The sequence below is a fragment of the Arthrobacter sp. zg-Y895 genome (assembly GCF_020731025.1).
Lineage (GTDB): Bacteria > Actinomycetota > Actinomycetes > Actinomycetales > Micrococcaceae > Arthrobacter_B.
In genome coordinates this window covers 283,093-340,763 of sequence record NZ_JAJFZY010000004.1, presented here as the reverse complement: position 1 = coordinate 340,763, position 57,671 = coordinate 283,093, and the positions used below count along the sequence as shown (strand labels likewise).

General features: G+C 66.7%; 51 protein-coding genes and 1 tRNA gene (2 of these 52 only partly in view). 36 read left to right on the top strand and 16 right to left on the bottom strand.

Annotated features, from left to right (window positions below; all coding sequences use genetic code 11):
• Together LJ760_RS08325 and LJ760_RS08320 are read left to right on the top strand one after the other, a co-directional pair.
• Positions 1–688 carry the 3' portion of a beta-ketoacyl-ACP reductase gene (locus LJ760_RS08325; protein ID WP_227921670.1) on the top strand. It extends 41 nt beyond the left edge of the window, so 688 of the gene's 729 nt are visible here — the last part of the coding sequence; the start codon falls outside the window, past its left edge; it ends in the stop codon at positions 686–688.
• Between the two features lie 122 nt (positions 689–810).
• Positions 811–1,587, top strand: coding sequence for an SDR family oxidoreductase (locus tag LJ760_RS08320; protein ID WP_227921668.1), 777 nt, complete (start codon positions 811–813; stop codon positions 1,585–1,587).
• On the opposite strand, the gene serB is transcribed toward LJ760_RS08320, so the two are convergent.
• The gene (gene serB, locus LJ760_RS08315) at positions 1,584–2,489 is read right to left on the bottom strand and encodes a phosphoserine phosphatase SerB (protein WP_227921666.1); all 906 of its coding nucleotides are present in this window, start codon (positions 2,487–2,489) and stop codon (positions 1,584–1,586) included. The two genes, LJ760_RS08320 and serB, sit on opposite strands and share 4 nt — an antisense overlap.
• Before the next feature lie 127 nt (positions 2,490–2,616).
• Between serB and LJ760_RS08310 the strand changes: the two genes are divergently transcribed.
• The 6 genes from LJ760_RS08310 (at position 2,617) to LJ760_RS08285 (ending at position 7,247) form a co-directional block, all read left to right on the top strand.
• Positions 2,617–3,405: an ABC transporter ATP-binding protein gene (locus LJ760_RS08310; RefSeq protein WP_227921662.1), complete on the top strand. Its 789-nt coding sequence runs from the start codon at positions 2,617–2,619 to the stop codon at positions 3,403–3,405.
• A gap of 13 nt (positions 3,406–3,418) precedes the next feature.
• On the top strand, positions 3,419–4,222 hold the full coding sequence (locus tag LJ760_RS08305) for a TrmH family RNA methyltransferase (protein ID WP_227921660.1): 804 nt from the start codon (positions 3,419–3,421) through the stop codon (positions 4,220–4,222).
• A 52-nt stretch (positions 4,223–4,274) separates the two neighbouring features.
• On the top strand, positions 4,275–5,261 hold the full coding sequence (locus tag LJ760_RS08300) for a hypothetical protein (RefSeq protein WP_227921657.1): 987 nt from the start codon (positions 4,275–4,277) through the stop codon (positions 5,259–5,261).
• 131 nt (positions 5,262–5,392) lie between these two features.
• Positions 5,393–5,650 (top strand): type B 50S ribosomal protein L31, encoded by a 258-nt coding sequence (locus LJ760_RS08295; protein ID WP_146361982.1) that lies wholly within the window; start codon positions 5,393–5,395, stop codon positions 5,648–5,650.
• A 120-nt stretch (positions 5,651–5,770) separates the two neighbouring features.
• Positions 5,771–6,847 (top strand): lipoate--protein ligase family protein, encoded by a 1,077-nt coding sequence (locus tag LJ760_RS08290; protein ID WP_227921656.1) that lies wholly within the window; start codon positions 5,771–5,773, stop codon positions 6,845–6,847.
• A gap of 61 nt (positions 6,848–6,908) precedes the next feature.
• On the top strand, positions 6,909–7,247 hold the full coding sequence (locus tag LJ760_RS08285; protein WP_227921647.1) for a cupin domain-containing protein: 339 nt from the start codon (positions 6,909–6,911) through the stop codon (positions 7,245–7,247).
• 37 nt (positions 7,248–7,284) lie between these two features.
• Here LJ760_RS08285 and pepN read toward each other — a convergent pair whose 3' ends face one another.
• The 3 genes from pepN to LJ760_RS08270 all read right to left on the bottom strand — a co-directional run bounded on the left by pepN (position 7,285) and on the right by LJ760_RS08270 (position 12,679).
• Complete coding sequence (pepN, locus tag LJ760_RS08280) at positions 7,285–9,894, bottom strand: aminopeptidase N (protein WP_227921645.1); 2,610 nt, start codon at positions 9,892–9,894, stop codon at positions 7,285–7,287.
• Positions 9,895–9,898: 4 nt separating this feature from the next.
• On the bottom strand, positions 9,899–11,494 hold the full coding sequence (locus LJ760_RS08275) for a hypothetical protein (RefSeq protein WP_227921643.1): 1,596 nt from the start codon (positions 11,492–11,494) through the stop codon (positions 9,899–9,901).
• Positions 11,495–11,632: 138 nt separating this feature from the next.
• Complete coding sequence (locus LJ760_RS08270) at positions 11,633–12,679, bottom strand: YeiH family protein (protein ID WP_442860647.1); 1,047 nt, start codon at positions 12,677–12,679, stop codon at positions 11,633–11,635.
• A 190-nt stretch (positions 12,680–12,869) separates the two neighbouring features.
• Here LJ760_RS08270 and LJ760_RS08265 point away from each other — a divergent pair, with 190 nt between their 5' ends.
• Positions 12,870–15,626, top strand: a complete 2,757-nt coding sequence (locus LJ760_RS08265; RefSeq protein ID WP_227921641.1) for a cation-translocating P-type ATPase — start codon at positions 12,870–12,872, stop codon at positions 15,624–15,626.
• Here LJ760_RS08265 and LJ760_RS08260 read toward each other — a convergent pair.
• Both LJ760_RS08260 and glgC read right to left on the bottom strand, forming a co-directional pair.
• Positions 15,605–17,041 (bottom strand): SDR family oxidoreductase, encoded by a 1,437-nt coding sequence (locus LJ760_RS08260; RefSeq protein ID WP_227921639.1) that lies wholly within the window; start codon positions 17,039–17,041, stop codon positions 15,605–15,607. The genes LJ760_RS08265 and LJ760_RS08260 overlap by 22 nt on opposite strands.
• A gap of 148 nt (positions 17,042–17,189) precedes the next feature.
• Complete coding sequence (gene glgC, locus LJ760_RS08255) at positions 17,190–18,434, bottom strand: glucose-1-phosphate adenylyltransferase (RefSeq protein ID WP_308036379.1); 1,245 nt, start codon at positions 18,432–18,434, stop codon at positions 17,190–17,192.
• A 78-nt stretch (positions 18,435–18,512) separates the two neighbouring features.
• On the opposite strand from glgC, the gene glgA reads away from it, so the two are divergent.
• On the top strand, positions 18,513–19,709 hold the full coding sequence (gene glgA, locus LJ760_RS08250; RefSeq protein ID WP_227921637.1) for a glycogen synthase: 1,197 nt from the start codon (positions 18,513–18,515) through the stop codon (positions 19,707–19,709).
• Between the two features lie 270 nt (positions 19,710–19,979).
• Here the strand turns inward: glgA and LJ760_RS08245 are convergent, their stop codons facing one another.
• Complete coding sequence (locus LJ760_RS08245; protein WP_227921635.1) at positions 19,980–22,082, bottom strand: acyl-CoA dehydrogenase family protein; 2,103 nt, start codon at positions 22,080–22,082, stop codon at positions 19,980–19,982.
• Positions 22,079–22,804 carry a TetR/AcrR family transcriptional regulator gene (locus tag LJ760_RS08240; protein ID WP_331460714.1) on the bottom strand — a complete coding sequence of 242 codons (726 nt, stop codon included), beginning with the start codon at positions 22,802–22,804 and terminating at the stop codon, positions 22,079–22,081. Before LJ760_RS08240 ends, LJ760_RS08245 begins: the two co-directional genes overlap by 4 nt.
• 80 nt (positions 22,805–22,884) lie before the next feature.
• Here LJ760_RS08240 and LJ760_RS08235 point away from each other — a divergent pair, with 80 nt between their 5' ends.
• From LJ760_RS08235 to LJ760_RS08220, 4 genes are all read left to right on the top strand, one after another.
• A complete protein-coding gene (locus LJ760_RS08235) occupies positions 22,885–24,222 on the top strand; it encodes an acetyl-CoA C-acetyltransferase (protein WP_227921632.1) in 1,338 nt (445 codons plus the stop codon).
• 2 nt (positions 24,223–24,224) lie between these two features.
• Entirely contained in the window at positions 24,225–25,565 is a 1,341-nt protein-coding gene (locus LJ760_RS08230; protein WP_227921630.1) for a 3-oxoacyl-ACP reductase, read from the top strand.
• On the top strand, positions 25,562–26,515 hold the full coding sequence (locus LJ760_RS08225) for a MaoC family dehydratase (protein ID WP_227921627.1): 954 nt from the start codon (positions 25,562–25,564) through the stop codon (positions 26,513–26,515). The genes LJ760_RS08230 and LJ760_RS08225 overlap by 4 nt, the downstream gene beginning before the upstream one ends.
• An 84-nt stretch (positions 26,516–26,599) precedes the next feature.
• A complete protein-coding gene (locus LJ760_RS08220) occupies positions 26,600–27,823 on the top strand; it encodes a kynureninase (protein ID WP_227921625.1) in 1,224 nt (407 codons plus the stop codon).
• Between the two features lie 7 nt (positions 27,824–27,830).
• Here the strand turns inward: LJ760_RS08220 and LJ760_RS08215 are convergent, their stop codons facing one another.
• The 3 genes from LJ760_RS08215 to LJ760_RS08205 form a co-directional block, all read right to left on the bottom strand.
• Positions 27,831–28,262: a universal stress protein gene (locus tag LJ760_RS08215; protein ID WP_227921623.1), complete on the bottom strand. Its 432-nt coding sequence runs from the start codon at positions 28,260–28,262 to the stop codon at positions 27,831–27,833.
• Positions 28,259–29,662, bottom strand: a complete 1,404-nt coding sequence (locus LJ760_RS08210; protein WP_227921622.1) for an APC family permease — start codon at positions 29,660–29,662, stop codon at positions 28,259–28,261. Before LJ760_RS08210 ends, LJ760_RS08215 begins: the two co-directional genes overlap by 4 nt.
• Before the next feature lie 88 nt (positions 29,663–29,750).
• Positions 29,751–31,049, bottom strand: coding sequence for a hemolysin family protein (locus LJ760_RS08205; RefSeq protein WP_227921621.1), 1,299 nt, complete (start codon positions 31,047–31,049; stop codon positions 29,751–29,753).
• A gap of 143 nt (positions 31,050–31,192) precedes the next feature.
• Here LJ760_RS08205 and LJ760_RS08200 point away from each other — a divergent pair, with 143 nt between their 5' ends.
• The gene (locus LJ760_RS08200; RefSeq protein ID WP_227921620.1) at positions 31,193–31,618 is read left to right on the top strand and encodes a DUF7144 family membrane protein; all 426 of its coding nucleotides are present in this window, start codon (positions 31,193–31,195) and stop codon (positions 31,616–31,618) included.
• Between the two features lie 6 nt (positions 31,619–31,624).
• On the opposite strand, the gene LJ760_RS08195 is transcribed toward LJ760_RS08200, so the two are convergent.
• The 3 genes from LJ760_RS08195 to LJ760_RS08185 all read right to left on the bottom strand — a co-directional run bounded on the left by LJ760_RS08195 (position 31,625) and on the right by LJ760_RS08185 (position 33,759).
• Complete coding sequence (locus LJ760_RS08195; protein WP_227921619.1) at positions 31,625–32,290, bottom strand: GAP family protein; 666 nt, start codon at positions 32,288–32,290, stop codon at positions 31,625–31,627.
• A 57-nt stretch (positions 32,291–32,347) separates the two neighbouring features.
• Positions 32,348–33,502, bottom strand: coding sequence for an AI-2E family transporter (locus LJ760_RS08190; protein WP_227921617.1), 1,155 nt, complete (start codon positions 33,500–33,502; stop codon positions 32,348–32,350).
• A gap of 174 nt (positions 33,503–33,676) precedes the next feature.
• Positions 33,677–33,759: transfer RNA gene (locus tag LJ760_RS08185), tRNA-Leu, on the bottom strand.
• A gap of 194 nt (positions 33,760–33,953) precedes the next feature.
• Here LJ760_RS08185 and LJ760_RS08180 point away from each other — a divergent pair.
• The gene (locus LJ760_RS08180) at positions 33,954–35,276 is read left to right on the top strand and encodes a M20/M25/M40 family metallo-hydrolase (protein ID WP_227921615.1); all 1,323 of its coding nucleotides are present in this window, start codon (positions 33,954–33,956) and stop codon (positions 35,274–35,276) included.
• A gap of 30 nt (positions 35,277–35,306) precedes the next feature.
• Entirely contained in the window at positions 35,307–36,458 is a 1,152-nt protein-coding gene (locus LJ760_RS08175; RefSeq protein WP_227921612.1) for an acyl-CoA dehydrogenase family protein, read from the top strand.
• 28 nt (positions 36,459–36,486) lie between these two features.
• Here LJ760_RS08175 and LJ760_RS08170 read toward each other — a convergent pair whose 3' ends face one another.
• On the bottom strand, positions 36,487–36,720 hold the full coding sequence (locus LJ760_RS08170; protein ID WP_227921610.1) for a DUF5703 family protein: 234 nt from the start codon (positions 36,718–36,720) through the stop codon (positions 36,487–36,489).
• Between the two features lie 41 nt (positions 36,721–36,761).
• Between LJ760_RS08170 and LJ760_RS08165 the strand changes: the two genes are divergently transcribed.
• From LJ760_RS08165 to mshC, 3 genes are read left to right on the top strand one after another with little or no spacing between them, the layout of a single operon-like run.
• Complete coding sequence (locus LJ760_RS08165) at positions 36,762–37,076, top strand: hypothetical protein (protein ID WP_227921608.1); 315 nt, start codon at positions 36,762–36,764, stop codon at positions 37,074–37,076.
• Between the two features lie 52 nt (positions 37,077–37,128).
• Positions 37,129–37,953 (top strand): undecaprenyl-diphosphate phosphatase, encoded by an 825-nt coding sequence (locus LJ760_RS08160; protein WP_227921605.1) that lies wholly within the window; start codon positions 37,129–37,131, stop codon positions 37,951–37,953.
• Between the two features lie 22 nt (positions 37,954–37,975).
• Complete coding sequence (gene mshC / locus LJ760_RS08155) at positions 37,976–39,256, top strand: cysteine--1-D-myo-inosityl 2-amino-2-deoxy-alpha-D-glucopyranoside ligase (RefSeq protein ID WP_227921603.1); 1,281 nt, start codon at positions 37,976–37,978, stop codon at positions 39,254–39,256.
• Between the two features lie 93 nt (positions 39,257–39,349).
• Here mshC and LJ760_RS08150 read toward each other — a convergent pair whose 3' ends face one another.
• Positions 39,350–40,234, bottom strand: a complete 885-nt coding sequence (locus LJ760_RS08150; RefSeq protein ID WP_227921601.1) for a PAC2 family protein — start codon at positions 40,232–40,234, stop codon at positions 39,350–39,352.
• 104 nt (positions 40,235–40,338) lie between these two features.
• Here LJ760_RS08150 and LJ760_RS08145 point away from each other — a divergent pair, with 104 nt between their 5' ends.
• The 16 genes from LJ760_RS08145 to LJ760_RS08070 all read left to right on the top strand — a co-directional run.
• On the top strand, positions 40,339–41,067 hold the full coding sequence (locus LJ760_RS08145; protein ID WP_227921599.1) for an HAD family hydrolase: 729 nt from the start codon (positions 40,339–40,341) through the stop codon (positions 41,065–41,067).
• Complete coding sequence (locus LJ760_RS08140; RefSeq protein WP_227921597.1) at positions 41,064–42,218, top strand: site-2 protease family protein; 1,155 nt, start codon at positions 41,064–41,066, stop codon at positions 42,216–42,218. Before LJ760_RS08145 ends, LJ760_RS08140 begins: the two co-directional genes overlap by 4 nt.
• A 72-nt stretch (positions 42,219–42,290) precedes the next feature.
• Positions 42,291–43,346 carry a tRNA (adenine-N1)-methyltransferase gene (locus LJ760_RS08135; RefSeq protein WP_227921594.1) on the top strand — a complete coding sequence of 352 codons (1,056 nt, stop codon included), beginning with the start codon at positions 42,291–42,293 and terminating at the stop codon, positions 43,344–43,346.
• A gap of 102 nt (positions 43,347–43,448) precedes the next feature.
• Positions 43,449–45,209: a proteasome ATPase gene (gene arc, locus LJ760_RS08130; RefSeq protein ID WP_442860646.1), complete on the top strand. Its 1,761-nt coding sequence runs from the start codon at positions 43,449–43,451 to the stop codon at positions 45,207–45,209.
• A gap of 14 nt (positions 45,210–45,223) precedes the next feature.
• Positions 45,224–46,819, top strand: coding sequence for a depupylase/deamidase Dop (gene dop / locus LJ760_RS08125; protein WP_227922763.1), 1,596 nt, complete (start codon positions 45,224–45,226; stop codon positions 46,817–46,819).
• A 40-nt stretch (positions 46,820–46,859) separates the two neighbouring features.
• Entirely contained in the window at positions 46,860–47,060 is a 201-nt protein-coding gene (locus LJ760_RS08120; RefSeq protein WP_227921592.1) for a ubiquitin-like protein Pup, read from the top strand.
• Positions 47,061–47,063: 3 nt separating this feature from the next.
• On the top strand, positions 47,064–47,888 hold the full coding sequence (gene prcB, locus LJ760_RS08115; RefSeq protein ID WP_227921590.1) for a proteasome subunit beta: 825 nt from the start codon (positions 47,064–47,066) through the stop codon (positions 47,886–47,888).
• A gap of 2 nt (positions 47,889–47,890) precedes the next feature.
• Entirely contained in the window at positions 47,891–48,631 is a 741-nt protein-coding gene (prcA, locus tag LJ760_RS08110; RefSeq protein ID WP_227921587.1) for a proteasome subunit alpha, read from the top strand.
• On the top strand, positions 48,631–49,992 hold the full coding sequence (gene pafA / locus LJ760_RS08105) for a Pup--protein ligase (RefSeq protein WP_227921585.1): 1,362 nt from the start codon (positions 48,631–48,633) through the stop codon (positions 49,990–49,992). The genes prcA and pafA overlap by 1 nt, the downstream gene beginning before the upstream one ends.
• A gap of 170 nt (positions 49,993–50,162) precedes the next feature.
• Complete coding sequence (locus tag LJ760_RS17480) at positions 50,163–51,116, top strand: FKBP-type peptidyl-prolyl cis-trans isomerase (RefSeq protein WP_227921583.1); 954 nt, start codon at positions 50,163–50,165, stop codon at positions 51,114–51,116.
• A gap of 36 nt (positions 51,117–51,152) precedes the next feature.
• Positions 51,153–51,548, top strand: a complete 396-nt coding sequence (locus tag LJ760_RS08095) for an FKBP-type peptidyl-prolyl cis-trans isomerase (RefSeq protein WP_227921581.1) — start codon at positions 51,153–51,155, stop codon at positions 51,546–51,548.
• A gap of 96 nt (positions 51,549–51,644) precedes the next feature.
• Complete coding sequence (locus LJ760_RS08090; protein ID WP_227921578.1) at positions 51,645–53,615, top strand: helix-turn-helix transcriptional regulator; 1,971 nt, start codon at positions 51,645–51,647, stop codon at positions 53,613–53,615.
• A gap of 43 nt (positions 53,616–53,658) precedes the next feature.
• Positions 53,659–53,994, top strand: a complete 336-nt coding sequence (locus tag LJ760_RS08085) for a hypothetical protein (protein WP_227921576.1) — start codon at positions 53,659–53,661, stop codon at positions 53,992–53,994.
• 32 nt (positions 53,995–54,026) lie between these two features.
• Positions 54,027–54,335, top strand: a complete 309-nt coding sequence (gene tatA / locus LJ760_RS08080; protein WP_227921573.1) for a Sec-independent protein translocase subunit TatA — start codon at positions 54,027–54,029, stop codon at positions 54,333–54,335.
• Between the two features lie 5 nt (positions 54,336–54,340).
• Positions 54,341–55,168, top strand: a complete 828-nt coding sequence (gene tatC / locus LJ760_RS08075) for a twin-arginine translocase subunit TatC (RefSeq protein ID WP_227921571.1) — start codon at positions 54,341–54,343, stop codon at positions 55,166–55,168.
• Positions 55,169–55,237: 69 nt separating this feature from the next.
• A protein-coding gene (locus LJ760_RS08070) for a DEAD/DEAH box helicase (RefSeq protein ID WP_227921568.1) crosses the window boundary here: on the top strand, positions 55,238–57,671 show its 5' portion. The gene runs 428 nt beyond the window's last position; only the first 2,434 of its 2,862 coding nucleotides appear in the window; it begins with the start codon at positions 55,238–55,240; its stop codon lies off the right edge, out of view.

Sequence of the window (57,671 nt, the reverse complement as noted above, 5' to 3'; positions counted from 1 at the left end):
GGTGACCGGAGGAAACCGCGGAATCGGGCTGGCTATTGCCAAGGCGTTCCTGGCCGCAGGTGACCGCGTGGCCATCACGTACCGCAGCGGCGAGGTCCCCGACGGGATGCTGGGCGTCAAGGCGGATGTGACGGATATGGCATCGGTCGATGCCGCATTTACCGAGGTGGAGGCCGCGCACGGACCGGTTGAAGTCCTCGTGGCCAATGCCGGGATTACCCGGGACACGCTGCTGCTGCGGATGAGTGAAGACGATTTCGCCGACGTCATCGACACCAACCTCACCGGCGCCTTCCGGGTGGTCAAGCGTGCCTCCAAGGGCATGCTCCGGATGAAGAAGGGCCGGGTAGTGCTGATCTCCTCGGTGGTCGGGCTGTACGGTTCACCCGGGCAGATCAACTACGCCGCCTCCAAGTCCGGGCTGATCGGTATCGCCCGTTCCCTCACCCGCGAACTGGGTTCCCGCAACATCACGGCCAACGTCGTGGCCCCGGGCTTCATCAACACCGACATGACCCGCGCCCTGCCCGAGGACACGCAGAAGAACTACCTGTCCTCCATCCCCGCCGGCCGGTTCGCCGAGCCGGAGGAAGTTGCCAACGTAGTGCGCTGGATTGCGGGTGACGAGGCAGGCTACATTTCCGGTGCAGTCATCCCGGTCGACGGCGGCCTGGGCATGGGGCACTAGCCCGGCCCAACGCGGCGCTCCGGAATCGTTGGAGGTTTCCTCAACTGCCAGCCGGCCCGCCGGCTGGCAGGATGGGTTCAAAGAGCTGAACGCTTAGATACTTTCTACAAAAAGGAGTTCACATGGGTCTGCTGGAGGGCAAAGCCGCGATAGTCACCGGATCATCGCGCGGAATCGGAGCCGAAGTGGCCCGGTTCCTGGCAGCCGAGGGTGCCGGCGTCGTCGTCAACTACCGCCAAAAGGCACCGCGTGCCAACAAGGTGGTCGCTGCCATTGAGGAAGCCGGCGGACGCGCAGTCGCCGTTGGCGCAGACCTCACCGCAGCCGAGGGGACAGCTGCGCTGGTGGCGGCCGCGCAGGAAAGCTTCGGCGGCCTCGACATCCTGGTGCTTAATGCCTCCGGCGGTATGGAAACCGGCGTGGAGGAGAACTACGCGCTGAAGCTGAACCGCGACGCGCAGGTCAACATGCTCACGGCCGCACTCGAAGTGATGCCCGCAGGTTCGCGGGTGGTCTTCGTCACCAGCCACCAGGCGCATTTCATTCGCTCGGTACCGACCATGCCGGAATACGAGGCCGTTGCCCTTAGCAAGCGTGCCGGCGAGGACGCGCTGCGGGCCATGCTGCCGCAGCTGGACGAGAAGGGCATCAGCCTGGTGGTGGTCTCCGGCGACATGATCGAAGGCACCGTGACGGCAACCCTGCTGGACCGGGCCAACCCGGGCGCCATCGAAGCCCGCCGCGAGGAAGCCGGTCGGCTTTACTCCGTGCAGGAGTTCGGCGCCGAAGTAGCCCGCATGGCCACTGCCGATGTTCCGTCCGGACACACCGAATACGTGGGCGGCGCGGATTACCTTTCCGCAGGGGCGGCAGCCGACCGGGCGGGCGATCCCGCCTAAAGCTTCACGAAGTGCTGAACCACGTCCAGTTGGGGCAGGTTCAGCACGGCATCCGCGGCGGCCTGCACTGCCGGTTTGGCGTTAAACGCCACTCCCAGTGCGGCCGCCGCGAGCATGTCCAGGTCATTGGCGCCGTCGCCCACCGCAATGGTGTGCCCGGGTGCCACACCCAGCTCACGAGCCCACTCAGCCAGGGAACGGGCCTTGACCGCACGGTCCACGACTTCCCCCGACACAGCGCCGGTCAGCACCCCGTCCTCGATTTCCAGCAGGTTCGCCCTGCGGAAGCTGAGCCGCAGCCGGTCGGCCAGCGGATCAAGCACCTGGGTGAAACCGCCGGACACCACGGCAACCCCGTGCCCGGCCGCAAGGAACTCCTTCACCAGCAGTTCCGCGCCGTCGGAAAGCTCAATCCGGGCACCCACTTCGTCGATTACGGACGCCGGCAGTCCGGCAAGCGTTTTCACCCGGGCGTGCAGGCTAGCGGCAAAATCCAGTTCCCCGCGCATGGCGGCCTCGGTCACCGCTGCCACCTCCGCTTCCCGCCCTGCGTGCGCCGCCAGCAGTTCAATGACTTCCTGTTTGATCAGGGTCGAGTCCACGTCAAGCACCAGCAGCTTCCGGGCATCCTCGAGGAGCGACGGCGGCACCACGGCGCTGTGCTCACCGCCTGGCTTCGCCGGCACCGCTGCCGCGGCTGCTTCGACGGCGCGCCGCAGCCGGGGGAGGCCGCCGTCGTAGCCCACGTAAAGCTTGGACACGGTGAAACCGTTCCCCGCAGCGTTCTCCAGTTCCAGGATCCGCGCGCCCAAGCCGGAGACGGCAGCCTGGACCGCCGCCAGATAGGCGTCGGACAGGTCCCGCCCGTAGCTGACGACACTGTATTCGGGGGAGTTCGGCATGGTTTCCGTTCTGCTCGGTCCAACGGGTGGGTACGTGTTTGCTACGGGGATCCCCGGCCGCGTCTGCGTGGCCGCCGGGGCGCATCGTTTCGCCAATGCCCCTTTCTTTAGCCTAATGTCTAGTGCTATGAGTGATGTTCTTGAATTTGCCGGCGTAAGCGTTGTCCGCGGCGGCAAAAACCTGTTGGACGGCGTCAACTGGCAGGTCAAGGAGGGGGAGCGTTGGGTCATCATGGGCCCTAACGGTGCCGGAAAGACCACGCTGCTGCAGATTGCCAGCGGCCGGATGCACCCCACCCGCGGCGTAGCGGGAATCCTCGAGGAAGTCCTCGGCGCGGTGGACGTCTTTGAACTCCGCCCGCGTATCGGCCTGGCCTCCGCGGCCTTGGCCGGGCAGATCCCCGAAGATGAAACAGTCCTCAACGTGGTGCTCACGGCGTCCTACGGGATGACCGGGCGCTGGCGTGAAAAGTACGAAAAGCTCGACGAACGGCGCGCCTTCCGCCTCCTGCACGAGTGGGGCATGTCCACCTTCATGAACCGCCGCTTCTCCTCCCTCAGCGAAGGGGAGCGCAAGCGCGTTCAGATCGCCCGCGCCCTGATGACGGATCCGGAACTGCTGCTGCTGGACGAGCCGGCCGCCGGCCTGGACCTGGCCGGCCGTGAGGACCTGCTGTTCCGGCTCGGAGAACTGGCCCGGGACGAGGAAGCACCGGCCATGGTGCTGGTCACCCATCATCTGGAAGAGGTCCCGACCGGTTTCACCCACGCCCTGCTGCTCCGCGAAGGCGGCGTGGTGGCGTCCGGACTCATCGAAGAAGTGTTCACCGAAGAACACCTGAGCACCGCCTTCGACCTGCCGCTGGATCTGCGCCGCGAGGGCGGCCGCTACTCGGCCACTGCCCGGCGCGGCTAGGAGCAGTTTCCGGGTGAACCTCCAGTATTTGTTGTCTGCCGACGATCCCCGCGTCTACGACTACACCTCCCTTACGGACACCTCCCTCCGCAAGCGGCGGGAACCCGAGGAAGGCATGTACATTGCCGAATCCTCCAAGGTCCTCCGCCGCGCGGTCGACGCCGGACACCGCCCGCGGTCCTTCTTCCTGGCCGAGAAATGGCTTCCGGACCTGGCGGACATCCTGGCCCGGTTCCCGGATGTGCCTGCCTACGTAGGTACGCCCGAGGTCCTGGAACAGATCACCGGGTTCCACCTGCACCGCGGCGCCCTGGCAGCGATGGAACGCCCGGCACCCCTGGACCTGCCCGGCCTGCTGGGTACGGCGCGCAGGATTGCGGTGCTGGAGGACATAGTCGACCACACCAACATCGGCGCGATCTTCCGGTCCGCTGCCGCCCTGCAGGTGGACGCCGTGCTGGTGACTCCCCGTTGTGCCGATCCGTTGTACCGCCGGGCCATCCGCGTGAGCATGGGCGCCGTCTTCCAGGTTCCGTGGGTGCGGCTGACGGACTGGCCCGGCCAACTCGGACAGCTCCGCGAAGCCGGCTTTGTGACTGCCGCCCTGGCGCTGCGGGAGGATTCCCTGACCTTGGATGAACTGAGCGCCCGCCGCGACGAGCGCCTGGCCCTGGTCCTCGGCACGGAAGGCGACGGCCTGGCCGAGACGACCCTCGCCGGCGTCGACCTGGCCGTGCGCATCCCGATGAGCGGGGGCGTCGATTCGTTGAATGTGGCCGCCGCCAGCGCCGTCGCATTCTGGGAGTGCCGGCCCTAAGGCCGCCGGGCAGCCCGCTGCCCTTACCCTGCAGCCCCTCAGGTGCCAGACTGTGCGCAGTCACCCACCCTTCGAGGACACCAGCGGAGCTGCCATGGAATCCCGTGCAAGCACCCGGCCAGGCAAGGTCCTGGCGCTGTGCGCTGGATTGCTGCTGACCGTTTCAGCCTGCGGCCCCACAGCCGGGCAACTGCAGGAACGGGACGCCTCGGCTTCGGCGTCGCCGTCGGGCACCGGACGTGTTGCTGCCGAGCCGTCCCGCACCGCCTATCCCGCCCGGCCGCCGGCACCCGTCCCGGCAACCACCGCTCCGCCGACGCGGGTGGGTGTCACCGGCAGCCAGGCAGGCATGCCGCAGCCGGTCCAGGATGCCTGCCAGTGGCTCCTTCGCCGGGATCCGGAGCCGGCGTCCGGCGCCGAAGCCGGGACCTGCGTCTCCGCCGCCATGGCCGCGGGCGGAGGCGGCGTCCAGACCCTTCGGACGGACACCAGCTGGCTCCCGGCCGGCACGTACAGCGTCCGGTTCGCCACCGGGCCTGACTTTGCCATGACCCTGCAGGACACGGATGCGGACCTCTCCATCACCATCCGCGAGGGGCAGCGGGTGCTGCACAAGGAGAACCAGGACATCTCCGCGGACCGGGACGGCACGGCTGAAGAGGCCTCTGCGGCGATCCTTGCCGACGCCGCCGAGTTGACCGTTCGGCCGGAGAAAGTGGCCGCACTGCTCGCACCGGCGGAAGAGGTCGCCGTCCGGTACGGGGTAGTGCTCGACGGGGAGCCCTGCACGCAGATCAGCGGGAGCTTCGACACTGGGGATTCCGACACCGGGGATTCCGACACTGGGGATGCGCAGCAGCGAGGAAACGAAACCGGACCTCCGGCCAGCTCATCCGCGGTGCTTCCGGCCGGGTCCTTTTCACTCTGCCTTGATGATTTTTACCGGCCCGTAAAGATTGAAATCACCGGCCTGAACCAGGGCATCACCTCGCAGATCACCGCTGTCAACGCCCAGTGGGGCACCCGCCCGCTCTCCTGAACCGAGGGTCGAAGGGTTTCCTGCCGGTCCCCGAAATGCGCTAGTATGGGTTGCTGGCCGAATGTACGGCCGATAAAGCTTTCAACCACACTGTGCCTGGCAAAATCCAGGCACCAAAAGAAGGTAAAACTGTGAAGTCTGATATCCACCCCAAGTATGCTCCGGTTGTCTTCCGTGACCTCGCGTCCGACACCGCTTTCCTGACGGCCTCCACCGCCACCTCCTCCAAGACGATCGAGTGGGAAGACGGAAACACCTACCCGCTCATCGAGGTGGAAATCTCCTCTGCATCGCACCCGTTCTACACGGGCAAGCAGCGCATCATGGACTCCGCCGGCCGCGTGGAGCGCTTCAACGCCCGCTTCAAGGGCTTCGGCGCGAAGAAGTAGCCAGTAACGGAAATACAGCAGTACTTAGAGAAAGGTCCGCCGGCATCAGCCCGGCGGGCCTTTCCCTGTAACAGGGGGCCGTGCGGTCCCGGCAGAGCGGTTCGGAGCTAAGGAGTCTTGATGGCAAGCACGGATAACAACGGACGCCGGCACGGGGAATACAAAGTTCCCGGCGGCAAACTTGTTGTAGTGGACCTGGAAGTCCGTGACGGCAGGCTGGCCGACGTCTCCCTTGGCGGCGACTTCTTCCTGGAACCTGATGAAGCACTCGGGGATATCAATGCCGCCCTCGAGGGGCTGCCTGCCGAGACGACGTTCGGTGATATTGCCGCGGCCGTCCGCTCCCGCTTGTCCCCGGATGCGGTTCTCTTCGGCTTCTCGCCCGAAGCCGTGGCCACCACCGTGCGCCGCGCCCTGGGCAAGGCCACCGGCTGGGGCGACCACCAGTGGGAGATCATCCCGCCCACCCCGCTGTCCACACACATGCATGTAGCCATGGACGAGGTCCTGGCGGAGGAAGTGGGCGCCGGCAAGCGCAACCCCACGCTCCGGTTCTGGGAATGGGAGTCGCCTTCGGTGGTGATCGGCAGCTTCCAGTCCCTGAAGAACGAGGTGGACCCGGAGGGAGCGGAACGGCACGGCGTCACCGTAGTCCGGCGCATCACCGGCGGCGGTGCCATGTTCATGGAGCACGGCAACGCCATCACCTACTCCCTCTACGTTCCCCAGTCCCTGGTGGACGGACTGAGCTTCGCGGATTCCTACCCCTTCCTGGACGGCTGGGTGATGGAATCCCTGAAGAAGCTCGGCATCTCCGCCTGGTACGTTCCGCTGAACGACATTGCCACGGACCAGGGCAAGATCGGCGGTGCCGCGCAGAAGCGCTTCAGCAGCGGCGGCATGCTGCACCACGTCACCATGTCCTACAACATCGACGCGGACAAGATGGTGGAGGTGCTGCGCATCGGCAAGGAAAAGCTCTCCGACAAGGGCACTACGAGCGCCAAGAAGCGGGTGGACCCGCTGAAGCGGCAGACCGGGCTTTCCCGTGAAGACATCATTGCCACCATGATGGACACCTTCGCCACGCGTTACGGCGCCGTGGAGGCGTCGATCTCCGACGAGGAGCTTGCCCTCGCGGAGCAGAAGGTCGCCGAAAAGTTCGACACCCCGGAGTGGCTGAGCCGCGTTCCCTAACCCGCGGGCCTGCGGACCGTCGAACTACCCCGGCGGCGGTCCGTAGGCCTAGACTGCGGACATGGAGAAAAAGTCGCTGACCGCCCTCGCCCGCCAACACATGGAATCCTCACGGCAGGCGGCCAGCGGACGCAGCGCCTCCACCGTCTACGGCGGGCACGAGCACGTGCTGCGGCAAACCGTGATCGCCCTCCGGGCCGGGTTTGTTATGGACGAGCATGAGAATCCGGGCGAGGCTACGGTCTATGTCCTCAAGGGCCGGGTTGCCCTGGCTTCGGAGGGAAACACCTGGGACGGCTCCGCGGGAGACCTGCTGATTGTTCCGCAGGCACGGCACTCCGTCGAGGCTCTGGAAGACTCGGCCATCCTCCTCACCGTCGCCAAGCCGCAGCTGGCCTGACCCCGGGCCTGCTGCGGCGGCACCTGCCTCCCCGGACCTACAGTCCGGCCGCCTGGACGCGCAGGGACCGAAGCAGCTGGTCCTGCTGCTCGATGATGATCCGCCGCAGCGCACCCGGCGCGTCGGGATGGAGCTCCAGCCATTCGACCGATTTCTGCACTACCGGATGGTCCGCCGGCGCCATGCCGGCTGCTGCGTCCTGGTGCCCCGGGTAGAGCCCGCCGACCACGCGTGAGGCCAGCTCGATGCTGCGCGCGGACCAGACCCCGGTAAGTGAGGCGAAATAGTCCTCTACGTATCCGTCCAGCAGCTCGTGGCTGCCCAGACCGAACCCGGTGATCGTGGCGGACAGCAGTTCGTTGGAGAGGCTGTCGGACTTCACTGCTGCCTGCCATGCCGCTGCCTTTACCTCCGGATCCGGGAAGGCAGCCGCAGCGGTGGTGTGGCCCACCCGGCCCGACGCCGTGGTGTCCCGTTCCAGTTCCGCGTCCAGTTCCGCGCGGGTCGCGGAATCAGTGGCCGCAAGGGCCACCCACAGGCGCCAGCGAAGATCGGAATCCACTGCCAGGCCTTCGATGCCGGCGCTGCCGTCCAGCAGTCCGCGCAGCAGCTGGTTGTAGGTGCTGCTGCGCCGCCCGGCACCGGCGGCGGCCCGGGCCCAGATGATCTGCCGGTCGCTGCCAGGTGCGGCCGTCTTCAACTGCTCGGCAATATGCGCGTAGAACTCCTCGCGCAATCCGTCCCGGCGCGACGTCGGTGCGTAGTACTCGATGGCGCTGAGGGCGTTGTCCAGCAGTACCTGCAGGACGCCTGCACCGCTTTCCTGCGGCGCCACCCGTTGGACCAGCCGGACGTAGTCCTTGGCACTGAGGACACCGTCACGGACGCTGTTCCACAGAGCTGACAGGGTGATGGCCCGGGCCAGGGGATCGCTGAGCCGGTGCAGGGACTCCAGCAGGGTGCCCAGCGACGCGTCGTCGAAGCGGATCTTTGCGTAGGTAAGGTCCTCGTCGTTGAGCAGCAGGAGGGCCGGACGCTGCCTGCCGAGCAGTTCAGGTACCTCCGTCCGTGCACCGGCGACGTCCAGTTCCACGCTGTCGATGCGGACCAGGGCGCCGGCGTCGTCGAAATCGTACAGGCCGACGCGGAGCCGGTGCGGCCGGGGGACCTGTTCTCCGCTGACCGGATCCGGAGCATTCTGCCGGATGACCACGGAAGTGTAGGCACCGGCGTCGTCGGTTTCGGTCTCCGGAACCAGGACCGGAACGCCAGCGGTCTGGAGCCACCGGCTGGACCACAGCGCCATGTCCCTGCCGGACGCCGCTTCCAGTGCGCCGAGGAGATCCGCGAGCGTGGTGTTGCCGAAGGCATGGGCCCGGAAGTATCCCCGGGCGGCTTCGATAAAGGTATCGAACCCGACGTAGGCCACCAGCTGCTTGAGCACCGAGGCACCCTTGGCATACGTGATGCCGTCGAAGTTCTGCTTCGCCGCCTCCAGGTCGGGAATGTCCGCCACGATGGGGTGCGTGGTGGGCAGCTGGTCCTGGACGTAGGCCCAGGCCTTGCGCCGGTTCGCGAAGCTGACCCACGAGTTGGTGAAGTCGGTGGCACGGTCCACGGCCAGGGCGCCCATGTAGTCCGCGAAGGACTCCTTGAGCCACAGGTCGTCCCACCATTTCATGGTCACCAGATCACCGAACCACATGTGCGCCATCTCGTGCAGGATGGTGTTCGCCCGTGCCTCGTACTGCGCCTCCGTGGCCCGGGACCGGAACACGTATGCCTCCGTGAAGGTCACCAGGCCGGGATTCTCCATGGCGCCGAGGTTGTACTCGGGGACGAAGGCCGAATCGTACTTCCCGAAGGGATACGGGAAGGCAAAGAGGTGGTGGAAGTAGTCCAGTCCCCGCTTAGTGACGGCGAAGATGTTTTCCGCGTCAAAATACCCGGCCAGGGAGGAACGGCAGTACGCAGCCAGCGGAACGTGCAGGTCGGTGCCGTCGTCGAGCCGGATGGACCACTCGTCCTGGGCTCGGTGGTACGGCCCGGCGAGGACCGTGGTGATGTAGGTGGAGATGCGCTGGGTGGGGGCGAACTTCCACCGGCTCAAGCTGCCGTCACCCAGCGGCGTCCGCTGCGTTTCGACGCCGTTGGAGGCCACTTCCCAGCCGGTCGGCGCCGTTACGGTGAAACTGAAGGATGCCTTCAGGTCCGGCTGCTCAAAGTCGGCAAACACGCGCCGCGCGTCGGCGGGCTCGTACTGCGTGTAGAGGTAGGTCTGCCCGTCCGCCGGGTCGCGGAAGCGGTGCAGGCCCTCGCCGCTGCGGCTGTAGAGGGCCGTGCCGTCCACGGTGACGGTGTTTTGCTCCTGCAGGCCGGGCAGGTGGATCCGGGAATCCTCCACAACATCCGCGAGGTCCAGCTCGACGCCGTTCAGGACCACCGAGGACACCCCGCCGTGGATGAAGTCCAGGAACGTCCCGGCACCGGGCTCTGAACAGTCGAAGGTTATGGTGCTTCGCGACCGGAAGCCTGCGGCATCCTGGTCCAGGGCATTGCCCAGGTCCAGATGGACGTCGTAGGAGGTCACGGACAGCAGGCGGGACCGCAGAGCGGCTTCGTCACGGCTCAGGTTCTGGTTAGGCACCTGTTCATTCAATCACTTCTGCCGGCCCCGGCGGTGCCGCATGACGTGGCCGGCTCCGCAGGCGGCTCCCAACCGCTGCTGCCTGCAATCGTTCCATCACTGCCGTGAAGGACAACGAGGCCAGCACTATGAAATACGGCGCGTAGAGATAGAGGAACCGTGCGCGGGCCTCGAAGAGCAAAAGGAACAGGAGCAATCCGAGCAGTGCAATCCGCATTGCCGAAAGCTCCGGGCGCAGGAGGCGGGGCGTCCGCAGGAACAACGGCACGGCCACGAGGGCAAGGACCGCGAACCAGGTTCCCTGCCAGAGGGAGAGCATCCATTGAAAGTTCGGACGGGTATTGCCGAACAGGTCCTGGATGCTTTGGTCTGCGGGGCGGGACGAAAGGAAATCCTCCCCGGTCAGCACTCCTTCGCCCCAGGAGAAGAAGGACCCGTCACCGGTGATCCACGCCAGCTTGTGGTGAAGGAAGACCACGTAGCCGTCCGGTCCCATGGTGGACACCCGGTTCTGGTAGGCCTGCAGGCCGTGCCGGAATTTTTCCTTTTCGCCGGTGATGGAAACCGTGCTCTGGTAATCACCCTCGTTGTACGTGCCGTAGTAGGGACCGTGGGGTCCGTGCGTGGTGCCTGCACCGACCTTCAGGAAATGGCCCGGGTTCATCGTGTGGGGATTGTCTTTGATATCGAATGCAATGACCGGGGTCTGTTGTTCAAACGCCGCAATCAGCCGGTTGCCGGCGAAGAAGCTCCCGCCAACAACCACAATTGCCAGAATCAGGACTGCGGAGTTCCTTCGGGAAGCGAGCAGGCATACCGCCGTGACGCCGGCAGCCACGAGGCAGATCAGCACGGTGGGTTTGATTCCGTAGCCCACTGCGGCCACCGCGCCCGCAAGGATCCACAGCGGCACGCGGACGGTAAGCCGGGCCCAACGGCGGGACGCAAGCAGCAGGCAGAGGATCAGGACGGTGAACAGCACGCCCGCGGTGTCCGAATAAAGCACTCCCGCCCACGGGGAGAGAACCAGGAAGACAGTTGCCGGCAGCAGCGAAACGGCGGCGGCTGTCCGGCCGCCCAGCATGCGTACCGCGCAATAGGTCAGCACCGTCCCGGCGAAGAGCACCAACCCGTTGAGGAACGCCGTGATCATTCCCAGGTCCTGATAGCCGAGCGAGAGCGCGAGCTCGTAGTACGCCGCTACCAGCAGCACCAAAATCAGGTTGTTCGGGTTGGTCTCGAAATAGGGAGTTACGGAGTCAGCCGTTTTGCCTGCCAGTCCGGCGGCCGCATCGGCGATCGCATGCACATCCCAGTCCGGGGGAAGCCGGACGGCGTAGGCCACCCGCATCTGCAGGGCCAGCAGCAGGGCCCAGACCGCTGCCCACGTCAGGTACGCCCAGACGCGGTGCCGCACAGCCAGCGGCGCCGCTTTCTTCAGCAGCCAATACAGGCCGGCCATCAGCACGGGCACGGACGCCGCGGCGAGAAGGGCCCACCCGGTGCGGTACCGCGAAATGCCGTAATGCGGGTCGACCACGTTGGTCAGCAGGGCCCACAGGATCAACGCACAGAGAACCAGGCCGGCGGCAGCCGGCAAGTTCGCAAGCCGCGAGCGGGTTCGCAAAGACGCGGCATGACGCCGTTGGACGCTGTCGACGGTGTGTTGTGCAACGCCTTCTCCGGACATGGCTCACGGGTCCTAGTTGGGTCGGCGGGGGAGTTGGGCCCGGTCCCACTATCCGGCCAGCAGCACCGCCGCGGCTAGGCCCAGCCCGGATATCAGGGCCCACGAGGTCAACGCCGCTGCCGCCGCACGGAAACCGGAGGCGAAGAGCGTCCTCACCCGGATACCGGCCCCCAGCGCAAACAATGCCGCGGCAAACAGCAGTTCCTGCAGGACGGCGGCGGTTTCCAGCGCCGCCTCAGGCAGCACTCCCCAGGTGCGGACCAGGATCAGCGCGAGGAACCCGAGGACAAACAAGGGGACCAGCGGAGGGCGCTTGCCCTGCACCGGAAACTGCGCCTCTGCACGCCGGGCCAGCAGTCCGGCGGCTGCGGTCATCGGTGCCAGCAGCACTACCCGCGCCAGTTTCACGACGACGGCCACCGCCAGGGCCGCGGTTCCTGCGGTCTGCGCCGTGGCGACTACCTGTCCGACGTCGTGCACGGACGCCCCGGCCCAGGCGCCGAAAACTTCCGCCGGCAGGTCCAGCACCCTGCCGGCCAACGGCAGCGCCGCAATGGCGAGCGTGCCGCAGAGGGTGACCAGCGCGACCGGTACCACCGTTTCTTCGGTGCGGGTCCTGCGGACTGCGGCCATTGCCCCGATGGCGGAAACGCCGCAGATGGAGAACCCGGCTGCGATGAGCACCGGTTCATCACCCGGAAGGCGGAACAACCGGCAGATGATGTACGTCCCCGCGAACGCCGCCAGCACAAGCGCCACGATCAGCAGCAGTGCTGTCCAGCCCAGTCCGGCGATATCGACCAGCGAGACCTTCAGCCCCAGCAGCACGATTCCGAGGCGGAGGAATTTCCGCGCGGCCAGGGCCAGTCCGGGTTTCCAGGAACCGACGGCTTGGGCCGCGGTACCGGGTAGGTTCGCCGTCAGCAAGCCCAGCACAACTGCGGCTGTCAGGACAGGTACCGCGGGCAGGAGCTGATGCACCAGGAAGGACGCGGCGACGGCGGCCGCAGCGGTCAGCAGCCCGGGGACAGTGCGTTGCAGGCGGGCAAGCCGGGAGGACGGCACGGGGGAGGAGGCAGCGCGGGAATCTGGCACGTTTACACCCTGCCGCAGTCACGGCAGTTATCCAAAGCGCTCAGGCTTTCGGCCTTCCCGAGCCAGGCCTGCCCGCGGTTGGCATACTGCTCCCACGGCCTGCGTTGCTACCATTGGGGCACCATCCTCAAGGAACCGGGAAGCACCCATGAGTTCGCAAGGCAACAGTGGAAGCGTCCCAGGCGTTTCCATGCAGCATCAGATCCAGTCCCCGTGGTTGTTCCCCGCTGAAGAGGTGGCAGCGGCGCTGGACACAGACCCGGATGCCGGGCTAGACGCCGGCGAAGTCCGGGACCGGCTGGACCGTTACGGGCCGAACCAGCTCGCCGAGGGCAAAAAGGTACCGGTGTGGCGGAAGATCCTGGCCCTGCTCTCGGACCGGTTGACCATCGTCCTGATCATCGCCGCGGTTGTCAGTGCCGTGGTCTCGCGCGAGTGGGAAACCCCGGTGGTGATCCTGCTGGTCATCATCCTCAACACCACCCTGAACTACGTGCAGGAGCAACGGGCCGAGAACAGCCTGGAAGCCCTGCGCAATGCATCGGTGGACAGTTGCCGCGTGCTGCGGTCCGGCAACGCGGCAACAGTGGAGCGCACGGAGCTGGTGCCCGGCGACGTTGTGCTCCTTGAAGCGGGGGACAGTGTGCCGGCGGACGGACGGCTGCTGGAAGCCGTGCGCCTGCAGGTGGCCGAGGCTGCGCTCACCGGCGAGTCCAAGCCCACCAATAAGATTGTCGCTCCGCTGTCGGATCCGCAGCTGCCGGTCGCGGACCGCACCAACCTGCTTTTTATGGACACCGATGTGACCCGCGGGCGCGGCGTGCTGCTGGTCACGGGGACCGGCATGGAAACCCAGATCGGCACCATCGCGCATTTGCTGGGCAGTACGGCGGAGGAAAAGACCACCCTGCAGCGCAGCATCGACCAGCTGGCACGTGTCCTGACCTACATCGCCTTCGCCGTCGTCACCCTCGTGTTCGTACTGGGGCTGCTGCGCGGGGACAGCTGGGAAGACCTGTTCCTGACCGCCGTCTCACTGGCCGTGGCCACCATTCCCGAGGGGCTGACCGCCGTCGTGGCCTTCACCCTCGCCATGGGTGCCTCCCGGCTTGCCGCACGCGGGGCGATCATCAAGCAGCTGGCAGCCGTGGAGACCCTCGGCAGCACTTCGCAGATCTGCACGGACAAGACCGGCACGCTTACCCTCAATGAAATGACGGTACGGCGGTTGTACTCGCCCGCGGGCCGCCGGTTCCGGGTGACCGGGAACGGCTATTCCACGGACGGAAAGATCCTCAGCCCCGACGGGCAGTCCGCCCCCTTGCCACCGGAGGCGTTTATGGCCATGGCGCTGTGCAACGACGCCTCTGTCGAGGACGGCAGGCTGACCGGCGACCCGACCGAGGGCTCCCTCGTGGTCCTGGCGGAAAAGGGCGGGATCGACGTCGCCGGCGCCCGGGCCACCCACCGGCGCATCGCCGAGGTGCCGTTCGACTCCGACTACAAGTTCATGGCCACGTTCAACCGCTCGGACGACGCCGGGGCCGCCGTGCACTGCAACGTCAAGGGGGCGCCCGGCGTGGTCCTGGACCGGACGGCGTTCCTGCAGACCCCGGACGGCCTGGTTCCGCTGGACCCGGAGGAACGGGCGCGCATCTCCCGCGACGTGGAGTCCCTGGCCAACGCCGGCCTGCGGACCATGGCGGTAGCCGGGCGGGTACTGGATGCACCGCTGCCGTCCAGCCCGGATGCGCTGTTTGCCGAGGCTGCCAACCTGGTGCTGTACGCCGTCGTCGGGATCCTGGATCCGCCCCGGCAGGAGGCAGCCGAAGCCATTGCCCGCGCGCGGGCCGCCGGGATCGACGTGCACATGATCACCGGGGACCATCTGATCACGGCCTCGGCGATTGCCAGGGACCTCGGGATCGAGGGCAGGGCCGCAGCCGGCACGGCACTCGATGCCATGGATGATGCTGAACTGCGCAGGCAGGCTCCGCAGCTGGGGGTGCTGGCCCGGGTTTCCCCCGAACACAAGATCCGGATTGTGGAGGCACTTCAGGCGGACGGCTACATAGTGGCCATGACCGGCGACGGCGTGAATGACGCTCCGGCGCTGAAACGCGCCGACATCGGGATTGCCATGGGCATCACCGGCACCGATGTGTCCAAGGGCGCGGCCAAGATGATCCTCACCGATGACAACTTCGCCACCATTGTGGCGGCTGTCGAAGAAGGCCGCGGCATCTACGACAACATCCTGAAATTCGTCCGGTTCCAGCTGACCACCGCCTGGGGGTTCGTGCTGATCTTCCTCGCGGCCGCAACCTTCGGCTTCGCCGGCGGGGCGCCCTTCACCGCGCTGCAGATCCTGTGGGTGAACATCATCATGGACGGTCCGCCCGCCTTGGCCCTCGGCGTGGACCGGACCGATCCGGACGTGATGAAAAAGCCGCCCCGGCCGGCCACCGAGCCCCTGCTTACGGCCCGGCGGATCGCGGTGCTGACAATGCTCGGCATCGTGATGGCGGTGGGCACCTGTACCGTCCTGGTCAATGCGCCGCGGTGGTTCCCCGAAAGCGCCGGCAGTACCAACTTCGCCACCACCATGGCCTTTACCACCTTCGTGTTCTACCAGGTGTTCAACCTGTTGAACGTCCGCTCGGAAACCGGCAGCATCTTCACGCTGCGGACCTTCACCAACCGCGCCATCTGGGTGTCCCTCGTCGCAGTGGTGGTGCTGCAGATCCTGGTGGTGCAGCTGAGCATCTTCGCGGGAATCTTCGACACGGTGCCGCTGACCTCAGCGCAGTGGTTCCTCTGCTTCGCCGTCGGCGCGACCGTCCTGGTGGTCTCCGAGATCGGCAAGGCGGTGCAGCGGCTGTCCGCCCGCCGTCGTCGGCCGGGGCCTGCGGCTGTGCCGAAGTCCTACCAGGGGGAGGGCTTGTAGTCCTTGAGGAAGACGCCGTACTGGTCTTCGCCGTTTTCGCCCATCACGATCGGGTCGTAGACGCGGGCCGCGCCGTCGACCAGGTCCAGCGGCGCGTGGAAGCCTTCCTCAGCCAACCGCACCTTCGTGGGGTGGGGACGCTCGTCGGTGATCCAGCCGGTGTCCACGGCCGTCATGAGGATCCCGTCCGTTTCCAGCATTTCCTCGGCGCTGGTACGCGTGAGCATATTCAGCGATGCCTTGGCCATGTTGGTATGCGGATGTCCGGGCCCCTTGTAACGGCGGGAGAACTGTCCTTCCATGGCTGACACGTTCACGATGTACTTCCGCCGTGCCGAAGACGCGGCCATCGCGGGGCGGAGCCGGTTGACGAGCAGGAACGGTGCCGTGACGTTGCACAGCTGCACCTCGAGCATCTCCAGCGGGTCCACTTGGTCCACCACCTGCGTCCAGCTGTTAATCGGCGCCGTGTCCGGTACCAGCCCGCCGGCGTCGATCGCCGTTCCGGCCTCCATCCGCGCCAGCGACGAAGATCCGGCGGTGAGTGCCAGGGCAGTGACGGCGTCTGCTGCCAGCACCGGATGCGCGGCGACTGACCCGGCCAGCGCCGTGGGATGCGCGTCGTAGGTGTGCCCGAAGGTGACCAGCTCGGGCATGGGGCCGTCCGGCAACGGCGCCAGTTCGGCGTCGGTCAGCGGGCGGTAGGCGTTGGAGGACCGCCGGACGGTCTGGGCGGCATTGTTGATCAGGATGTCCAGGGGACCGGCCTCCGCCACGGACTCGGCAAGCGAGATGACCTGGGCCGGGTCGCGCAGGTCGATGCCGACAATGCGCAGCCGGTGCAGCCAGTCCGCCGAGTCTTCCATCGCGGCGAAACGGCGGGCAGCGTCCTTCGGGAAGCGGGTGGTGATGGTGGTGTGCGCACCGTCGCGCAGGAGCCGCAGGGCGATATACATGCCGATCTTCGCGCGGCCGCCGGTCAGCAGTGCCCGCCTGCCGGTCAGGTCGGTGCGGGCGCCCCGTTTGGTGTGGCTGAAGCCCGCGCATTCGGGGCAGAGCTGGTGGTAGAACGCATCCACCACGGTGTAGGGCTGCTTGCAGATGTAGCAGTTGCGCGGCTTGAGCAGCGTGCCGGCGGACGGTCCGTGCGCCGCGGTGGTGAGCTGCGCCCCGCGGGTCTCATCGTCAATCCGGTCAGCGGCGCCCGTGGCCGTGAGGGCGACGACGGCGCGGTCCGCCTCTGCAACGGCGGAGCGCTTTTCGTTCTTCCGGTGCTTCTTCACGGACTTGAACATCTTGGCGGTGGCCCGCCGGACCGCGACGTAGTCGGGGTTTTCTTCATCCAGGACATGGATGGAAGCCAGGACCTTCAGGGCTGTCTGGATTTCTTCCGGGCTTAGTTCAGGGGTGCTCATGGGGGCCTTTACGCTCATCGGCACCGGAGGATCCACAGTGCAGGCGCACCATGTGCGCCCTCCGAGGATACCGGACAAGACAGCAGGCACCCGTATCGAGGGCGGGGGCACCGGGATATCTCACACCCGGCGCCCCGCCCCTGACCGTTTAGTTCTCCGGGACGCGCTGTCCCTTGCTGAGCACGGTGAGGCCGGACTCGGTCACGGTGAACCCGCGGCTGAGGTCCAGTTCCCGGTCCACGCCCACGGTGGCGCCGGCGGGGATGCGCACGTTCTTGTCGATAATCGCCCTTCGGACCACCGCGCCCTCACCCACGTGCACCTTGTCCATCAGCACCGAGTCGGTCACCTCGGCGTTGGAGGCCACGTAGACGTCCTGCGCCAGCACGGAACCGGTCACTGTGCCGCCGGAGATCACGGTGCCGTCGGACACGATCGAGTCGATGGCGGATCCGGCCTGGTCGGAAGCGCTGCGGACGAACTTGGCGGGCGGGGAAATGCTCTGCCGCGTGTAGATGGGCCACTTCAGGTTGTACAGGTTGAACGCCGGCAGCGGCGAAATCAGGTCCATGTTGGCGTCGTAGTAGGAATCCAGGGTGCCGACGTCGCGCCAGTACTGGTGGTCGCTGCCGGTGGCGCCGGGAATGATGTTCCGGGTGAAGTCGTAAACGGCAGCGTCGCCGCGTTCGACGAAGTAGGGAATGATGTCCCCGCCCATGTCGTGCTTGGTGACCAGGCGTTCCTCGTCCCACTCCAGCGCCGAGACCAGGGCGTCGGTGTTGAAGACGTAGTTGCCCATGGAGGCCAGGAAGCTGCCGGGATCATCGGGCAGCCCGGGGGTGGTCTCCGGCTTTTCCACGAACGCAGCGATGCGCTCCGGGTTTTCGGAATCGGTTTCGATCACGCCGAACTGGTCCGCCAGGTGCAGCGGCTGCCGCACTGCGGCTACGCTGACCGACGCGCCGGAGGCAATGTGCGCCTCTACCATCTGGGAGAAGTCCATGCGGTACACGTGGTCGGCGCCGATGACGACGACGATGTCCGGCTGGGCGTCCTCAATCAGGTTCATGGACTGGTAGATGGCGTTCGCGCTGCCCAGGAACCAGCTCTTGCCCACTCGCTGCTGCGCGGGCACGGAAGCTACATAATTCTGCAGCTGGGTGGAAAGCCGCCAGGTTTCAGAAATATGCCGATCCAGGCTGTGGGATTTGTACTGGGTCAGGACCACGATCTGCAGGTAGCCGGAGTTCACCAGGTTTGAAAGTGCGAAGTCGATGAGGCGGTAACGTCCGGCAAAGGGAACCGCCGGTTTAGCCCGATCTGCTGTGAGCGGCATTAGCCGTTTACCCTCGCCGCCCGCGAGAACTACTGCCAGGACCTTCTTAGGCGCCATTGTCTTGAACCTCTTCCGAAAATAAGTCTACTGACTTCAGACTAGATCACTGGTTGCCCGGTGCACTACGTTGGTTTAGTGCGAGTAGATATTGTGTCGAAGGAATTCCCGCCGGAAATCTACGGAGGAGCAGGCGTTCATGTTGCCGAGCTCAGCCGGGTCCTGGCCGGAGAAGTAGATCTCCATGTGCATTGTTTCGGTGCCCCGCGCCCCGAAGATTTCCACGGAGCCAAAGTAAAAAGTTATGCAGTGCCGGCGGAACTCCAGTCCGCGAATCCTGCCGTGCAGACCCTCGGGACGGACCTCGAAATCCTCGGCGGACTGGCCGGCGCGGACCTGGTCCATTCACATACCTGGTATGCCAATATGGCCGGCCACCTGGGATCGCTGCTGCACGGCGTTCCGCACGTGCTCAGCGCCCACAGCCTGGAGCCGCTGCGTCCGTGGAAGGCCGAGCAGCTCGGCGGGGGATACGCCGTCTCCTCCTGGGTGGAGAAAACCGCCTACGAGGCAGCCGCAGCCATCATCGCCGTCTCCGAGGGCATGCGCCAGGACATCCTGCGCAGCTACCCCGATGTGGACCCGGGCCGGGTTCGGGTAGTCCACAACGGCATCGATGTGCAGCAGTGGCAGCCGGACATGGACCCCGACGGCGTCCGTGCCTTCGACATTGATCCGGATCGTCCCAGCGTGGTCTTCGTCGGCCGCAACACCCGCCAGAAGGGTGTGCCCTACCTGCTGCGCGCTGCGGCGCTGCTGCCGCCGGAGGTCCAGCTGGTGCTGTGCCTCGGCGCAGCTGACACGCCTGAACTGGCTGCGGAAACCGCCGTGCTGATCGAGGAACTGCGGCGCACCCGCACCGGCGTCGTGGTGATTGAGCGTATGCTGCCGCGCGCCGAGCTGATCAAGGTCCTCTCCATCGCCACCGTGTTCGCCTGCCCGTCGGTCTACGAGCCGCTGGGCATCGTGAACCTCGAGGCAATGGCCTGCGGCACCGCCGTCGTCGCCAGCGCCACCGGAGGTATCCCCGAAGTCGTCGATACCGGCGTCACCGGGCTGCTGGTGCCCATTGAGCAGGTCTCCGACGGGACCGGCACGCCGCTGGACCCGGAGAAATTCGTGCGGGACTTCGCTGCTGCGCTGACCGAAGTGGTCACGGATCCGGAGCTGGCCCGGCGGATGGGCGAGGCAGGCCGGATCCGGGCCACCGAGCGGTTCTCCTGGGAATCCATCGCCGAGGAGACCCTCGCGGTGTACCGCTCCGTCCTGGCCTAGGCCGGGGGATCCGAACGCCGAAAGGCGCCGTCGCAGCTGCGACGGCGCCTTTTGGCTGTACCGGTGCGCAACCTCCGCCGCACAGGGTCCCACTGTTTGGTGCTCCTGTGAACGCTGTGACACCAGGAGGCAACACAGGCCCCACCTACTGGGACGCTGTGCGGACGCTCAGCCCCGGGCCCAGGCCGGAACGCAGAAAGGGCGCCACCGCACAGTGCGTGCGACGGCGCCCTTTCGGCTTTCAGAGACCGGGAAGACCCCGAGGGACCCCTACTTCCGGCCGGACTTCTTCTGCTCGGCCTTCCGGCGGGCAATCAGGACCTTTTCGTCCACCGGCGCGGCGCCGCTGGCACGCAGCAGGCGCTGGTACTCCATCGCCTCGTCCTGGCGGACCTTCTCTGCGCCCGAGGCAATCTTGGCCCGCAGGTGCTCCTGGCCGTAGCCGAACGAGTCGACCAGGTCCAGGGCGTGCGGACGGATCTTGGCCAGCAGGCGGTTGATGTACGGGCCCAGGGTGCGGGCACGCTGTGCGGACAGGCGCCCGTTCATGAGGTACCAGCCCACGTTCTTTTCAATCAGGCACAGCCCGAACAGGTCGCGGACCCACGTCATGACCTGCCGCGTGCCGGCGTCCTCGATCCGGTCCAGCCCCCGGGTGAAGGCCTCCCACTGGAGCAGTTCTGCGTGGGCACGCGCGGCTTCGATCAGGGCGTGCTGGTTCTCGTTGAACACGGCCGCGCCCTTGTCCTTCGGCAGCCCGCGGGCTTCCTTGAGTGCAGTGGCCACTTCCGCCACCATGGTGCCCACGCGGTCCGCCAGCAGGTCATGCTGGGTGCGCGGATCGCGCAGGGCGATGGCGGATTTCTTCTCCGAGCCGGAGTCACGGAAGGACTGGGCAATCCTGCGCAGGCCGGTGCGGTGCAGGGTCACGTCCGTGGCCTGTCCCACCACGTAGCGGGCAAGCACGCCGAAGTCCGCCCCGGCGAATTCCTTGGCGTAATCAGCCAGCAGGCGCTTGGCAACCAACTGCAGCAGCACCGTGTTGTCACCCTCGAAGGTGGCATAGATATCCAGGTCCGCGCGCAGGGCGGTGAACCGGTTCTCGGCCAGGAACCCGGCGCCGCCGGTGGCTTCCCGGCATTCCTGCAGTGTGTCCAGGGCGTGCCAGGTGGACAGGGACTTCAGGCCCGCGGCAAGGGTTTCCAGGTCCTGGCGGTCTGCGTCGGTGTCATGCGCACCGGAGAAGACGTCGTCGAACTTATGCAGCAGTTCCTCGTGGGCGAAGGCGGCAGCGAACGTGGTGGCCAGCAGGGGGAGCAGCCGGCGCTGGTGCTGCTGGTAGTCCATCAGCACCTCTTCCTTGATGTCGGAAGCACCGTTGAACTGTCGGCGCTCGGTGCCGTACTGGATGGCCGTCTTCAGCGCCAGCTTGCTCGCGTTGACCGCTGCGCCGTCGAGCGAAACGCGGCCCTGCACCAGGGTGCCGATCATGGTGAAGAAGCGGCGGCCGGGGCTCTCGATATCGGACGTGTAGGTGCCGTCCGCGGCGACGTCGCCGTACTTGTTGAGCAGGTTGGTCCGGGGGATGCGCACGTTGGAGAAGTGCAGCCGGCCGTTGTCGATGCCGTTCAGCCCGCCCTTGATGCCGTCATCCTCACCGCCGATGCCGGGCAGGAACCCGTTGTCGTCGCGAAGCTCCACATAGAACGCGTGCACTCCGTGGTCCACACCCTGGGTGATGAGGTGGGCGAAGACGACGGCGGCCTTGCCGTTGACGGCGCCGTTGCCGATGTAGTCCTTCCAGGCGGCACGGAAGGGGGTGTTGATGATGAATTCTTCGGATGCGGGGTCATACTCCGCGGTGGTGGCGATGCTGGCAACGTCGGAACCGTGGCCGGTCTCCGTCATCGCGAAGCAGCCCGGGGTCTCCAGGCTCATGATGCCGGGCAGCCACTTTTCGTGGTGCTCCCGGTTGCCCAGGTGCATCACCGCGGAGCCGAAGAGACCCCACTGGACGCCGGCCTTGATCTGCAGGGACGGATCGGCCACTACGAGTTCGGTGAAGCCCGCGACGTTTGCGCCGTGGCTGTCTTCGCCGCCCACGTACTTGGGGAACGCGCCGTGGACGGACTTGCTCTCCACCAGGATCTTCAGCTGGTCCATGACCCGCTCACGGTGCTCGGTGTACGTCAGCCCCGCGGGCGTCTGCATGGCTTCCATGCCGGCGATTTTGCGGGCCGCGAGCCGCTTCTCGGCCCATTTGCCGAGCAGGACCCGGCCGAGCGACTCAACGTCCACGACGGCGGCATCATTGTCGCTGATCGTGGCGCTGGCCGGGAGCTGCCGTTCGGTGGGGGAAAGTGTTTGCGTCATTGCGTTTCCTTCTCGTGGGTGGAGGGAGTAGCTGGAGGGGTCGGGAGCGGATGCCCCCGGTCGTAGCCGATGCCGTCAAAGAGCCAGGCGGTCAGCTGGTCGGTCATTTGTTCTTCGGTCGGCTTCCCGGGGCCGGGGGGAGCGGCAATCCAGCGCTCACCGGCTGCCCGGATCATCCCGAGTGCCGCCGTGGGCCAGTACTGCGCGGTAGCGCTGGCCTCGGGCGGAACCTCCCGGCCTGCCAGGTAGTGGCGCATGGCCGAGTCCATCATTGCGGTGATGGTTTCGAAGAAGGAGGAGAGGGTGCTGTCAATCTGTCCCGGTCCGCCGTCGGCCAGCTGGCCGGTCACGAACAGGTAGACGTTGGGGGAGGTTTCGGCCATCTGCAGGTAAGCGGAGACCATGGCACGCAGGCCCGATCTGGCGGACGGGGCGGTACGGCCTGCATCCAGGATCTTTTCCTGCATCCGGGCCACCGCCATTTCGCCCATGGCCTTCTGCAGTCCGGCCTTATCCCCGAAGTAGCGGTAGAACACGGACTTCGATGTTCCGGAAGCTGCTGCGATCTCTTCCATCGACGCCGCGCAGCCCAGGGTGTGGACGGCCCGGCGTGCCGTCTTGATGAGGGTACGACGGCGCTCGGCCCGGTGCGCTTCCCAGCGGAGGGCGCGGCCGTCCGCGGCCGGGGACGGCGCGGAAGGATCTTCCAGTACGTTGTTCACGATACTGAGCGTATCAGGTACGCTGGGTTACAGTAACTGGCGTCACACCAACCCCCATGGACTCCCAAGGAGAACGACGAATGGCTGCACAGCCTGAACCCGCACGAGCTACACCCACGAACAACGGCGCCGGGTCTTCGGTGCGCAAGGCGGTTGTGATCGGCGGAAACCGCATTCCCTTCGCCCGCTCCGGCGGCAAGTACACCTACAGCTCCAACCAGGACATGCTCACGGCGGCCCTCGACGGGCTGATTGCGCGTTTCGGCCTGCAGGGCGAGCGGATCGGCGAAGTAGCCGGCGGAGCCGTCCTCAAGCACTCCCGCGACTTCAACCTGACCCGAGAGGCGGTCCTGGGCTCGGCACTGTCGCCGGAAACCCCTGCCTATGACGTGCAGCAGGCCTGTGCCACGGGCCTTGAGACGGTGGTCAGCCTGGCGAACAAGATCAAGCTGGGACAGCTTGAATCCGCCATTGCCGGCGGCGTCGACTCCGCCTCGGACGCACCCATCGCCGTGAGCGAAGGCCTCCGCCGTGCGCTGCTGGACCTCTCCCGCGCCCGGACCACCAAGCAGAAGCTGGCTGCAGTCGCCAAGATCCGCCCCAAGGACCTGTCCCCGAATGCCCCGTCCACCGGCGAACCGCGCACCGGACTGTCCATGGGCGAGCACCAGGCCCTGACCACCGCCCAGTGGAAGATCACCCGCGAAGCCCAGGACGAGCTGGCCTACAACAGCCACCGCAACATGGCCGCCGCCTACGACCGCGGTTTCTTCGATGACCTCGTCACCCCGTACCGCGGCCTGGCAAAGGACGCCAACCTGCGTCCCGACACCACCATGGAAAAGCTTGCCAAGCTCAAGCCCGCCTTCGGCAAGTCCCTGGGCGATGACGCCACCATGACCGCCGGCAACTCCACCCCGCTGACCGACGGCGCTTCCGTGGTGCTGCTGGGCTCCGAGGACTACGCCCGCGAACACGACCTGCCGATGCTGGCGAACATCGTGGACGCCGAAGCCGGCGCCGTCGACTTCGTGCACGGCAAGGACGGGCTGCTGATGGCCCCGGCCTTCGCCGTTCCCCGCCTGCTGGCCCGCCACAACCTGACCTTCGATGACTTCGATTTCTTCGAAATCCACGAGGCCTTCGCCGGAACCGTCCTCTCCACCCTGGCCGCCTGGGAGGACGAGGAATTCTGCCGGACCCGCCTGGGCCTGGACGCCCCGCTGGGCAGCATTGACCGCAGCAAGCTCAACGTCAACGGTTCCTCGCTGGCCGCCGGCCATCCGTTCGCCGCCACCGGCGGACGCATTGTCGCCTCGCTGGCCAAGATGCTGCACGAAAAGGGTTCGGGCCGCGGCCTGATCTCCATCTGCGCTGCCGGCGGCCAGGGCCTCGTCGCGATCCTTGAGGCACGCTGACCATGAGCGACACTTACCTGAACCTCGTCAACAGCGGTTTCACCAAGGAACTGTCCAAGAAGCTCGGCCTGCCCCGACCGGCCATCCTGCGGCGTTTCGACCCGGCCAAGCCCCTGGTTCCGGGCCCGGTCCTCGTGCTCGGCAAGAGCGCTGCCGCCGATGACCTCTCCCTCCTGCTCCTTGGCTGGGACCAGGACGTCCGCCGGCACGCCACGCCCAAGGAAAAGCTCGGCGCCATCCTGATCGTGCTCGACGACGCCGCGGCGCCGACGGACCTGGGCGAACCTACCCTGGCCGCCGGCGCAGCCCTGCGGGACCTCGCTCCCGGCGGACGGGTCATCACCGTTTCCCGGCCCGCCGCGGAAGCCCAGGACCCGGCAGCCGCAGCGGCCCGCCAGGGTGTCGACGGCACGCTGCGCTCCATTGCGCACGAACTGCGCGGCGGTGCGACGGCCAACGGCATCGTGCTGGCCAACGGCGTCCAGGCAACCGCGCCCTCGGTGGCAGCCGCACTGCGGTTCCTGCTCTCGGGCAAGAGCGCCTACGTCAGCGGCCAGTTCATCACCGTCGGTTCCGACGCCGGTGAACTTCCGGCGGACTGGAACGCGCCTCTCGCCGGCAAGGTCGCCGTGGTAACCGGTGCCGCCCGCGGCATCGGTGCTGCCATCGCCCGCGTGCTGCACCGCGACGGCGCATCCGTGATCGTGGTGGACGTGCCGGCCGCAGGGGAGCAGCTGGCGAAGGTGGCCAACGAAATCTCCGGTACCGCGCTCCAGGTCGATATCACCCGCGAGGACGCCGCAGACCGCATCCTCACCCACGCCGTCGAACGCTACGGGCACCTGGACATCGTGATCCACAACGCCGGTATCACCCGCGACAAGCTGCTGGCCAACATGGACGAAGCCCGCTGGGGCTCGGTCATCGCCGTCAACATTGCCTCCCAGCTGCGGATGAACGAAACCTTCCTCGCCTCGGCCGGCTTCAGCCCGGAAGGCCGCATCGTCTCGCTGGCCTCCACCAGCGGCATTGCCGGCAACCGCGGCCAGACCAACTACGCAGCCTCCAAGGGCGGCGTCATCGGCATGGTCCGCGCCACCGCACCGCTGCTGGCACCGCGCGGCGGCTCGATCAACGCCGTCGCGCCGGGCTTCATTGAAACCGACATGACCGCTGCCATTCCAGCACTTACCCGGCAGGTAGCCCGCCGGCTGTCCAGCCTGCAGCAGGGCGGCCTGCCCGTGGATGTGGCCGAAACCATTTCCTTCCTCGCCTCCGACTCCGCGGCCGGCGTCAACGGCCAGGTAGTGCGGGTCTGCGGTCAGAACATGGTGGGCGCATGACCGACACCCAGCTGAGCGAGATTCCCACGCTCGGGCGGCTTTACGCAGGTGCGGTGGGGAGCGCAGCGAAGTCGCGCCTGTCACCGTCGAAGGCCGCGGGGACGCTGACGGCGGACCGGCACGTGGTCCGCGGCGCGTCCGTGGACCTGGCCCGGCTCACCGATTTCCAACGCCTGGTCCAGCACAGCGCCAGCGACTACCTGCCCACCGGATACGTGCACACCTTCGCGTTCCCGGTGGCCATGAGCCTGATGGCGCGCGAGGACTTCCCGCTGCCCCTGCTGGGCATGGTGCACCTGCGCAATGAGGTGCAGCATCTGCGGCCGATCCACTACGGCGAAGCGCTGACGGTGACGGCCTGGGCCGAGAACCTCGCCGGGCACCGTGCCGGCACCCAGGTGGAACTCGTCGCGGAGGTCTCTGTCGAGGCCGGCGGCAGCCCGGAAACCGTTTGGCGGGGCCGGTCCACCTATCTGGCCAAGGGCGTCTTCCTGCCGAAGTTCGACCGCCCGGACAAGTCTGCGGTGCGCGCGGAATTCGTTCCTCCGCTCCCGACGGCGCTGTGGCGCCTGGGCGCCGACGCCGGACGCAACTACGCCCGGGTCTCCGGCGACTTCAACCCCATCCACCTGAGCCGCCTGTCGGCGAAGGCACTGGGCATGAAGCAGTCCCTGGCCCACGGCATGTACCTGGCCTCCAGGGTGGTCGCGGATACCGTGCAGAGCCACGAGGGCCCGTTCCAGTGGAGCATCGACTTCGAGGCTCCGGTGTTCCTGCCGGCCACCGTGGCCGTGGCCATCTCGGATGACCAGACGCCCGAGGGTTGGGCCGGTTCCACCTTCACGGGCTGGAATCCGCGTTCGCAGCGCCGGCACTTCACCGGTTCGGTGGCTCCGCTGGATCCGGACGGTGCGGGCTCCAACGGATTTGGCGCCGCAACCCGGGCCTGAGCACACCTCAGTCAAAGCCCGTCCGCCTCCGGCAGCGCCCGGCAGCGGACGGGCTTCGATGCGCCCTGATGCTAAGGTTCCCTCATGATTGATGCTGCCGGCCTGCTGGTTGCCGCCAAGGAACTCGACGCCGCCGACCCCCTCGCGGGCTACCGGGACCGGTTCCTGCCGGCAGAGGGAGTCCGGGCGTATCTGGACGGAAATTCGCTGGGCCGCCCGCTCCGCGCCACCGCCGAAAACCTGCAGGACTTCATCTCCCGCCAGTGGGGCGGACGGCTGATCCGAGGCTGGGACGAGCAGTGGCTCGAGCTGCCCGGCCGGATCGGCGACACACTCGGCGAGGTGGCGCTCGGCGCCGCCCCCGGACAGTGCATCGTGGCGGATTCCACCACTGTGCTGCTCTACAAACTGGCCCGCGCCGCCGTCGCCGCCCGCCCCGGCCGGTCCGAGATCCTGCTCGATGCCGACAATTTCCCGACGGACCGGTACGTCCTGGAAGGCGTGGCCCGCGAATGCGGGCTGACCCTGCGCTGGGTGTCAGCCGACTACGCCGGCGGAGTGAGCGCCGAAGCGGTGGCGGACGCCGTCGGCCCGCAGACGGCGCTGGCCGTATTCAGCCACGTGGCCTACCGCTCCGGCTACCTTGCCGATTCAGCGGCAATCAACCAGATTGTGCACGACGCCGGCGGGCTGGTCCTGTGGGACCTGTGCCATTCGGTGGGCGCCGTACCGGCCGAGCTGGATGCCGAGGGCGCGGACTACGCCGTCGGCTGCAGCTACAAGTACCTCAACGGCGGGCCGGGCGCGCCGGCCTGGGCCTACGTGGCCGCCCGCCACCAGTCGGACTTCTCCCAGCCCATCCAGGGCTGGCTGGGTTCCAGTGACCCGTTCGGCATGGCGCAGGGCTATGTTCCGGCCGAGGGCATCCGCCGCCTGGTCTCGGGCACCCCTCCCATCCTGGGCATGCTCGCCATGCAGGACATGATTGCCCTGATCCGGGAGGCCGGCATGGACGCCGTCCGCGCGAAGTCGCAGGCGCTTACCGAGTACGCCGTGGCAGCTGTGGACGCGCTGCTGGCGCCGCGCGGCGTCGTGCTGGCCTCGCCGCGCGATCCGGAGCGCCGCGGCAGCCACATCACCGTCGACCATCCGAAGTTCAAAGCGGTGACCGCTGCGCTCTGGGAGCGGGGAATCATTCCGGACTACCGCAATCCGGACGGCATCCGGCTGGGCCTGTCGCCCCTGTCCACGTCCTTCGTGGAGACCTTCACCGGAATCGAAGCGGTGCTGGCCGAGCTCCAGGGCTAGCCAGGCCTCACGCCTGGCCGGCTTTGACCGCAAGGACCGGGCAGGAAGCCTCCAGCAGCACACGCTGGGAAGTGCTGCCCAGGAAAAGCTTGCCCACCGGCGTCCGGTGCCGGATCCCCAGCACCACCAGGCGGGCACCGTGGTCCTGGGCAGCCTTCAGGATTTCCTCGGACGCATCAAAATCCCCCGTAGGGTGAAGCAGGACGTGGGAAACCCCGCTGCCCTCCAGGACACCGGTCAGCGTCTGCAGATAGTCCGGGGTATGTTCCGGCCGCGGCTTGCGCGTGCTCTCCACATTGACCACCACGAGTCCGGTGGCCAGGTCCCGGGCCGCGCGGAGCGCAGCTCGCAGCGCTGTTTCCCCCTCCGGCGTGGGGACGTATCCGACGACGACGCTCATGGCTTCCTTCTTCCTGCCTGCTTCATCGCTGGCACTCAACTCAGCTGCGTGGGGTCGCTGAAACGGGTTTTACGCGCCTTGACCGCCCGGTTCCAGATCCAGGTGAGGACCCACAGCACCAGTCCGAGCAGCAGCAGCAACCCGGCAATCCGGTACTCGATGGCGTCCTGCGCCCAAGGACCAAGCAGGAAGGCGCAGGTTGCGGCACCGATGAAGGGCATGATGCCGGGGGAGCGGAAGTGCGGCCGGTCCACCGGTGTTCGGCGCAGGACGATGCACGCGATGTTCACCACCGTGAAGACGGCCAGCAGGAGGAGCGCGGTGGTTCCGCCAAGCGCCGTCACAGTTTCCCGGCCCATGAAGTTGGTGACCACGATGATCAGGCCCGCTGCGATGGCCGTCGTGAAGACGATGGATGCCCAGGGAGTGCGGCGCCCGGGGAGGACGGCGGACAGTGCGCGGGGCAGGACGTCCTGCTTCGCCATGCCGTAGAGCAGGCGGCTGGCCATCAGCATGTTGATCAGGGCGGTATTGGCCACGGCAAAGATGGACAGGAAAGGATAGATGGTGTCCACGGGGAGGTTGGGGGCGCCGGCGCGCACCACTTCCAACAGCGGGGTGGCGGATTCGGACAGTTGGCCCACCGGCACCACAGCCACGGCTGCGATGGACACCAGGAGATAGACGGAGACCGTGATGGTCAAGCCGGTCAGCATGACCTTCGGGAAAATCCGGGACGGGTCGCGGGTCTCTTCCGCCATGTTCACCGAGTCTTCAAAACCGACCATGGAGAAGAAGGCCAGGGCGGTGGCGCCGGTAAGGGCCAGGAACACGCTCTTGCCGGTTTCGGTTTCAAACACGACCACCCGGGAGAAGTCCGCGTTGCCCTGGCTCATGGCCCAGAACCCGATGGCGATCACGATCAGGAGCCCGGTCAGCTCAATGGCCGTCAGGACGATGTTGAACTTCACGCTTTCTGCGGCACCCCGCAGGTTGACCACGGCCAGCAGCAGCATGAAGGTGACAGCGACCGCCGTGACCCCGGTCTGCCCCCACTCGAGCTGGAATCCGACTATGAAGTTCTCGGCAAGGAATTTCGACGCCGTGGACGCGGAAGTAATCCCGGAGCAGAGCACCCCGAAGGTCACGAGGAAGGTCAGGAAATGCACCCCGAAGGCCTTATGCGTGTAGAGGGCCGCACCGGCGGCCTGCGGATACTTCGTCACCAGTTCCAGGTAGGACAAGGCAGTAATCGTCGCCACCGCGAAGGCGAGCAGGATCGGCGCCCAGGCTGCGCCTCCGATCTCTCCGGCCACCTGTCCGGTCAGGGCATAGACGCCGGTGCCCAGGATGTCGCCGACAATAAAGAGCAGCAACAGCTTGGTGCCCATGACCCGCTTGAGCTCGGGCTGGACGGTTTCCGCCTTGATGTCAGCCATGGCTGTCCTTCCGGACGTTCAGGGATGCCGCGTTGGTCGGTATTCTGCGCGGTGCCGCCGTCTTTAGGCAATGGGCTGCGCTGACGGTTTACCCGGGTGCCGCGGGAATTACCCGGACTGCACCGATCCGCCGTCCCCGCACGCCGAGTACCTCGAGCCGGCAGTCCGGACCCTGCACCGTGTCGCCGGGCCGGGCCATCCGGCCCAGCTGCTCCAGGATGTACCCGGCCACCGTTTCATACTGGCCCTCGGGGAGGCCCACACCTGTCAGCCGTTCGAACTCCTGCAGGATGAGTGCACCGTCCACCACCAGCTGTCCCTTTTCCCTGCGGTAACGGTCCTCGGGGTCCCGGCCCGTGTCGTACTCGTCGTAGATTTCACCGACCAGTTCCTCCACCAGGTCTTCCAGCGTGACAATGCCGTCAGTGCCGCCGTATTCATCCGCCACTATCGCGATATGGCTGTTCTCCCGGCGCATCCTGCCCAGGGACGGCAGGACTGCTGCGGTCCCCGGCAGGAACAGCACGGGCCGCAGGATGTCGGCTACGGTGCGTTCATCCGGACCGGCCACGTCCGGGTCCGGCATCAGGTCCCGGACGTGGATGAAGCCCAGGACGTCGTCCACCGATGCACCGGTTACCGGGTACCGGGAATAGGGCAGGTTCCGTACCCGGCGCCGGGCTTCTTCCAGCGGAAGGTCCGCCCGGATGAACACCACTTCGGTCCGGGGACGCATCACCTCCTGCACCAGTCTGGTGCGTGCTCCGAAGACGTCAGAGAGGATCCGGCGGCTGTCGTCGGCCAGCATGGGGCTTGCCGCCACCATGTCCCAGAGTTCCTGGCTGCTGACCGGCACGGTCTTTACATTTGGATTTCCGCCCAGCAAACGCACCACGGAATCGGTCGAGAAGGACAGGAGCCGGATGGCGGGGCGCATCAGTACCGCAAACACGCTCAGTGCGGGGGAGAGGATCCGGGCGTAGAGGACGGCATTCTGCATGGCCAGCCGCTTGGGCACCAGTTCCGAGAACACCAGGGACAGGTAAGCCACAACGAGGGTCAGCAGGATGAACGCCGTTGCCTCCGCCGCGGACCCGGGCAGCCCCCACTGCCGCAGCAGCGGAACAGCCGCCGGTGCCAGGGCCGAGGCACCGTAGGCGGCCGAAAAGAAGCCGGTCAGGGTCACGCCGATCTGAACGGCAGACAGGAAGAGGTTGGGGTTGCGGGCCAGTTGGGCGGTGCGCCTGCCCTGCTTTCCGCTACGCTCCATGCCGCTGATCTGGCTCTCGCGGAGCGAGACCAGCGCCATCTCCGTGCCGGCGAAGATCCCGCCCAGCAGGATGAAGAAAACCACGAGCAGGAGATTGAAAACCACGCCGCCGTCCATACCCAGAGGGTACCGGTGCACGGCGGCGCATTGACCCCCCTCCGCCGGGGGGAAGAAAATGGGACGGTAACAGTCTGTTCCGACACAGCTGCGGCCGGCCGCCAGGCCGGGCGCAGAGCGTACCAGTGAAAGCGGTCGGCACCATGAGCACTGTCCCACACCCCGCAGCGACCTCCGGCTGGACCAACTGGATCCGTTTTGCCGGCGTCATCCTGCTTGTGAACGGAATCTTCAGCGTTGTGGTGGCCCTCGCCGCGCTGGTCGGGTCCAACACCTACTACGCGGTGGTGGAGGGCGACCTGCTGCTCTTTGATACCACCGGCTGGGGCTGGTGGAACATGGTCCTCGGCATTTTCCTGATTGCCACCGCCTTCGGGCTGTTCGCCTCCGCTACATGGGCCCAGGTTGTCGGAGTGGTGCTGGCTGTGCTCAGCGCCGTCGTGCAGCTGCTGCTGGTGCCCGTCCAGCCTTGGTGGTCCCTGATCGTTATCTCCATTGACGTCTTGATCATCTACGCGCTTGTTGCGCACGGCCATGAGCACCGGGCGGCACCTGCGCCTCCGCGTTAGTCCGGCTCACAGCTGCAACAGGTTATAGCCGGCCAGGAACACCCCGATCGCCAGTGCTGCCGCCGCGGTAATGCTGCGGCCCTTGCGCTGCAGCCAGGCGGACAGGGCCGCCAGCTGGGTCCGGGAACGGTCAGGGGAGCGCAGCCAGGTGGTGATCGGTACGACGACGGCGGACTGGGCCACCACGGCATACGCCAGGACCAGTACGGTGGCTTCCACGGGCGGCAGGTTCCGCACGCCGATCAGCGCTCCGGCGCTTACCGCGAGCAGTACCGCCTTCGGCCGCAGGTTCATGCCCGCACCCAGGGCGGCGAACTCCCAGACCCGTGCGGACTCCAACCTCGTCCGGAGCTTCTCCACCCTGCCGGTGCGGACCTTTGGTTTTGTCCGGAACAGGTAGAGCGCGTAAATGACCAGTGCGGCGCCGGCCAGGATGCCGAGGAACGCCGGAAACGCCACCTGGTCCAGGGTCGGCCGTGCCGGCAGGAAACGCAGGCCTGCCGCCGACAAGCCGACCACTGCGATCGATCCGGCAAGGCTGCCGGACAGGAACGGCAGCGCACCCCGCCGAGGCGTGGGAGAGAGCAGAATCATGATCGTGATGCTGACCGGCACCGAGCTCAGCGCCCCGGCAAGGGCAAAGGACACCAGGCTGGCGACGATGCTCAGCACGGAGCACCGCCCCGGGCGGGAAGTGCAGGTGTGCAAACGGCCGGCGCAGGCACCCCGTCACGCCGCAGGCGCATCACCGCGGCGGGGACGGCCCGCGCCACGGCGCGCCCGGATTGCTGCGTCTTCCTGCGCCAGGAGGGGATCCAGGTCCTTCCGGTCTCCGGTGGCGGCCCGCCACCAGGACAGGGACGGATCGGAGTCCAAAAGAATGGTCCGGGTGAGCAGGGTCAGGGGAACTGCGAGGATGGCGCCGACCGGGCCCAGGACCACGGCCCAGAACAGGACCGAGATGAAGGTCAGTGTCTCGCTGAGGTTCACCGCGTTGCCCACGTACCTGGGCTGCACGATTGACTGGACCACGGCGTTGATTCCGCCGAAGACAATAACCACAACGGCCACGGTCGGCCAGCCGCCGGTGAGGTACCCGAAGAACAGCGGCGGAACGATGGCAATGAAGTATCCGACGTTCGGAATGAAGCTGCAGATGAATGAGAGCAGGCCCCAAAGCAGCGCCCCCGGCACATCGAGGATCACGAGGACCAGCCAGTTGAACAGCCCCTGGGCCACCCCCAGGACGGTGGTGGCGACCATGTAGCGGCGGACACCGGATGCGAAGTCTTCCAGCGCTGAAACCAGTGCAGGCCGGTGGGCCCTCAAATGGATCAGCAGTGCCGGGGTCCTGGATCCGTCGACGGCCATCAGGATCAGCAGGGTCAGGATAATGACCAGGGCGGTGACCAGGTTCGTAACATTTCCCAGCAGTCCGCTGACGAAGCCGATCAGGCGGCCGGGGTTGAAGCTGTCCTCGACGGCCTGCACCTGTTCCGCGCCGAATCCTGCCGCTGTCAGCAGGCTGGAGATGGAGGCCCCGGCCTGGGCGATCTGCGGAGCGAACTGGGGCAGCAGCGCGGAGAACTGCGCCAGTGCAGCTACCAGGACGGCGGCGAAACCCGCCAGCAGGGCGAAAACGGCAGCGATTGCGCTTCCGGTGGCAAGGCCCCGGGGAATGCCGCGCCGCTGCAGCCACTGCCGCAGCGGATGTACGCAGAGGGTCAGCACCAGGGCAAGAAAGGCGGGGGTGAAAATCCCGCTGACGGCGGCAAGGCCGAAAGCGGCAATCGCCGCCCCGGCCAGGGTGAGCAGGATGACGGCGCTGCGTGGAAAAGCTGGAACCGCAGCGGCCGGACCGGTTTCCGCTGTGCCTGCTGCCATAGCGGTCCTCCTTTTGCCTTGACACAGTCTAGGCAGCGCTGAGGGCCGGCCAGAAGGGACGCGGCGGTTTTCCGGCCACGCCGCACAGAGGTGGTTATTGTCACACTCGGCGGCGGGATCCGGACAAACAAAAAAGTCCTCCCGGAATCCGTAGATTCCAGGAGGACTTCACTGTGCGCGGAGGGGGACTTGAACCCCCACCCTCGTTAGAGGACTAGCACCTCAAGCTAGCGCGTCTGCCATTCCGCCACCCGCGCTTGGGTGATCTCCACAGGCTCTTCAGTTGTTCAAAAGCTGTGGAAGCAACGGGAAAAACTCTAACACGGTTTAGGCGTGAACCACGAATCGGCCCAAGCCGGGGGCCCGTTGGCGTTCCGTTGCCCGGAAATACGGCCCATCCTCCCGTTGCTCTGGCTAAGCTGGCTGCACAGTTCATCGAAGGAGAAGCCCCATGCCTACAGACGTCCGAGCCGAGCAGCCCCGCGCCGAAGACGAGGTGGCCCGGATCTGCCAGGAGCTCATCCGTTTCGACACCTCCAACTTCGGCGACAACTCCGGCCCGGGGGAGCGTGCCGCCGCGGAGTACACCGCCGGACTGATCGAAGAAGCCGGGTTGTCCGCGGATCTCTTCGAGTCTGCCCCCGGACGCGCCTCCGTGGTCACGCGGATGGAGGGCACCGATTCCTCCCTGCCCGCCCTCGTGGTCCACGGCCACCTTGACGTGGTTCCGGCGCGGAAAGAGGACTGGACCGTGGACCCGTTCAGCGGCGAGGAACGCGACGGCCTGATCTGGGGCCGCGGGGCCGTGGACATGAAGGACATGGATGCCATGATCCTGTCCGTGATGCGTTCCATGGCCCACACCGGAACACGTCCGCGGCGGGACATTGTCTTCGCGTTCTTCGCCGACGAAGAAGCCGGAGGCGACTACGGCGCACGCTGGGCCGTGGAACACCGCCCGGAACTGTTCGACGGCGCCACGGAGGCCATCTCCGAGGTGGGCGGATTCTCGGCCACCATCGGCGGGAAGCGGACGTATCTGCTGCAGACAGCGGAAAAGGGCATCTCCTGGCTGCGGCTGGTCGCCCACGGCCGTGCCGGGCACGGTTCCCAGATCAACACCGACAACGCGGTCACCCGGCTGGCCCGCGCCGTCGCCAATATCGGCAGCCATCCCTGGCCCATCGAACTGACGGACACTACCCGTGCCTTCCTGGACGGCGTCACCGAACTCACCGGCGTCGAGTTCGATCCGGAGAACCCGGACCGGATCCTCGCCGAACTGGGCACCGTTGCCCGGTTTGTAGGCGCCACCCTGCAGAACACCTCCAACCCGACCGTGTTGAAGGCCGGGTACAAACACAACGTCATCCCCGGCACCGCCGAGGCCCTGATCGATGCCCGGACCCTGCCCGGGCAGGAGGAACAGGTGCTGGCCACTATCCGGGAACTTGCCGGCGAAGGCATCGACATCAGCTACGAGCACCAGGACGTGTCCCTCGAAGTGCCGTTCAAGGGCAACCTGGTCGACTCGATGATCTCCGCCCTTCAGGCAGAGGATCCGGGGGCTCCGGTGCTGCCCTACACGCTTTCGGGCGGCACGGACAACAAGTCCCTCAGCCGGCTGGGCATCACCGGGTACGGCTTCGCCCCGCTGCGCCTGCCTGAGGACCTGGACTTCACCGGCATGTTCCACGGCGTCGATGAACGGGTTCCGGTGGACTCCCTGAAGTTCGGCAGCCGGGTCCTGTCCCGACTGCTGACCGATTACTGATCCCTTCCCCGCCTTTCGAAGGAGAACACCTTGCCGGCCCCCGCCGATATCCTCACCCCGGAGCTGCTGGAGCGCCTGCGCTCCCGTGCCGCAGGCTATGACGAAACCAACAGCTTCTTCACCCAGGACCTGGAAGACCTGCGCGCCGCGGGCTACCTCGCCCTGTTCACCTCCAAGGATGAGGGCGGGGCCGGATTGGGAATTCCCGACGTCGTCTCCTGCCAGCGGCTCCTGGCAGCCGCCGCCCCGGCGACGGCACTGGCAGTGAACATGCACCTGGTCTGGTGCGGCGTCGCGCATCTGCTCAAGCTGGCGGGAGACCACTCGCTGGACTTCGTCCTTCGAGAGGCGGCGGCGGGCGAGCTGTTTGCCTTCGGGGTGTCCGAGCCCGGGAACCCCGCCGTGCTCTTCGATTCGCACACCGCGGCCCGTCCGACGGGCGACGGCGGCTACGCCTTCACCGGCACCAAGATCTTCACCAGCCTGTCCCCGGCATGGACCCGGCTGGGAATCTTCGGGAAGGACTCGTCGGACCCGGAGGAGCCGCGGCTGGTCTTCGGATTTGCCGACCGCGGAACCGGGGGCATCACCATCGCGGATGACTGGGACACCATGGGCATGCGGGCCAGCCAATCCTGCACCACCCGCCTGGACAACGCAGTGGTGCCGGCGGCACGGATGGTCCGCTCGACGCCGGTGGGGCCGCACCGCGATGCCTTTGTCTTCGGAATTTTCGCCTTGTTCGAGACCCTGCTGTCCGCCGTCTATACGGGCATCGGGGACCGCGCCGTGGAGTTGGCCGTCGAGGCCGCCTCCGGCCGTGTCTGGCGCGAGGGCGCTCCGGCGTCGTCGGACCCCGCTACCCGTTGGAAGATTGCCGACGCCGCGCTCCGGATGGACGGCGTCCATCTGCAGCTCGGGGCTGTGGCACGGGATCTCGAGGACGGTACCGACCACGGCGACTACTGGTTCCCGCTGCTTTCCGGCTTGAAGTACCGGACCACCGAAACGGCGCGCGGCGTGGTGGAGACCGCGGTCCGAGTTGCGGGCGGGCGCAGCTATTTCCGGGGCTCCGAGCTGGAACGGCTCTACAGGGACGTCCTCGCCGGGATGTTCCACCCCTCAAGCGAGGATTCGGTGCACGGCAGCGTGGCCAACGCGGTCCTGGGTCCGGTGGAATAAGGCCCGGTGGAGTAAGGAAGGCCGGAGGCTAGGCGGTCCGCTGGACGCGGAGGACTCTTCGGCGCAGCCAGAACCGCCGTCCGCCGCCGCTGTAAATGCGGCTGCGGTGCAGTTCCCACTTGCCGTATTCTGCGTGCTCGACGAGGCGGCGCCTGGCGTCGGGCAGCGATTCGTTCGGGTCCACCGACACCACCAGGTACTCGTAGTCCCGGGAATTTTCGCGCCGGCGGGAGACATCGGGTGCAAGAATTTGTTCGCGCATTTCCCTCCAATTTTCCCTACTTTACCGATAACGTCTAGGTCATGAGCATAGATCCGCGCGTCGCGCTCCAGTCCCTTGTCACTGCGTTCGAGGAACACCTCGCGGCTGCGGCCGCACGGCGCGGTGAAAAGGATCCGATGGTCGAAAGCGCGTACCTGGCCATTGCCGATGCCTTCGAAGTCTATGAGGAAGTGCTTTACGACGCCTACGGCGAAGTGACACCGCTGGAGATCTACGAAGACGATGAGGACGAAGGCGACTACGACGAGGTGGACGAGGTGGACGAAGTCCTGGAGGATCCGGGCTCCGGAGACCAGGACAACGGCAACCCGCTGGGACGCTCAGCCAACCGGTAGCGGTCACCCAGGGTGAACGGCTGCGTCGCAGGAGTCAATTAGAGTCTTAGGTGTGAATTGGTTTGAAGCGATCTTCCTTGGCCTGATCCAGGGCTTGACAGAGTTCCTCCCCATCTCCTCCAGCGCACACCTGCGCATCGTGGGGGAGTTGCTGCCCGGAGCCCAGGACCCGGGAGCGGCCTTTACCGCCATTACCCAGCTCGGCACGGAAACCGCCGTCGCGGTGTATTTCTGGAAGGACATCGTCCGGATCATCAAGTCCTGGTTCGGCTCCCTGTTCGGCCGGGTACCGCGCAATGATCCGGATGCCCGCATGGGCTGGCTGATCATCATCGGCACCATCCCCATCGTGGTCCTGGGCCTGCTCTTCCAGGACCAGATCGAAAGCACCTTCCGCAGTCTCTGGATTGTCGCCACCATGCTGATTGTCTTCGGCATCATCCTGGCGGTGGCTGACACGGTCGGCCGCCAGCAGCGCAAACTGGACCAGCTCACCTATCGGCACGGCATCCTGTACGGCTTTGCCCAGGCCCTGGCACTGATTCCCGGCGTTTCCCGGTCAGGCGGCACCATTACCGCGGGCCTGCTCATGGGCTACACCCGAGAGGCGGCCGCCCGGTATGCCTTCCTGCTGGCCATTCCCGCGGTGTTCGGCAGCGGGCTGTTCCAGCTGGTCAAGTCGCTGGACGAGCCCATGCCCTACACCGCCCTGCAGACCGGCGCCGCTACGGTGGTCGCCTTCGTTGTGGGCTTCATCATCATCGGCTGGTTCCTGCGTTACGTCTCCACCCGCAGCTACCGCCTCTTCGTCTGGTACCGCATCCTCCTCGGCATCTGCATCTACCTCCTGCTGGGCTTCGGCGTCCTTACCGCCTAGCCGTGCCCGTTAGAGTGGAGGGGTGATTGCCTGGAAATCTTCCTCCCTGCCCTCCCTGCCCGGAAAGTCGGACGACGTCCGGCTCTATGACACGGCCGCACAGGCCCGGGTGACCGTGCGTCCCGGCGGCGAAGCGAGCATGTACGTCTGCGGAATCACTCCGTACGACGCCACGCACATGGGCCACGCCTCCACCTACGTGGCGTTCGACCTGCTCAACCGCCAGTGGCGCGACGCCGGGCACACCGTCCGGTACGTCCAGAACGTCACCGACGTCGATGATCCGCTGCTCGAGCGCGCCAACGCCACCGGTGCGGACTGGCGGGAACTCGCACAGGAACAGACCCAGCTTTTCCGTGACGACATGGAGGCCTTGAACGTCCTGGCCCCGGACCACTACATCGGTGCCGTAGAGGCAGTGGAGTGGATCGTGCCGGTGGTGGAGGACCTGATGGACCGCGGCCTGGCCTACCGGGTTGCCGGCACCGGCGCAGAGCCCGACGGCGACCTCTATTTCGACGTCGAGGCCGCTTCCCGCCTGGCCGAAGATGATCCGGATGCCTGGTGGCTGGGACAGGTTTCGCACCTGACCCGGGAACAGATGCTCCCGGTCTTCGCAGAGCGCGGGGGAGACCCGGAGCGTCCCGGCAAGCGGAACGCCCTGGACCCGCTGCTGTGGCGCATGGCCCGTACCGGCGAACCGTCCTGGGACGGCGGCCGGCTCGGCACCGGACGTCCGGGCTGGCACATTGAGTGCTCCGTCATCGCCCAGCGCTTCCTGCCCCGCCCTTTCACGGTGCAGGCCGGCGGTTCGGACCTGGTCTTCCCGCACCACGAAATGAGTGCCGGACACGCCTTTGCCTGCGAGGGCACACCTCTGGCCTCGCACTACGCCCATGCCGGCATGGTGGGACTGGACGGCGAGAAAATGAGCAAGTCCCTGGGCAACCTGGTCCTGGTTTCCCGGCTGCGCGCCGAGGGAGTGGAGCCGTCGGCCATCCGCCTGGTGCTGCTGTCCCACCACTACCGCACGGATTGGTTCTGGACCTCCGACCAGCTGCGCGGGGCCGAGGAACGCCTGGTGGCGTGGCGGAAGGCCCTCCAGTTCACGAATGACGACGACGCCGCCGCACTCCTGGCCCAGATCCGCGGCGCGCTGGCTGATGACCTGGATGCTCCGGCCGCATTGCAGGCCGTCGATGCCTGGGCCGGTGCAGCAGTCCGCAGCGAATCGGCGGGAAGCCAGGCCGGCGCCGAACTCGTCTGCGCCTCACTGAATGCCCTGCTCGGACTCCAGCTCTAGGCGGAACGCCGAACCGCATCCGGCACGGGAACGCCGGCCGCACCCATTGGGTACGGCCGGCGTTTTCGTGTCCGGTTCCGAAGCTTCCCCTGCTCAGTCCCGGCGTCGGCGCTTCAGGTACCGCTCGAATTCACGGGCAATGGATTCGCCGCTGGCTTCGGGGAGATCGGCCGTGTCCTTGGCCTCTTCCAGCTGGCGGACGTACGCCGCCACCTCCGGGTCCTCGGTTGCGAGCTCGTCCACGCCGCGTTCCCAGGCTTCGGCCTCTTCGGTCAACAGATGCGTGTCCAGGGGCGCCTGCAGCAGCTCCTCGATCCGGTTGAGCAACGCCAGCTGTGCCTTGGGTGACGGTGCCTGCCCCACATAGTGCGGTACGGCCGCCCAGAGCGAGATGGAGGGAATGTCCGCCAGGCCGGCCATTTCGGACACCACACCCACAATGCCGATGGGCCCCTCGTAGGAGGAAGGCTCCAGGCTCAGGCTTTCCTGCAGGTCCGGTTCCTCGCAGGACGCGCTCACCGGGATGGGACGGGAATGCGGAACGTCGGCAAGCAGGGCACCGGCCAGGACAATGCAGTCCACGTCCAGTTCCTTGGCCAGGGCGATGAGCTCGGCGGTGTAGGCCCGCCACTTGTAGGAGGGTTCGACGCCGGTGACAAAGATGATGTCCAGGTTGCTGTCCGGCACTTCGGCACGGGAGATTCTCGTGGTCGGCCACTTGATCCGGTGCCCGCCGGACGCCGTCCGTTTCAGCGACGGTCTGGTGAACTGGAAGTCGTAGTATTCGTCCGCGTCGATACTGGCTATTTTTTCGCTGTCCCAGTGCCGGCTCAGGAATTTCAGGGCATCGGAGGCCGCTTCACCTGCATCATTCCAACCTTCGAACGCGGCCAGCATCACCGTGACGCGTTCTGAGGACGTCCCGTCGCCAAAAAAGTCCTGGAGGCCTGTGGCTTCAAAGCCTTCGGTATTGCTCACCACTTCACACTATGCCCCGTCCGCCCCGCATGTCAGGACCGGGCAACGGCGCTTCGCGGAGAGCAAAAGAAACACCGGCTTCCGCCGCCCCGTAGACTTAGGGCATGCCCCTCCTTCCCGCAGAAGATTCTCCCCACAGCCACGCCGACGCAGCACTGCAGGCAGTTTTCTGGGATATGGACGGCACCCTCGTGGATACCGAGCCGTATTGGATCGCCGCCGAAAAGGAACTGACCTCGGATTTCAACGTCGACTGGACGGACGCCCAGGCCGAGGCAATGGTCGGCCAGGCCCTGGAGGTGAGCGCCGGCATGCTGCAACGAGCCGGTGTCCCCTTGGAAAACCGTGAAATCATCGACCGGCTGATCGGACAGGTTGCGGCACAGGTCCGCCGCGAGGTGCCCTGGCGCCCGGGCGCCCGAGAACTGCTGGCCGAGCTGCGGGCAGCGGGTGTTCCCTGCGCCCTGGTCACCATGTCAGAGCCGGTGCTCGCCCGGGAAATCATCCGCGCGCTTCCCGCCGGGACGTTCGACGTCGTGGTGACCGGTGACATGGTCAGCCGCGGCAAACCGGATCCCGAGCCGTATCAGCTGGCCTTCGACACGCTCGCCGGCTCCGTTCCGGGCCTGGCCAAGGCCGGCGTGGTCGCCGTCGAGGACTCCCTGCCCGGGGCAACTTCGGCGCAGGCGGCCGGCCTGGTGACCCTGACGGTCCCGAACTTCGTTCCGTTGCCGCCGGGTGCCTTTGAGCACGAATGGCAGTCCCTGGCCGGCCGCGGAATAGACCAGCTGCGCGAGCTGCTTCCCGGTTCCGTCCTGGAGACCGCTAGGTGAGCAGCAACGGGCCCGCCGGAACGGAACGCCGGGAAGGTATCCCGCTGGGCAGCATTGCCGGAGTACCGGTGACCCTGGCGTATTCGTGGTTCCTCATCGCCGCGTTCATCGTGGCGGTGTTCGGGCCGCAGGTGCGGGACGCCTTCCCGGGCCTTGGCGCCGGTGCCTTTGCCGTGGCCCTGGGGTACGCGGTCCTGCTGCTGCTCTCGATCCTGGCGCACGAGGCAGCGCACGCCTTGACCGCCCGCGCCTACCACTGGCCTACCTCCAAGATCGTCCTCACACTGTGGGGCGGGCACACCCAGTTCGGGGACCTGCGCTCCACCCCGGGACGCTCCCTGCTCGTTGCCCTGGCCGGCCCGGCAGCCAATTTCCTGCTGGCGGCAGCCGGATTCGGGATCCTGCAGCTCCTTTCCGAAGGAAGCGTGGCTGAGCTGGTCACCTTCATCTTTGTCTCCGCCAATGTGCTGATAGGCGTTTTCAACGTCCTGCCCGGGCTGCCCCTGGACGGCGGACGCATTGTGGAAAGCGCGGTCTGGAAGATCACCGGGTCGCAGGAACGCGGCACCATCGCGGCCGGCTGGGCCGGACGCATCATCTCCGTCCTGCTCCTGGCTGCCGTTTTCGTTCCGCCCTACCTCCGGGGAGAGACGCCCTCCCTGAGCCTTGTCCTGCTGGCCGCCCTGCTGTGCGGCTTCCTCTGGATGGGCGCAGGCTCCGCCATCTCCAACGCCCGGGTGCGCCTGCGGCTGCCGCAGGTCAGTGCCGGTGCCCTGATGGAACCGGCGGTGTCCCTGCCCGGCCGGGCAACCGTCGGCGAGGCGCTCCGGCTGGCACGCGAGTATCCGGACGCCGTCGTGGTGGTCACTGCCGCAACCGGCCAGCCGGAAGCCGTCGTGGACCGCGGCGCCCTCGCATCGGTTCCCCACGAGCAGGCCGCCCAGGTGCCGGTGAGCGCCGTCGCCCGCCCGCTGGCTGCCGGCGCCTATGTCCCCGAAGCCGCGGCCGGACAGGAACTCGTCCAGTACCTGGCCAAACTGCAGGGCAGCGAATACGCGGTCATTGACCGGGACGGAACGGTTACCGGCCTGCTGCGCCAATCCGCCGTCGTCGCCGCCGTCACCGGGAAAGCCGCCCGCCCGCAGCGCTGACACCTCCAGCTTTTACCGGCCGGCACACGCGCGCCGGCACCCATAATCCAGCAAGAGAACCAAAGGAATACCATGAACTCCGATAACCAGGCGCAGGCCGCCACTGCTGCACCCCACGGGGCCGAGATCCGCAGGGGACCGCTCCGCCCCGGGGAACGGGTCCAGCTCACCGATGAGAAGGGCCGCCGCAACACCATCACCCTCACCGAGGGCGGCGCCTTCCACACGCACCGCGGCTACCTGCAGCATGACTCCGTCATCGGACTGCCCGAAGGGTCCGTGGTGTCCAACACCGCCGGACACCAGTACCAGATCCTGCGTCCGCTGCTCTCGGACTTCGTCCTGTCCATGCCGCGCGGTGCCGCCGTCGTCTACCCCAAGGACGCGGCCCAGATTGTCACCATGGCGGACATCTACCCCGGCGCCCGCGTCGTGGAAGCCGGCGTCGGCTCCGGCGCCCTGAGCATCTCGCTGCTGCGTGCAGTCGGTGACCACGGCACCCTGCACTCCTTTGAACGGCGCGAGGAATTCGCGCAGATCGCCCGCGGCAACGTGGAGACCTTCTTCGGCGGACCGCATCCGGCCTGGGACATCACCCTCGGGGATTTCCAGGACGAAGTCGTGAAAACCGAAGAGCCCGGCAGCGTGGACCGCGTGGTCCTGGACATGCTCGCCCCCTGGGAATGCACTGACGCCGTAGCCACCGTGCTCGCCCCGGGCGGCGTGTGGATCTCCTACGTGGCCACCGTCACCCAGCTCTCCCGCACCGCGGAAGCCATCCGGGCCGACGGCCGCTTCACCGAGCCGGACGGCTGGGAATCCATGGTCCGCGGCTGGCACCTCGAGGGACTGGCCGTACGCCCGGACCACCGCATGGTGGCCCACACCGGCTTCCTGCTCACCGCGCGCCGGCTCGCCGAGGGTGCCACCGGACTCGTGGCCAAGCGCCGCGCTTCGAAAACAAACTTCAGCGAAGAGGACCTCAACGCCTGGACGCCCGCGGCCGTGGGGGAACGGGAAGTCTCCGCACACAAGCTGCGCCGTGCGGCCAAGGATGCCAGTTCTACCGTGCAGCGCGGAGCCCTCGAAAACGCCGAAAAATTCCAGCAGGAGACCGACACCCCATAACGGGGGTAACCGGCTAAACACAAGACGCCGGACCCCGTGTATCTTCCGCAGCGCTGGGTTACTGTCATTGGACAGACCCAGAGCTACGTGAAGGCGGTCGGTATGATGGCTGAACCCGAAAACGTCGGACCCGCGACCGGGGGCTCCCGCCCGGTGTCCGCAGCGGCTGTAGCAGGCACCGAAGCACGCCAACTGAATGTCCTTCGGGACAAACTCCGGAATCTGGACCGGCAGCTCGCTGCCCTTACACACAACAACGCCCGGCTCGTGGCCATGCTGGAGACCGCGAAAGCCGAAATCATCCGGTTGAAGGATGCCCTGGAAAACGAGGGAGCAACGCCCTTCAGCTTCGGCACCGTCATCGGCGTGAACCAGCGCCATGAAGCCGAACCCGGCGTGACGACCATCGCGGCAGTCCAGGAAAGCCTGGACATCATCCAGTCCGGCCGCAAACTCCGGGTCGCCGTTTCGCCCCTCCTGGACCTGGGACAGATCGTCCCGGGCCAGGAGGTGCTGTTGAACGAATCCCTGACCGTGATTGCCGCCCTCGGCTTCGAACGCGCGGGGGAACTGTTTACGGTGAAGGAGCTCCTGGAACCGGACCGGGTGCTGGTGATCGGGCGGGCCGACGACGAGCGCGTGGTGCGCCTCAACGGGCCCCTGGGCCGGGAAAAGGTCCGGGTGGGGGATGCCCTGACGGTGGACACCCGCATCGGCTACGCGCTGGAGAAGATCCCGCGCAGCGAAGTGGAGAACCTGGTCCTCGAAGAGGTGCCGGACATCTCCTACGCGGACATCGGCGGCCTCGGCCCGCAGATCGAGCAGATCCGCGACGCCGTCGAACTGCCGTTCATGCATCCCGACCTCTACCGCGAACACGGACTGAAGCCGCCCAAGGGCATCCTGCTCTACGGCCCTCCCGGCTGCGGCAAGACGCTCATTGCCAAGGCCGTGGCACACGCCCTCGCGGCACGGGTGATGGAGCAGACCGGCACGCTTGGTGCCCGCAGCTACTTCCTGAACATCAAGGGACCCGAGCTGCTGGACAAGTACGTGGGGGAGACGGAGCGCCACATCCGCCTGATCTTCGGCCGCGCCCGGGAGAAGGCCTCCGACGGCAGCCCCGTGGTGGTGTTCTTCGACGAAATGGATTCGCTGTTCCGCACCCGCGGCACCGGGGTGTCCTCCGACGTCGAAACCACCATTGTTCCGCAGCTGCTCAGCGAAATCGACGGCGTCGAGAAGCTGGAGAACGTGATTGTGATCGGAGCCTCCAACCGGGAGGACATGATCGATCCGGCCATCCTGCGTCCCGGCCGCCTGGACGTGAAGATCAAGATCCAGCGCCCCGATGCCGAAGGCGCAGCGGAGATCTTCGCGAAGTACCTGACCCCGGACCTGCCGCTGCACCGCGACGACCTTGCCGAGCACGGTTACGATCCGGTGGAAACGGTCAACGACATGGTCCGCCGCACGGTGGAGAAGATGTACGCCGAGGACAAGGCCAACGAATACCTGGAGGTCACCTACGCCAACGGCGACACCGAGATGCTGTACTTCAAGGATTTCAACTCCGGCGCCGTCATCCAGAACGTGGTGGACCGGGCCAAGAAGTACGCCATCAAGGACCTGCTGCAGCTGCACCAGCGCGGCCTGCGCATCGAACACCTGATGCGGGCCGTGGTGGATGAATTCCGCGAGCATGAGGACATGCCCAACACCACCAATCCGGATGACTGGGCACGGATCTCGGGGAAGAAGGGCGAGCGGATCACCTACATCCGCACCATCGTCCAGGGCAAGGCCGGCCAGGAACCGGGCCGGACCATCGAAACGGCGGCCAACCCGGGACAGTATCTGTGACCGTCCGCCGTGTCATGGGGACGGAAACCGAGTACGGCGTGCTCGCACCGTCCCTGCCGTCCGCCAATGCCACCGTCCTGTCCAGCCAGATAGTCAACGCGTACGCCGCCACGCTGCGGACCGGGGCGGGCAACCTGTCGGGCACCCGCTGGGACTACACCGACGAGGCGCCGCTGAACGATGCGCGCGGATTCGCAGTGCCCCGTGCCGCTGCGGATCCCACCCAGCTCACCGACGAACCGCCGGTGCTGGACGCCGAACAGATCGCCATGGAGGGCGGCGGACCCGCAGCACTTTACGGGGAACAGACGCAGGACAACCCGGTGCTGATGAACATGGTCCTGGGCAACGGGGCGCGGCTGTACGTGGACCACGCCCACCCGGAGTACTCCTCGCCCGAAGTCACCCGGCCCCGCGACGCCGTGCTGTGGGACAAGGCCGGGGACGCCGTGGTGCTGTCCGCCATGCGGCATATAGCCAGGATGCCGGGATTCGCACCCGTCAACCTGTACAAGAACAACACCGACAACAAGGGCGCCTCCTACGGGTCGCATGAAAACTACCTTGTGCCCCGCAGCGTTCCTTTCGGAGCCCTCGTGAGCGGGCTGGTGCCGTTCTTCGTTTCCCGCCAGGTCATCGCCGGTTCCGGCCGGGTGGGCATCGGCACCAACAACCAGCGCCAGGGATTCCAGCTGAGCCAGCGGGCGGACTTCTTCGAAACGGAAGTGGGGCTGGAAACCACCATCCGCCGCCCGATCATCAATACCCGGGACGAGCCGCACGCGGTGGCGGAAAAGTACCGGCGCCTGCACGTCATCATCGGGGACGCGAACCTCAGCGAGGTATCCGCCCTGCTGAAGATCGGCACCACCTCGCTTGTCCTGTCCATGATCGAAGCCGGCAGTGCCCCCGCCGTCGAGCTGCGGGACCCGGTGGGCGCACTGCAGGCCATCAGCCACGACCCGTCGCTGGAACAGCTGGTGGAACTGGCGGACGGCAGGATGGTCACCGGCCTGGACCTGCAGGAAATCTACTTCGAAGCAGCAGCGGCGCACTCCCGCGCCGGCGGCGGAACGGACGCAGACACTGAAGACGTACTCGCCCGCTGGTCCGCGTTGCTGGGCACCCTGAAGCGCGACCCCCTGGAGGCAGCCGCTTCCGTGGACTGGGTGGCGAAGCTGAAGCTGCTGCAGGCCTACCGCGAGCGCGACGGGTTGGCCTGGTCGGATGCCCGGCTGCACCTGGTGGATCTGCAGTACTCGGATATGCGCCCGGAGAAGGGGCTGTACTACCGGCTGGCGGCCCGGGGCCAGATGGAACGGGTGCTTACCGACGAGCAGATTGCCCGTGCCGTCACCTCCCCGCCGGACGACACCCGTGCCTACTTCCGCGGGAACTGCCTTACCCGGTTCCCCAAGGAAGTGATCGGAGCAAGCTGGGATTCGATCATCTTCGAACTGCCCTCCCGCCGGCGGCTCCAGCGGATCCCCACCCGCGAGCCGCTCCGCGGCACCAGGGCCCTGACCGAGGAACTCTTCAACGCATCAGCCGATGCGGAGGATTTTGTCACCAGACTCCTGACCGGTTCCGACGCCGCCGTGGCACCATAGGACTAGGATTCAACCCCCGGGCAAGAAAGGGCTAGGCATCATGGCAACCCAGGACCGCAAAAACACCGGAACGCATCCCGTCGAAGAAGAAGAGACCGAGGCCGTCCCGCCCCCCGCAGCCGAAGCGGAAGCTTCCACCGAGACTGAAGGCGTGGACGACCTGCTGGACGAGATCGACGGCGTGCTGGAGAGCAACGCCGAAGAGTTCGTCCGCGGCTTCATCCAGAAGGGCGGTCAGTAGCGGATGGCCCCCCGGGACCCCGCCGCCTCCATCCATCAAGCCCCGTCCTCTTCCTTTACCGACCATCTTGCCCTCCACCGCCCCGAGCTGCTGCCGTCCTCCCGGTCCCTGGGACCGGCGTCGCACGGTTCCGCGGGGGAGCTGGCCCCGCAGGCCACCACCATCGTTTCCCTCACCTACGCAGGGGGAGTCCTGATGGCAGGGGACCGGCGGGCCACGATGGGCAACATGATCGCCAGCCGGCACATCAAGAAAGTCTTCCCGGCGGACACCTACTCCGTGCTGGGGATCGCCGGTACGGCAGGGCTCGCCCTGGACATGATCCGGCTGTTCCAGGTGGAACTGGAGCACTACGAGAAGATCGAGGGAACACCCATGAGCCTGGACGGCAAGTCCAACCGGCTCGCGGCCATGGTGCGCTCCAACCTTCCGCTGGCGCTGCAGGGACTGGCCGTTGTCCCGCTCTTTGCCGGGTTCGACACCCAGCGGCGAACCGGCCGGCTCTTTTCCTACGACGTCACCGGCGGCCGGTACGAGGAATACGAGCACCACAGCGTCGGCTCCGGGTCGGTGTTCGCACGCGGCGCCCTGAAGAAACTCTGGCAGCCGAACCTCGACGAGGAGGATGCGGTCCGGGTGGCCGTGGAGTCCCTCTACGACGCGGCCGACGACGATTCGGCCACCGGCGGCCCGGACATGGTCCGGCGTCTGTGGCCGGTGGTCTACGTCGTCAACAGTGCCGGCAACCGGGAGATCCCCGAACGGGAACTGCAGGAACTCTCCCGTGAACTCATCGCAAGGCGCACCGCTGCCGGACTGGAGGCGTAGCCGTGACCCAGCAGTTCTACGTCTCGCCCGAACAACTGATGAAGGACCGGGCGGACTTCGCCCGGAAAGGCATTGCCCGGGGACGCTCGGTAGTCGTCCTGACCTGCAGGGAAGGTATTGCCCTGGTGGCGGAGAACCCTTCACCGTCCCTCCATAAGCTCAGCGAAATCTATGACCGGATCGGCTTCGCCGCCGTCGGCAAGTACAACGAATTCGAGTCCCTGCGCCAAGCGGGCATCCGGTTCGCGGATGTGCGCGGCTACTCCTATTCCCGCGACGACGTCTCCGCGCGCGGGTTGGCCAGTGTCTACGCGCAGAGCCTCGGCTCGGTTTTCACCACTGAGGGAAAGCCGTTCGAAGTGGAGCTGGCCGTCGCCGAGGTAGGGGAGGATCCGTATTCGGACCGCCTGTACCGCCTGAACTTCGACGGCTCTATCGCGGATGAAAGCAATTACACGGTGATGGGCGGACAGGCCGAGATCGTCAATGAAGCCCTCAGCCGGTCATGGAACCAGGACGCGGATTTCGGCTCCGCCATCCGGACGGCCGTTCAGGCGCTTTCCGCCACCCGCACAGCCAATGGTCCGGGCAACGGGCAGGCACCCGAACCGCTGGGCGCCGGCCTGCTGGAGGTCGCCGTCCTGGACCGGGACCCGCTTTCCACCCGCGGCACCGTCAGGGCGTTCCGCAGGATAAACACCGTTGAGCTGGACCGTCTGTTGTCCAGCGCGGAAGGAGACTGATGGACCGCAGGATCTATGGAGTGGAAACGGAATTCGGCATCGCCTATTCCGGCCCCGATTCGCGTCCCCTTTCCCCGGAGGAAGTGGCCCGCTACCTCTTCCGCAAGGTCGTCAGCTGGGGCCGCTCATCAAATGTTTTCCTGACCAACGGCTCACGCCTCTACCTCGACGTCGGCTCGCACCCGGAGTACGCCACCGCGGAGTGCGACGACCTGGCGCAGCTGGTGGCCCATGACCGTGCCGGCGAGCTGATCCTGGAAGACCTGGTGGAGGAGGCGGAGGACCGGCTGAAAGCCGAAGGCTTCAACGGGAGCGTCTACCTCTTCAAAAACAACACCGATTCCGCCGGCAACTCCTACGGCAGCCACGAAAACTACCTCATTCCGCGCCGGCTCGAATTTTCCCGGCTGGCGGACGTCCTCATTCCGTTCCTGGTCACCCGCCAGCTGCTGGTCGGTGCCGGCAAGGTGCTCAAGACCCAGTCCGGTTCCCTCTTCGCATTTTCCCAGCGGGCAGACCACATCTGGGAAGGCGTCTCCTCTGCGACCACCCGGTCCCGGCCCATCATCAACACACGGGATGAGCCGCACGCGGACGCCGAACACTACCGCCGGCTGCACGTGATAGCCGGAGATTCGAACATGTCCGAGACGACCATGCTCCTCAAGGCCGGGTCTGTCGACCTGATGCTGCGGATGATCGAGGCCGGCGTACTGATGCGGGACCTGCGCCTGGAGAACCCGATCCGCAGCATCCGGGAAACGTCGCATGACCTCTCCGGCCGCCAGCCGCTGAAACTGGCCAACGGTTCCACGATGTCGCCGCTGGACCTGCAGCGCATCTACCTCCAGCGCGTCCAGGACTTCGTCGCAGCCAACGGTGAGCACAACCGGCATGTCGGACGGATCATCGATCTGTGGACACGCACGCTGGACGCCGTCGAGTCCGGTGACCACTCCGGGATCGACACGGAAATCGACTGGGCCATCAAGAAAAAACTGGTGGACCGGGTGGCAGAGCGGCACGGACTCGAGATGTCTTCCCCGCGCCTGGCCCAGGTCGACCTGACCTATCACGACATATCCCGGCGCCGCGGATTGTTCTACCTGCTGCAGTCCCGCGGCGAAACGGCCCGCGTGGTGGAGGACAGCGATATCAAGGAAGCCGTGGACCAGCCGCCGCAGACCACCCGTGCCAAGCTGCGCGGCGACTTCGTCCGCCGTGCCAAGAATGCCAACCGCGACTTCACGGTGGACTGGGTGCACCTCAAGCTCAATGACCGGGCCCAGCAGACGGTGCTGTGCAAGGACCCTTTCGCGTCCGTCGATGAACGGGTCGAGGCGCTGCTTTCCACTCTCTGACCGCTCTTCGCCACCGTCCGTAAGGCACCGCCTCCGCACCTTACCTAGGCTTCATCCAGCTGGACCGGCTAGTCTGGGGCGTATTGCGGCCGCGCGGCGTCTGTCTGCCCGGCGTACCGGCAACTACGGTAAGGCCGCCCTGCTCACTGTCCACCACTGAAAGAAGTACTGTGCGTAAAGTACTAGCAATCCTCCTGCCCTTCCTGCTGTTCCTCACTGCCTGCTCCGGCGGCGATGAAGCCAAGAGCAGCGGGCCGTTGTCCTCCGTGAAGATCGAGCGGGGCGACGACGAAACCTCCGTCCCGAGCGTCGACTTCGATAAGCCGCTGAGCGTCGACGAGCCCACCCTGGCCCGGATCAACGACGGCGACGGCGACGAAGTAGCCGAAGGCCAGACGGCCATGATCCGCCTCGCGATGGTCAACCCGGAAGACGGCACGGTCGGCCAGGAGACCTACAGCGGCGAAAACGCCGAAGGCATCGCCGTGGACGAGAGCCTGAAGTCCGGCAACTCGCAGATGTACGACGCACTGCTCGGTGCTCCCGTGGGCTCCGACTTCGCGTATTACATTCCGGCCAATGAAGAAGCCGGAACCGAACCGAACTTCATCGTCTTCACCATCGCTGATGCAATGGACACGGTCCCGACGCTGAGCCCGGACGAAGCTGCTGCCCGGAACACCGACGGCACCCTGCTGATGAGCGGCGAAGACGTTAGCGCCCTTGAAGCCGAAGGAAAGCTTCCCGAGGTTTCCTTCGCCGAAGACGGCACCCCGTCCATCACCATCCCGGAAGGCGCCGAGGAACCGGAGCGCCTGGTGGTAAAGGTCCTGGAAGAAGGCGACGGTCCGGTGCTCGAATCCACCGGGACCGTGGTAGCCGATTACCTCGGTGTCAGCCTGCGGGACGGCGAGCCGTTCGACTCCAGCTACGAGCGCGGCGAACCTGCCGAGTTCCCCCTGGCGAACGTGATTCCGGGCTGGACCTACGGCCTGGCCGATCAGAAGGCCGGCTCCAAGGTCCTGCTGGTCCTGCCGTCCGAACTGGCCTACGGTGATCCCGCCGGCGGCAGCAGCCCCTCGGGACCGCTGGTCTTCGTCGTGGACATCAAGGAAGTCAAGTAGCCTTAACTCCTGACCCACCAGACATAAGGAGCACCAATGTCATTCGGAAAGCGTGAATACGACCGCCAGAAGCCGGAGATCGATTTCCCGGCCCACGATGCCCCCACGGATCTCATTATTGAGGACCTCGTGGTCGGCGACGGCCGGGAAGTAAAGGCCGGAGACACGGTTTCCACCCACTACGTGGGCGTTGCCTTCTCCACCGGCGAGGAGTTCGACGCGTCCTGGAACCGGGGCACACCCCTGGACTTCCGTGTGGGCGTAGGCCAGGTTATCCAGGGCTGGGACCAGGGCCTGCTGGGCATGAAGGTCGGCGGCCGCCGCCGGCTCGAAATCCCTTCCTCGATGGCCTACGGCGACCGGGGCGCCGGATCCGCCGTGGCTCCGGGCGAGTCGCTGATCTTCGTAGTGGACCTGCTCGGCGTTCGCTGATCCGTCCCTCCTGCCAAGGGCGGAACCGCTGTCACCTGCGACGGCGGTTCCGCCCTTTCGCATGTCCCGGCCCGGAAGGAAGGTAGATTAGCTCCCGTGTCCGCCAAGAGAACCGAACGCCTGCTGAATCTGGTCATTGCGCTGCTGTCCACGCGCAGGGGCTTCACCAAGCACGAGTTGTTCGAAGAGATTGAACTGTATTCAGAAGCCTCCACGGCAGATGCCCGGGAAAAGCTCTTTGACCGGGACAAGGCCTTCCTGCGCGAACAGGGCATCCCGGTGGAGTCCTACAGCGAAGAGACTATGTTCGAGGACAACACCACCCAGCGCTACCGCATCCGGCAGGACGCGTACCGGCTTCCCGGTGTCCGGTTCACGCCGGAGGAATCCGCCGTCCTGACCCTGGCCGCCCGTATGTGGGACCAGGCATCGCTGGGCTCGGCCGCCGCCCGCGCCCTGCGCAAGCTCCACGCCCGGGGAGTGCTTCCCGACGACGCCGCGGCCATCCCCCTCCAGCCCAGCATCCGCACCAATGACGCGCATTTCGACGAGATCTGGCGTGCCGCCACCACCCGCACGCCGGTAACCTTCGGCTATCGGCCGGTCGGCAGCACGGAGCAGTCCGTCCGGCAGGTCCAGCCCTGGGGCATGGGCAGCCGCTTCGGCCACTGGTACCTGGTGGGCTACGACCTGGACCGCGGCGCGGAACGGATCTTCCGGCTTTCCCGCATGGAGGGGCCGGTACGGCTGCGGCCAGGCGCCTACACCGTGCCCGTGGACTTCGACATCGACGCCTCGCTCGCTTCCCTGGACGACGTCTATGCGCCGCGGCCGGCAGCAGTGGAAGTCGATCCCGGCGCCGGGGCGGCCCTGCGGCTGCAGGCAGAATCCATCGAGCCCGGAAACGCTGGCCGGGACCGGCTCCAGCTGCGGGTCCGCGACCTGGATGCGCTGGCCGCGGACACCGCCGCCCTCGGCGCGGCCGCCGTCGCCGTCGAACCGGCCGAATTTGCCGACGCCGTCCGTACCGCCCTCGCCCGCGCCCTGGAAACCCAGCGCCGGCCGCTGCCGGGATTCGAACTGGCCGCCTCCGCCGCTCCGGCCCGCCGTCCGGCGTCGGGCGCGCAGGACCACCTCACCCGCCTGCTGGACCTGGTGCCCTATGTCCTGGCGAACCAGGGTGCGGACATGAACGAAACCGCCGGTGCCTTCGGTGTCAGCAAGGAACAGCTGGGCAAGGATCTGAACCTGCTGTTCGTGAGCGGCCCGCGGCATTACCCCAACGGGCTGATGGACGTCAGTTTCGACGACGACCGGATCTACATCGAGAACGCCGAGAACCTCTCCGAGCCGGTGCGTTTCGGCATGGACGAAGCCGCGGCCCTGATCGTGGGGTTGGACACACTGTCGGCCCTGCCGGGCATCGGTTCCTCCGCAGCGGTTGCCAGCGCTCTGGAGAAGCTGACCGAGGCGGCAGGGGAGGCCGGCGGCGTCGGCACCGCTGTCGCGGCCCGTCTGGACGACGAATCCGACGGCACCGTACTGGCCGAACTCCAGCAGGCGATCAGCGGCACGCGCCAGCTTGAACTGCGCTATCTGGTTCCGCGCCGCGACGAAGTCACTCTCCGCACCGTTGACCCGAGGCGGCTCTTCTCCGTGGACAACACCTGGTACCTGGAAGCGTGGTGCCACCGGGCGGAAGCGCCGCGGAATTTCCGGGTGGACCGGATCCACGGCGTGCGGGACACCGGCCCGGCGCTGACCCACGCCCCGGAGCCCGGGGCCGCATTCCCGGCCAGCCTGTTCACGCCGGGACCCCTGGATCACCGGGTGACGCTGGTCCTGGAGCCCGCCGCCCTCTGGGTGGCCGAGGCCTACGACGCCGAACGGCAGGCCCCGCTGGCGGACGGACGGACCGCGGTGGAACTGCGCACGGCGGATACCGGCTGGATTCCGGCTTTCACTGCCCGGTTGGGCGGAGCTGCCGCGGTCGCGGCGCCGGAGGAACTGCGTTCCGCCACCCTGGCCTGGCTGGAGGAGGCTGCCGCGAACTACCGGCCTGCGTAGCCGCCGGTCCGGCCGGGCGGGCAGTCTCCACTATGCTGGGGATATGCCTTGGTGGTCCTGGATACTCATTTGGCTTGCCCTCGCGGCAGGCGCTGCGGCTTTCTACGCCCTGATCGGCTACCGGCTCTTCCAAAGGTTCCTCGGTATTCTCCGGGAATTCGAAGCCGCATCTGCGAAGCTGTCCCTACGCACTCCGGATACCGTTCCGTCCACCGTCCTCGAAGAAGAGCCTGCCGGCATCTTCACGGAGCCGGGCGAAGCGCGGAAGGCCTACGACGCCGGCAAGGCGGCCCGCCGGGAGGCCCGGCGCCTGCGCCGCATCGAGCGGCGCACCGCCAAGGGACAGCCCCGCGCGTGGCGGGATTTCCCGGAACTCTGACATAGAATATTCTCCAACGAAAGGACACCGCCATGAGGCTTGAAGGCTGGCAAATCATCGTCATTGTTGTACTGGCCATTCTGCTCTTCGGCGCTCCGAAGCTTCCGGGGCTGGCAAGGAGCTTGGGGCAGTCCCTTCGCATCTTCAAATCCGAAGTCCGACAGATGAAGGACGACAATCCTTCGACCACGGCGCCCACCGATCCGGTGGAGGGGAAGGTAGTGCACCCCGCACCGCAGCCGAAGGCGTCCGAACAGACGTTCTTCCCCGGACAGACTCCGCCCTCCGGAACCCCGGGCGGGTCCCCGGATTCTGCGGGTAACCCGCCAACCAGCCGCTAGCAGCCGTGGCGCTGAACAAAGGGCGCAAATCCAACCCCGAAGGGCGGATGGCCCTCAAGGAGCATCTGCGGGAATTCCGCAACAGGCTCTTCAAGTCGGCCATCGCCGTGGTGCTGGGCACCGTGGGCGGGTTCTTCGTCTACCTGCCCGTTTTTGAGGCGCTGACCCGGCCGCTCCTGGAAGCAGGCAACAGCGGCGGCCGATTCACCACCATCAACTTCGAAGGCGTCGCCACTCCGTTCGACCAGATGGTCCAGGTCTCGGTGTTCGTGGGACTTGTGGCCTCCAGCCCGGTGTGGCTCTATCAGGCCTGGGCGTTCATCACGCCCGGACTCAAGCGCAAGGAACGCCGCGCGGCCCTGGGCTTCCTGGCCGCCGCCGTCCCGCTGTTCATCGGCGGTATTGTCCTGGCGTGGCTGATCCTGCCACAGGCAGTGCGGGTGCTTACCGATTTCACGCCCGAGGGCGGGTCCAACGTCATTACGGCTTCGGTCTACCTGGCCTTCGTGCTGCGGTTGCTCCTGGCCTTCGGCATCGCCTTCCTGATTCCGGTATTCCTGGTGGGCCTGAACCTGGCCGGCCTGTTGAGCGGGCGGACCATCATCAAATACTGGCGGATCACCGTCTTCCTGATCTGCCTTTTTGCCGCCATGGCTGCTCCCGGCGCCGACGCCCTGAGCATGTTCTACCTCGCCGCGCCGCTGCTGCTGCTTTTCGCCGTGGCGGTGGGCATCTGCCTGCTCAATGACCGGCGCCGGGTTCGGAAGCAGGCGGAGCGGGAAGCAGCAGTGGAAGCCGAAGCCGACACGGCCACCCCCATCGACAAGCTGTAAGGCCATGGACGCGTTCGCCCACCGATGATATTGGCGTTCCGCGGCGGGCGCAGCGCATAGGCTTGGTTCATGACTTCTCCTTCGGAGCGGTACCTTGCCGCAAAACAACGTTCCGAACATGCCAAGACGCAGCTGGGGGTCTTCGAGCAGTCGCTGGGCTTCGAACTGGACGCTTTCCAGTCGGAAGCCTGCCAGTCCCTCGAAGCCGGCCGCGGTGTCCTCGTCGCAGCCCCCACGGGGGCCGGCAAGACCGTGGTGGGGGAGTTCGCCGTCTATCTGGCCCTGCAAAAGGGCCTGAAGGCCTTCTACACCACCCCCATCAAGGCCCTGAGCAACCAGAAATACAGCGAGCTGGCCGCCGCTTACGGCAGTGACCGGGTGGGCCTGCTGACCGGAGACACCAGCATCAACCCGGACGCCGACGTCGTGGTGATGACCACCGAAGTGCTGCGGAACATGCTCTACTCCAACTCGGACACCCTCATCGACCTGGGCTACGTGGTCATGGACGAGGTGCATTACCTGGCGGACCGGTTCCGCGGGGCAGTCTGGGAAGAGGTCATCATCCACCTGCCTTCCGACGTCCGGGTGGTTTCGCTCAGCGCCACCGTGTCCAATGCCGAGGAATTCGGCGCCTGGCTGGACACCGTCCGCGGCGACACCGACGTGGTGGTTTCGGAGCACCGGCCGGTTCCGCTCTGGCAGCACGTGATGGTCGGCCGCGACATCTTCGACCTGTTCGAATCCGATGTTTCCTTCGACGAGGCAGCCGATGAGCAGCCCGGCGCCAAGGAACGCTACCGGGTCAACCCCGAGCTGATGGAGCTGGCGCGGGCCGAGTCCCGCGTCAACCAGCGGGGGCACTGGGGCGGTCCGCGCGGTTCCTCCCGCGGCGGACGCCGTGACTCCTCCCGCGGCGGGCGGCCCGGCGGCCACGGCGGCGGCCACGGCGGGCCGCCGATCACACGCATCCAGCGGGCATCGCGGCCGCAGGTCATCGCCCAGCTGGACCGCAACGGCCTGCTGCCCGCCATCACCTTCATCTTTTCCCGCAACGGCTGCGAGGGCGCTGTACGCCAGTGCGTCGAGTCGGGCCTTTGGCTGACGGACGAAGACGAACGCCGGGAGATTGCCCGGGTGGTGGACGAAGCCACCCAGGACATCCCCGAAGAAGACCTCGAGGTGCTGGGGTTCTGGACGTGGCGCGAGGGCCTGGTGCGCGGTTTCGCCGCCCACCACGCCGGTATGCTGCCCACCTTCAAGGAAGTGGTGGAACGCCTGTTCGCCGCCGGGCTGGTCCGCGCGGTTTTCGCCACCGAAACGCTGGCCCTGGGCATCAACATGCCGGCACGGTCCGTGGTGCTGGAAAAACTGGACAAGTTCAACGGCGAAGCGCACGTGGACATCACCGCCGGCGAGTACACCCAGCTGACCGGCCGGGCAGGACGCCGCGGGATCGACGTCGAGGGCCACGCCGTGGTCCTGTGGCAGCCGGGCACCGACCCCGCTGCCGTGGCGGGCCTGGCCTCGCGGCGCACGTACCCGCTGAACTCCAGTTTCCGGCCCACCTACAACATGAGCATCAACCTCATCGCGCAGTTCGGGCGGGAACGGGCGCGCGGGATCCTCGAGTCCTCCTTCGCCCAGTTCCAGGCGGACCGGTCCGTGGTGGGCCTGGCGAAGCAGGTCCGTTCGCGCGAAGAATCACTCGCCGGCTACGAAAAGGCGATGACCTGCCACCTGGGGGACTTCAACGAGTACGCTGCCCTGCGCCGGCAGCTCTCGGACCTGGAAAACACCGCGTCAAAAACCAAGGCGCGGAATCGGCGGAGTGCCGCCGCAGCCTCGCTGGAGAACCTGCGCCCCGGGGACATCGTGTTCCTTCCCGGCGGCCGGAACTCCGGCCACGCCGTCGTACTGGACGTGGATGCCTCCGCCCGCGAGGTGCGGCCGGCGATCCTGACCGAAGACAAGCAGATCCGGCGTATCAGCGCTGCCGACATCGATGACGTCCTTGAACCGGTCTCGCACATCCGCATCCCCAAGTCCTTCAACGCCCGCTCACCCAAGGACCGGCGCGATCTGTCCTCGTCGCTGCGCAACGCACTGCACGACCATCGGCCGCCGCGGCCGGCGTCGGCCCGCGCCAACGCCATGCACACGGCGGGCACGGAGCGGCAGGAGCAGGCGATCGCAGAGCTGCGCCGGAAAATGCGGGCGCATCCCTGCCACGGCTGCAGTGAACGTGAAGAGCACGCCCGCTGGGCCGAGCGCTGGTGGAAGCTGCGCCGGGAAACCGACAACCTCGTCGGACAGATCCGGGGCCGCACCAACACCATTGCCAAAACCTTCGACCGGGTCTGCGAGGTGCTTACCCGGTACGGCTACGTTGCCCCGGACGAGTCCGGCCTCGACGCCGTGACCCCGGCCGGACAGAAACTGCGGCGCATCTACGGCGAAAAGGACCTCCTCGTGGCCCTCTCGCTGGAGCAGGGCGCCTTCA

Coding starts and splice junctions, on each gene's coding strand:
- LJ760_RS08320 (WP_227921668.1), top strand. CDS start 811: ATGGGTCTGCTGGAGGGCAAAGCCGCGATAGTCACCGGATCATCGCGC.
- serB (WP_227921666.1), bottom strand. CDS start 2,489: ATGCCGAACTCCCCCGAATACAGTGTCGTCAGCTACGGGCGGGACCTG.
- LJ760_RS08310 (WP_227921662.1), top strand. CDS start 2,617: ATGAGTGATGTTCTTGAATTTGCCGGCGTAAGCGTTGTCCGCGGCGGC.
- LJ760_RS08290 (WP_227921656.1), top strand. CDS start 5,771: ATGGCAAGCACGGATAACAACGGACGCCGGCACGGGGAATACAAAGTT.
- LJ760_RS08285 (WP_227921647.1), top strand. CDS start 6,909: ATGGAGAAAAAGTCGCTGACCGCCCTCGCCCGCCAACACATGGAATCC.
- LJ760_RS08265 (WP_227921641.1), top strand. CDS start 12,870: ATGCAGCATCAGATCCAGTCCCCGTGGTTGTTCCCCGCTGAAGAGGTG.
- LJ760_RS08260 (WP_227921639.1), bottom strand. CDS start 17,041: ATGAGCACCCCTGAACTAAGCCCGGAAGAAATCCAGACAGCCCTGAAG.
- glgC (WP_308036379.1), bottom strand. CDS start 18,434: ATGGCGCCTAAGAAGGTCCTGGCAGTAGTTCTCGCGGGCGGCGAGGGT.
- LJ760_RS08245 (WP_227921635.1), bottom strand. CDS start 22,082: ATGACGCAAACACTTTCCCCCACCGAACGGCAGCTCCCGGCCAGCGCC.
- LJ760_RS08235 (WP_227921632.1), top strand. CDS start 22,885: ATGGCTGCACAGCCTGAACCCGCACGAGCTACACCCACGAACAACGGC.
- LJ760_RS08230 (WP_227921630.1), top strand. CDS start 24,225: ATGAGCGACACTTACCTGAACCTCGTCAACAGCGGTTTCACCAAGGAA.
- LJ760_RS08225 (WP_227921627.1), top strand. CDS start 25,562: ATGACCGACACCCAGCTGAGCGAGATTCCCACGCTCGGGCGGCTTTAC.
- LJ760_RS08220 (WP_227921625.1), top strand. CDS start 26,600: ATGATTGATGCTGCCGGCCTGCTGGTTGCCGCCAAGGAACTCGACGCC.
- LJ760_RS08210 (WP_227921622.1), bottom strand. CDS start 29,662: ATGGCTGACATCAAGGCGGAAACCGTCCAGCCCGAGCTCAAGCGGGTC.
- LJ760_RS08205 (WP_227921621.1), bottom strand. CDS start 31,049: ATGGACGGCGGCGTGGTTTTCAATCTCCTGCTCGTGGTTTTCTTCATC.
- LJ760_RS08200 (WP_227921620.1), top strand. CDS start 31,193: ATGAGCACTGTCCCACACCCCGCAGCGACCTCCGGCTGGACCAACTGG.
- LJ760_RS08190 (WP_227921617.1), bottom strand. CDS start 33,502: ATGGCAGCAGGCACAGCGGAAACCGGTCCGGCCGCTGCGGTTCCAGCT.
- LJ760_RS08180 (WP_227921615.1), top strand. CDS start 33,954: ATGCCTACAGACGTCCGAGCCGAGCAGCCCCGCGCCGAAGACGAGGTG.
- LJ760_RS08170 (WP_227921610.1), bottom strand. CDS start 36,720: ATGCGCGAACAAATTCTTGCACCCGATGTCTCCCGCCGGCGCGAAAAT.
- LJ760_RS08165 (WP_227921608.1), top strand. CDS start 36,762: ATGAGCATAGATCCGCGCGTCGCGCTCCAGTCCCTTGTCACTGCGTTC.
- LJ760_RS08145 (WP_227921599.1), top strand. CDS start 40,339: ATGCCCCTCCTTCCCGCAGAAGATTCTCCCCACAGCCACGCCGACGCA.
- LJ760_RS08135 (WP_227921594.1), top strand. CDS start 42,291: ATGAACTCCGATAACCAGGCGCAGGCCGCCACTGCTGCACCCCACGGG.
- arc (WP_442860646.1), top strand. CDS start 43,449: ATGATGGCTGAACCCGAAAACGTCGGACCCGCGACCGGGGGCTCCCGC.
- dop (WP_227922763.1), top strand. CDS start 45,224: ATGGGGACGGAAACCGAGTACGGCGTGCTCGCACCGTCCCTGCCGTCC.
- LJ760_RS08120 (WP_227921592.1), top strand. CDS start 46,860: ATGGCAACCCAGGACCGCAAAAACACCGGAACGCATCCCGTCGAAGAA.
- prcB (WP_227921590.1), top strand. CDS start 47,064: ATGGCCCCCCGGGACCCCGCCGCCTCCATCCATCAAGCCCCGTCCTCT.
- pafA (WP_227921585.1), top strand. CDS start 48,631: ATGGACCGCAGGATCTATGGAGTGGAAACGGAATTCGGCATCGCCTAT.
- LJ760_RS08095 (WP_227921581.1), top strand. CDS start 51,153: ATGTCATTCGGAAAGCGTGAATACGACCGCCAGAAGCCGGAGATCGAT.
- LJ760_RS08085 (WP_227921576.1), top strand. CDS start 53,659: ATGCCTTGGTGGTCCTGGATACTCATTTGGCTTGCCCTCGCGGCAGGC.
- tatA (WP_227921573.1), top strand. CDS start 54,027: ATGAGGCTTGAAGGCTGGCAAATCATCGTCATTGTTGTACTGGCCATT.